Genomic DNA, 57,671 nt, shown 5'->3' with positions numbered 1-57,671 from the left:
CGCGACTACGGCGACTGGTGGCACAACCACCTCCCCCGGTACGCGGGCCCTGAGCTCGCCAGTGACATCGCGAACCACTACGGACTCACGATCGAGGTGCGTCAAGGCGGCGGGTGACCGCCGATCGTGAGGTTCGCGCCGTGCAGCAGTGCCCGGTCCAAGGGCCGCCAACGACCGGTCAACTCCACACGGACGATCCCGTCGGAATCCGCCGCCACGACCTCGACCATCGGCTCGTCGCCGAGCACCCGCGCCCAGCGCGGTCGGGCACGCTCCGGGTCGCGCGCACCGATGACCACCTTCCCCACCCCCACCGCGCCGTTCGCGTGCGCCCCACCTCCAACGGGCGCGGGTTGCGCCGGCCGGTACGCGGACATCACGAACGGCAGTGCCCGGTCGACCGGCGCCGCGATCCACCACGACAGCGCCACCCCGTCCGCCCGCACCCGGTGGTGGGCGGCGGGCGCCGTGCAAGGGATACCCGCCGCGTGGAGCCGCGACAGGGTGTCGTCGAGGTGGTCGTCGTCGGTCTCCACGGCGAAGTCGATCCAGCCGCGCCCGCAGGCCCAAGAGCCCAGGCGCCCGTAGATACCCGGCGCGTCCGGCGGCGGGGTCGCGGCCGGGATCGGGACCGTCAGCAGCTCCAAGAACGGTCCGGCGGGAAACCGGATCAGGGCGTTGCCGGCGGTGCCGGGGGAGCTGCCCCACTCGACCGTGAAACCCAGGGCCCGGTAGTCGGCGACGGCCCTCGGCAGATCCTCCACCCGGCACAGGAGGTGGCTGGGGCGCGGCATCAGCCACCCACCAGCGCGCACGGCACCGGCACGCCGAGCATGGGCAGCACCAGGTCCAACCGGGGGTAGGAGACCGCGACGTCCGCCGCCGCCCGGACCTGGTCCGTGGCGTTGAACGCGATGCCCAACCCCGCCGCCTTCAGCATGTCCGTGTCGTTCGCCCCATCGCCGACCGCCACGCAGGAAGGGAGCGGGATCCGCTCGGTGGTGGCGAACCGGCGCAGGGCGCGGACCTTGGCCGGGGCGTCGATCAGCTCACCGGTGAGCCTCCCGGTCAGGTGCCCCTCGGCCACCTCCAAGTCGTTGGCGGCGTGGAAATCCAGCCGCAGGGAGCGGGCCAGGGCCGCCACGACCGGGGTGAAGCCGCCGGAGATCGCGCCCACCTTGACGCCGAGGGCCTGCAAGGTGCGCACCGCGACCAAGGCGCCCGGCATGAGGTGGATCTCCGACGTGACCCGTTCCAGGACCCCGACGGGCAGACCCGCCAACATCGCCACCCGCTGCCGCAGGGACTCGGCGAAGTCCAGTTCCCCGCGCATGGTCCGCGCGGTCAGCACCCCGACCTCCGCCGCCCGGCCCGCCCGCTCCGCCAGCCGGTCGACCACCTCCCCGACCACCAGCGTGTTGTCCACGTCGAACACGACGAGTCCGTACCGCCGCTCGGCGCGCAGCAGTGAGATGTCGACCTCGCACTGGCCCGCCAGCCTGCCCAGGCCCACCCGCAGCGCGGCCTCGGCGTTGCCCAGCGGTGTCGACAGGCGCACGGACAGCTCCAGCGCCGTGCAGGGGTGGGTGGCCATGGTCCGCATCCCGCACACCACCGTCGACACCGACACCAGGCGGTGCAGCACCGCGGACAACACCTCCGCGGTGATCTCGGGGCCGGTCACGGTGACCAGGTGGCTGGCCCCGGTGCGGCCCGCGTCGACGCGCTCGGGGTCGCGCAGCGCGAGCGGGGTCTGGATGGTGACGGGTGCGGACATGGCTCCTCACGCCTCCGGCGGTTCGGGTCACGCGGCGGCGGCCACCGGCGGCCTGCCGTCGTCCGGGGTGGACAGGTCGGTCGCCGGGGCGCGCACGAAGCGCCGCGCCGCGTCCATCGCGGCGGCCCAGGCGAGCAGGACGGCGACCACGACGATGGCGATGTACCAGCCGGACGCGCCGTGCGCCGCCATGTACGTGGCCAGCATCGGGGTCAGGCCGCCGAAGACGGCCGTGGTGACGCTGTGCGGGACACCGATGCCGACCGCCCGCACCTCCGGCGGGTACATGGCGGCCAAGACCTTCGGCAGCACCGCGGTGAGCCCGGCGATGAACAGGATCCCGCTGCCGTAGGCCAGGACCAGCACCAGGAAGTTCGGCGACAACCCCAGGTACGCGATCGGCCCGACCACGGCGAACGCCAGCACGAACGCCGTCAGCACCGGCCGCACGCCGACCCGGTCGGCCAGCGCGCCCAACGGCACCTGCAGCGGCGTTACGACCCCGGTCACCAGCACCACGGCCCAGAACATCGTCCCGGAGTCGCTGACCCGCGCCGCCATCGCGGGCACCACGGCCGTCCACGTGCCGCTGACCATCGTCGTCCCGGCCACGACCACCGCGACCAGCCCGACGGACCGGCGGTGCTCGACGAGCAGCGCGCGCAGCGACCCGCGCGACCCCCGCGACCGCACCGACTCCTCGAACACCGCCGTCTCGGTGATCTTGCCGCGCAACAGCAGCAGCACGACCCCGAACACCCCGCCGAGCAGGAACGGCACCCGCCAGCCCCACCCGGACATCGCCGACGCGCCGAGCACCGACGACAGCGCCCCGCCCAGCAGCGACGCCACGAACGCCCCCGCCGCCGCGCTCATCGCGAACAGGCTGCCGTAGAAGCAGCGGCGGTTCGGCGGGGACAGTTCCATCAGGTACGTCACCGCCGCGGGCCACTCGCCCCCGGCGGACAGGCCCTGCGCGGCGCGGCCGAGCAGGAGCACCAGCGGCGCGGCGAGGCCGATCTGCGCGTAGGTGGGCGAGAGCCCGATCAGCGTCGAGCCACCGCCCATCAGGATGATCGACAGCACCAGCGCCGGTTTGCGGCCCCGCCGGTCGGCCAGCCTGCCCAGCAGCACCCCGCCCAGGGGGCGGAACAGCATGCCCGCGGCGAACACCGCGAACGTGCTGAGCAGCGAGCCGGCCGGGTCGGCGGCGGGGAAGAACTGCGCGGCGAACAGCGGGGCGTAGAGCCCGAAGGCGAGCCAGTCGAAGTACTCGACGAAGTTCCCGGCGACCGTGGTGGCCACGGTCCGCCGGTGCGAGCGCAAGTGGGTGACGGATCTGGAACCCATGTGGTGACGCCTCCCGGGTCAGTCGTTCAGCGGTAAGCGCGGGACGCCCGCGGCGGTGAAGCCCAGGACCTGCGCGTAGAAGGACAGCTCCGCCTCCAGGGCGCGGCGGATCGACTCGGCGCGGCGGAACACGTGCTGCTCACCGGGGAACACCAGGTACGCGTGCGGGATGCCGCGCCCGTCGATGGCCGCCAGCAGCCGCTCGCACTGGATCGGCGGGCACACCTCGTCCTCGTCGCCCTGCAACAGCAGCAGCGGCGCGTCGAGCCGGTCCGCCCGGTTGACGGGGGAACGCTCCACATAGGTCTGCTTGGCCTCCGGCAGCGGCCCGACGAGCCCGTCGAGGTAGCGCGACTCCATGTCGTGGGTCTCGCCCGTGGCCCAGCCCAGCAGGTCCAGCACGGGGTAGTACGCGGTGCCGCAGCGGTAGGTCGACACCGAGGTCAGCGACGCGCAGGTGGTCCACCCGCCCGCCGACCCGCCGCGCACCACGAGCCGGTCGCGGTCGACGAGCCCCTCGTCGGCCAACGCGGTCGCGACCAGCGCGCAGTCGCGCACGTCGAGCACGCCCCACTGGCCGTTGAGCCGCTCCCGGTACGCGCGGCCCAGGCCGGTCGAGCCCGCGTAGTCCACCGCCGCGACCGCGAAGCCGCGCGAGGTGAAGAACGTGACCTCCGGGTCGAGCGCGTCGATGCTCCGACCGGTCGGGCCACCGTGCGCGGTGACCAGCAGCGGCGGCAACTCGTCGTCCGGGGCGGTCGCGGTGGGGTTGCGGGGCGGGTAGACGATGGCGTGCACGGCGGTGCCGTCGGGCGCGGTGAACTCGCGGTGCCGCGGCTGTGGCAGCCACTCCGACCCCGGCGGGGTCCAGCGCGGTGCGGACAGTTCGGTGAGCCCGCCGCTGTCCGGATCCACCCGCACCACGGTCGCCTGGTTGTTCGGCCCCGCCGCGACCCCGGCGAGGACGGTGCCGTTGGAGACCAGGCCGCTCCACACGGTGTGCGGGGTCTCCACGTGCCGGACGTGACCGGTGCGCGGGTCCAGGACGACCAGCCGCGAACCGTGCGTCCGCTCGCCGTCGCGCTCGTGCCACCCGACCGCCAGCAGCGCGATCCGCCCGTCCGCCAACGGCGCGCCCCAGCTCAGCCCCGGCTTCCACAGCGCGCCGCCGATCTCCTGCTCGACGGTCCACAGTGGAGTGCGGGTGCCGTCGAGCCCGATCCGGTGCGCGTTCCACCAGCCGTCCGGGTCGGTCAGCACGGTCAGTTCCGCGCGGCCGGTCCACCACAGCTGGCAGACCGACTCGGTCGGGCCGCCCGCCAGCACCCGGTGCTCACCGACGGTCGTGCCGCGCACCGGCGCCACGCACAGTTCGGTGCCGTCCCACGGCATCGCCGGGTGGTCCCAGCCGATCCACGCCACGTGCCGCTTGTCCGGCGACACCTTGGGGCCGCTGAGGAACCGGTGGCTGGCGGCGAGCACGCGCACGGCGTCCCAGTCCGCCGCGGCGGCCCCCGAGGTCGGCACGGCCACCAGGTCGCGGCGCACGTCGGTGGGGGAGGGGCCGGTGATCGTCTCGCGCAGGCACCACACCTCGGCGCCGACGATCACCGGGTCCGCGTACCGGACCCCGGCCGGGATCTCCGGCTCCGGCGTCAGCGGAACCGGTTCGGCGCGCGGGATGCCCAGGTACAGCCGCTGGTCGGCCCAGTTGGTGAACACGAACCGGACCCCGTCGGAGTGCACGGCGAACGGTCGCGCACCGTACTCGTGCACCCGGTTGCGCACGTTCCACCCCGGACCGAGCACGTCCTCCGCGCCACGGCCGGGAGTCCACCGGACGATGGTCGACCGGCCGCCCTCGGTGGGCCGGAACTCCGCCCACCAGATCTGCTCGCCCGCCGCGGCCACCCACTGCTCCATCAGCCAGCGCGGCTCGCCGCCCGCCGCGGCCACGTCGGCCGCGGCCAGCGGTGAGTCCCAGGCGCCGTACTGCTCAGACTGCCGCTGCTCGGACATCCCAACCCTCCCGGAGTTCGGTGAGCACGATCCGGGCGGGCGCAGTGGCCCCCCGGTCGACGAGGACGGCCCCCGGACCGGCCGGGGTGTAGCCGGTGCCGCGCGCGTCGAGCACGGCGGCGGCCGCCCGCGCGTCGGGCACCGCGAGGGCCACGGTCCACAGGCCCTCGCGGGTGGCGGTGGTCAGGTCGATGGGCAGCAGCCGCACGCCGACCCCGTCGGGCAGGGTCCAGCAGGCGCAGTGCCCGGGCTCGGCGACCGGTGGGCCGCCGAGCAGCCGCGCGTAGCGGCGGGTGGCCGCGTCGAGGTCCGCGACGGCCACGTCGAGCCGCGCGACTCCCAGCACGTCCGGTGCCGGGCCGTGCGACGGCGGGTCTTCCCTGGGTGGTGGGGTGCCGTCCCCGTACTCGATCAGGGACGGCAGGCGCCCGGTGCGGAACTCCTCGCCGTGCCCCGCCACCGCCCAGGAGCGGTAGCTGCCGTCGGGGCGCACCGCCCGGCCGCCGACCGGCCGGGCGATGGACAGGCCCGCGCGGCGGACCTGCTGCCAGGTGGTGCGCAGGTCCTTCGCGGTGAGCACGAAGGCCAGCCAGCCGCCGCCGTCGCGGTCGAGCAACTCGAGGATGCGGCGACCCGCGTCGACCGCCGCGGCCTCCGCCGGGTCCGCGACGGTGATCAGCTCCAGGTAGCCGGAGCGCAGGTCCAGCACCGCGTTCGCGGTACCCCAGCCGGGGTGGCGGCCACCCCGGCGGACGTGCAGGCCGAGCGCGCCGGTCAGCGCGGCGGCGGCGGTGTCGAGGTCGCGCACCGCGAGCATCGCGTGGTCCAGGCCGGTGATGGGCATCGGCGCCGCCCCCGGCCTAGCCTGCCAGCTCGGCGAGCTGGTCGTCGGTGAGGTCGGCGAGCAGCGCGCACACGGCCAGCACCTGCTCGGCGTCGGCCGGGTCGGCCACCAGCGCCGCGGCGATCCGCGCCACCGTGGGCTGGGTGAACACCACCCGCAGCGACAGCTCGACGCCGAACAGCTCCCGGAGCCGGGCCACCACCTTCGTCGCGATGATCGAGTTCCCGCCGAGCCGGAAGAAGTGGTCACCGCGACCGACCGCGGCCAGCCCCAGCAGCTCGCACCAGATGGCCGCCACGGCCTCCTCGACCGGGCCCTCGGGCGGGCCGCTGATCTCCTCGACCACGGCCAGACCGGAGCCGGACGCGGTCAGCGCCAGCCGGTCGACCTTGCCGTTGCCGGTCAGCGGCAGCTCGTCGAGCACCCGGATGGTGGCGGGCACCAGGTAGTCGGGCAGCCGGGCCGCCAGGTGGGCGCGCAGCTCGGCCGGGTCCGGCTCGTCGCCGGACGCGGTCGCGAACGCCACCAGCCGGGTCGTGGCCCGGGTCTTGCCCGCCGCGACCACCACCGCGCGCTCCACCGCCGGGTGCTCGGCCAGCACGGCCTCGACCTCGCCGAGCTCGATCCGGTGCCCCTGGATCTTCACCTGGAAGTCCGCGCGGCCCAGGATCTCGATCGACCCGTCGGGCAGGTAGCGGCCCAGGTCGCCCGAGGCGTAAACCCGGGGCTCCTCGCCGGGCAGCGCGAAGAACTGAGCCTCGGTGCGGTCGCGGTCGCGCCAGTAGCCGCGCGCCAGACCGACCTGGCTGGCGATGTGGATCTCACCGGGCACCCACGTCGGCCGGTGCTGCCGGTGCGCGTCGAGGACGTGGTAGCGCTGGTTGGCCATCGGTTTGCCGTAGGGGATGCTCGGCAGCGACTGGTCGACCTCGCCGAGCGGGTTGACCACCGACCAGACGCAGGACTCGGTCGGGCCGCCGGAGGCGATCACCCGCACCCCCGGCGCCACGGCGCGCAGGCGGTCCGGCAGGGACACCGGGATCCAGTCACCGGCCAGGACGACCGTGCGCAGCGGCGCCAGCGGGTTCGGCAGGTTCTCGCCCTCGGCGTAGCCGACCAGGATCTCCACCAGCGTCGGCACCGAGTTCCAGAATGTCACGCCCTCGGTGCGGACCAGGTCGGCCCAGCGCTCCGGGTCGGGGTTCTCCGACGGCTCCGGGATGACCACGGTGCCACCGGCGGCGATCATGCCGAACACGTCGTAGACGGACAGGTCGAAGTGCAGCCCCGACACCGCCATGCACTTGTCGTTCGGGCCGATGCCGTGGCGGGCGTTGGCGTCGAGGATGGTGTTCGCCACGCCCCGGTGGTCGACCATGACGCCCTTGGGCTTGCCGGTCGACCCCGAGGTGTAGATGACGTACGCGAGGTCGGTCGGGGTCTGCGCGGGCGGCAGGGGCGTGGTGGGCGCGTCGGCGAAGTCGGTGTCGACCCGCAGCACGCGGATCCCCTCCGGCCACTCGACGTCCACGGTGGACTGGGTCAGCGCGGTGGTGACCCGGCCGTGGTCGAGCAGGTAGCGCAGCCGCTCGGCGGGCACCCCAGCATCGATCGGCAGGTACGCCGCGCCCGAGGCCAGCACGCCGTGCGCGGCCACGATCTGCTCCCAGCCCTTGCGCGTCACGACCGCGACGAGCTCGTCCGGCCGGGCGCCGCCGTCCCGCAGTACGTGCCCGACCTGGTTGACCCGCCGCGACAGCTCCGCGTAGGAGAGCCGGGTCTCGCCGAACACGACCGCCGTGGCGTCCGGCCGGGACGCCGCGTGCTCGGCGACCGCGGTGTGCAGCAGCAGCTCCGGCCACTCGACGGCGGTGTCGTTGGCCGCCGCGCGGGCCGCGAGCTGGTGCGCGGGCACCACGGGGAACCGGGCCAGGTCCCAGGCGTCCTCCTCGTCCACCAGCCGCTCGACCAGGTCGACGTACGCGCCGAACATGTCGGCCAGCAGCCCGTCGGGGAACGCCTCGTCGACGGAGTCCCAGCTGAACGCCAGCGCGCCGGACACCTCCGACACCTGCACGTCCAGCGTGACCTGCGGGGTCTGGGTGCTGGTGTAGATGGCCTCGCCGAGCGCGGTGTGGAAGGCGCGCGGCGGTTGGCCGAGCAGGCTCGTGACGACGATCGGGAACGCCGCGTGCGAGGCGACCCCCGCGCGGGTGGCCATCTCGCGCATCACCCGCACACCGCCGAAGTGCCGATGCTCCAGGTCGGCCAGCAGCTGCGTCTGCACGGACCGCGCGCGGTCGGCGAAGGTGCCGTCGACCTTGTCCACGGCCAGCAGCGAGGTGGTGGTGAAGTCGCCGATCATCCGGTCGATGTCCGGGTGCACGGCGAGCCGGTTGAACAGCGGGAAGTTGATGGTGAACCGGTCGGCCGCGCTCCACGCCCGCAGCACCTCGGCCAGGATCGCGACCACGATGCCCGACGGGGTCACCGACTCGGCGGTGGCCCGCTCCTTGAGCGCGGCCCAGCGCGGCGCGGACACGGTGTGCTCGCGGCGGGTGAACCTGGACCGCGCGGGCGGCGGCGTGAGCGCCTTGGGCAGCTCCGGCGCGGGCGGCAGGTCGTCGACCCGCGACAGCCAGTAGTCCTTGGCCCGCCGGTAGTCCTCAGTGGACTCCAGCTCGCCCTCGACGGAGACCACGTAGTCGCGGAACCGCAACCCGATCGGCGGCAGCTGGACGTCCGGGTCCTCGTAGTAGGCGACCAGGTCCGGGACCAGCACCTGGAAGTAGCTCCACGCGTCGATGATCAGCAGGTCCAGCCCGAGGTGGACGCGGCCACGACCACCCGGCAGCCGGGTGACCCGCACGTCCCACAGCGGGTACGTGTCGGCGGGCAGCACGAGGTGCGCCAGCTGCTCGCGCAGCTCCTCCGCGCGGGCCTGGGCCCGCGCCTCGGGCAGCTCCCGCAGGTCCAGCACCGGGATCCGGTGCGCGGGCGGGTTCTCGATGACCTGCTGCGTGCCGTCCGGCCGGATGACGGTGCGCAGCGAGTCGTGCCGGTCCAGCACCTTCTGCCACGCGGTGAGGAACCGGTCGACGTCGAGGTCCGGGCTCTCCCACTCCCAGTAGCCGTGGCAGCCGACGCTGCCGAGCTCGACCGCGTCGCTGCGGCCCACCCAGTACGCCTGCTGCGTGTCGGTCAGCGCGAACGGCGTGAACCGGTTCGCCTCGTCGGCCACCGGCGCGGACGCCGACGGCGGCTTGGGCAGCGCCTGCCGGTCCAGCTTGCCGTTGGCCAGCCGGGGCAGCTTGTCCAGCGCGATCAGCAACGTCGGCACCTGGTGCTCGGGCAGCCGCTGCCGCAGGTTCGCCAGCACCGGCTCCGGCGCCCACGCGGCGGGGTCGCTGGGGACCACGTAACCCACCAGCTGACCACCACCCGCGCCCGCGCAGGCCAGCACCGCGACCTCGCGGACCTCGCGGCGAGCCGCCAGCGCGGCCTCCACGCGGCTGATCTCCACCAGCACGCCGCGCACCCAGGTCTGCGCGTCCTGGCGGCCGATGACCTCCAGCCGCCCGTCCGGGCGCCAGCGGCCCAGGTCGCCGGTGCGGAACAGCACCTCGCCCGGCTCCTCGGGCAGCGGGTTGGTGACGAACCGCTCCGAGGTGCGCGCGGGCTGGTTCAGGTAGCCGTCGCACAGGCCCGCGCCGCCGACGTAGATCTCGCCGACCGCCGCGACCGGCACGGGCGCGAGGTGCTCGTCGAGCAGGTAGACGCGGGAGTTGGCGACCGGTCGTCCGACCGTCGGCACGCCGGTGTGCTCGCCCGCGGTCGCGGACGTCTCGCGCTCGCCGGTCACCGCGTCGTAGCCGGAGGTGGCGACGGTGACCTCGGTGGCGCCGTAGGAAATGGCGACCTCGAACGGCAGCGGCGCGGCGGGCCAGGACCGCACGGGCTCGCCCAGCACGATCATGAACCGCAGCGCGGCGGACGCGGGCCAGTGCAGCGCGCACACCCGCTGCGCGAAGGAGGTGACCAGCAGCGTGTGGGTGACCTTGCGGGCCAGCAGCCAGTCGCGCACCCGGGCCGGGGAGCTGGTGGTGACCGCGTCGGCGACGTGCAGCCGGGCACCGGCGGCCAGGAACGGCATCCACTCCATGCGGCCGATGGCGAACCCGGGGGAGGACATCCATGTGCCGCTCGACTCCGCCGTGATGTCGTAGGCCTCGACCATCCAGTTCATCAGGTTCACCAGCGAGTGGTGCGTGCCGCGCGCGCCCTTGGGCAGGCCGGTGGAACCGGAGGTGTAAACGATGTGGCTGAGGTCGTCGAGCCCGGTGACCACCCCGGGGTGCGTGGCCGGTCGCGCGGCGACGCGGTCGGCGTCGGAGTCGACGTGCACGACGGCCGGTCGGTAGGCGCCTTCCTTGGCGGTGCGCACCGAACGCAGCCGACCGACCAGACCCGAGTCGGTGACCACGGCGACCGGCGCGGCGTCGCGGATCATGTAGGCGGTCCACTCGTCGTCGTCGGCCGGGTCCAGCGGCACGACCGCGGCACCGGTGCGCAGCGCGGCGAGCGTGGCGACGACGGCGTCCGCCGAGCGCTCCAGGAACACGCCGACGTGCGTGCCGGGGGCGGCGCCGTGCGCGGCGAGGTCGTGGGCGAGGCGGTTGCTCGCAGCGTCCAGCTCGGCGTAGGTGAGTGTCGTGGTGCGGTAGGCGACGGCGGGGGAGTCCGGGTGCGACAGTGCCAGATCGGCTACGCGGCGCTCGAAGGTGCGCTGGTCGGCGTAATCGCGGGTGGTGGCGTTGAAACCCACCAGGACGCGCTCGCGCTCGGCGGGCGGCAGCATCTCCAGCAGCCCGATGGGCCGGTCGGGGTCGGCGTGCACGGCGGCGGTCAGCTGTGCCAGGTGCTCGGCGATGCGCACCGCGCGGTCCTCGTCGAGCACGGCGGCGTCGTAGCCCAGGCGCACCTTGGTCGACGCGGTGTCGACCAGCAGCGACAGGCGCGCGCCGGACCACGGGCGCGGGTCGTCGGCGAGCACGACGCCCGCGCTGAACGGCGTGGCGTGCGGGCGGGTCGGGTGGAACAGGGTGGTGAAGTCGGCCAGGGACAGGCCGGGTAAGTCGGGGCGGGACCGGGCGGCCACCGCGGCGGTGAACGTCTCGTGGCCGGTCAACGCCAACCGGTGCGCGACCGCGGTCTGACCGTCCGGGGTCCCGATGACCACCTCGTGCTGGCCGGAGAACCGGTGCAGCAGCACCGCGAACGCGACCAGCCACCCGTCGACGGGGTCCGAGCCCGCGCCCGACACGAGCCCGACCACCTCCCGCGCCACCGGCACCGCCACCTCGGCGGCCTGGTAGGGCTCGTCGAGCACGGGGCGGTCCGTCGGCAGGTCGAGCACGGCGGGGGCGCCCGCGAGGTGGGTGCGCCACGCGGCCACGGCGCGCCGGTCGGGTTCGGGTTGTCCTGCTGGGCGGTCTCCCGCGGGTAGCGAGATCGGCATATCGGGCTCCCATCCGGGGACTTGTCAAGCGAAAGCGACGCGCTCGGCAAGCTATGGAGACGGGGTTAGCCAGGGGTTACGGACCACCGGGCCGGATAACCGACCGCGAACCCCCGCGCGGACCATGGCCTCTCATGTCCGCGACCAGAAGGCATTCGGTGTTCCTGCCCGCGAACCAGGTGTGGCTGCACGCGGCCGTGTGGCGGGGGCCGGGCCAGGAGCTGCCCCCTTTGCTTGTGCTGCACGGGATCTGGGAGTCCTGGCGCACCTTCGCCCCGCTCGCGGGCGCACTGGCCGGACACCGCGCGGTGTACTGCCTCGACCTGCGCGGCCACGGCCTGTCCGACCGACCCGATCGGGGTTACCGGTTCACCGATTACGCCGCCGACGTCCTCGCCCTGGTCGACGGCCTGTCCTCGCGGTTCGGCGAGACAGACCTCTTAGGACACTCCCTGGGCGCCAACGTCGCCCTGTACGCCGCCGCCGAAGGCCACCCAGCCCTGGGGCGCGTCGTGGTGGTGGACCCCCCGATCCTCCTCGACGACGACTGGGCCGCGGTGCGGGCGGACATGCGGCGGAGCTGGGAGCTGGCCCGCGCGCCGCTGGCGGACATCGTCGCGGACCTGGGCCGCGGCTCCCGCCGCGACCCCACCTGGCTCCGGATGATCGCGGCGGCCCTGTCCGACACCGCCGACGGGGTATTCGCGGCGATGGTGGAGGGAGAACAGGGAGCGGTCGACTGGCCTTCCCTGCTGGCACCGGTCACCGCACCGGTGCTGGCGGTCGCCCCGGACCCGACCGTGCCGGGCGGCCTGCTCGTGGGAGATCGCCTGGCCGTGTTCCACCGGTCCCTGCCGCACGCCGAGATCACCCGAATCACGGGCGCGGGCCACCACGTCGAGGTCGACCGACCCGACGAACTCCGCTGCGCGGTCGACCGCTTCCTGTCGGCCGACCGCCCAGGCCGACTGTCGGGTGCCGCGTGACCACTCAGGTCGCGCGGCGGCGTCGGTAAGGATCGAGTAGTGGTTCACGCGCGCGGCGAGCCTCCTCGGCACATGGTTCACCGCGCCCACTGCTCGCGCGGGCCTACTCGGCTCCCCGCAGTCTCGCCGTCCACGTGGCCACTTCGGCGAGGGTGCTGTCGCCGTTGGACTGTGCGGCGGCTAGGCGCTTAGGGACGCGGGTCAGCTGGGCCCACTGGGCCCAGTTGAGGATGAGGACCCGCAGGTCCAGGTCGGCCAGGGCGTCGATGTCGTCGACCTCCGCCTCGGACAGGTCCAGGCGGACGAGGGAGGCGGGCAGGTCGGTGGCCCGCACGCGCACGCCCCGGACCGTGAGGTCCCACAGCGCGCGGTGGTCTTTCAGGAGGGTCAGGTCGGCCTCGGTGGCCTGCAACGACAGGGACTCCAGCCCCGGCGGCAGCCACACCGTCACCCGGCCCGCCCGGTTGACGTACAGCTCGCGCAGGCGGGGTGTGGCGGACAGGGCGGTGAGGTCGAGGTCGGTGGCCTCGATCAGGTAGAGCTGTTGGACGTCCGCGGCGGGCAGTTCCGCGAGCACGTCGGTGAGCGCGCGGTCGCCGACGAGGTGCGACGGCTGGTACCACTGGTTCGCCGGGGCGAGGACGGCACCGAGGTGGCCGGGGGAGGGGTGCTCCCGGTTCACGCGGTCCGCGCGGACGGCCTCAACCACCGACCGCAGCAGGGCGGTGACGGACTCGGCCACGTACTCCACCGTGCCCTCCACGCCCCGCCCGGCCACCAGGAGCTGACCGGAGCGTCCCTCCGGACCCGGGTCGAGGTCGGCGACCAAGGCCAGACCGGCGCCGTCGCGACCGATCTCGACCCACCAGTCGTCGCGGAAGAGCCGCCGGACGTGGCCCGCCGGTCCGGTCTCGCAGGCGGTTCGGTTCTCGGTGAACACCCCGTCTCGGTCGTAGTCGCCGACGCCGCGGGTGTCGTACTCGTACTGGTCGACCACGTCGTCGAGGTCCAATAGGCTGTAGCGGCCCAGCAGGCCGAGTTCCCGGTGGTCCGCGCCGACGAGCCGGTACAGCGCCCGGACGTCCTCGGGCAACCGCGCCCCCAGTGCCGCCTCGGTGGTCCGCAACTCCTCCTCCGTGACGGCCCTGCCGAACTCCGGTGGCCGCCCCTTGACCCGGTCGTACTGCGCGGCGAACTCGTCGACGAGCGCCTGGATCTCGCGGAGCGCCACGGGATCGGTGGGCGCGTCGGTCGGGGTCGCGGCCTCGGGGCGCGGCATCCCGGGGAAGGGGCGGTTGGGGTAGGTGTAGTCCGGGTCGAGGACGACCTGGGGCGGGGAGATCGTCCACAGGTCGAAGGTGTGGTCGAAGGTGCCGTTGCCGTCGGCGTCGAGCGTCACCTGCATGGTCAGGCGCCGCGAGTCGCCGGGCGCGCGCAGTTCGCGTTCGAGGTTCCGCAGGACGTCGGTGTCCAGACCGGCGATGTACCCGTGGGGCGAGTGGGGGAACCAGCCGAACCGGTGGGGACCCCCGGCGTTCACCACCTGCCACACGTGCGGCTTCGGGCCTCCCTCGGCGTGCTCGGCGACGATCCGCACCAGCTCGTTGATCAATTCCTCGCGTTTCCCCGTCACGCCCGGCAGCCTCCCACGCCCCACCGACAACGGGGCGGGCGACGGCTCTTGCGCGCGCGGCACCCGCGGACCGGCCTTTAAGGTTGCCGCGTGAATGGCGTTCAGCTCCTGCTCATCGTCGGCATCGGGATCGCGGTCACCGCCGTGGCCCGCAAGCACCGCGTCGAACCGGGCTGGCTGATCGTGGTGCTCGCCGCGGGCGCGTCGTTCATCCCGGGCGTGCCGCGGTTGGAGTTGGAGAGCGAGTTGATCCTCGCGCTCGTCGTGCCGCCGCTGCTCTACTCGGCGACCCGCGGCGCCTCGCTGGCCCGGTTCGGGGCGAACCTGCGGGCGATCATCTACCTCGGCGTCGTCACCGTCGTGCTCACGGCGGGTGTGCTGGGGCTGCTCTCGTCGCTGTTGTTGCCGTCGATCGGACTGGCCGCCGCGTTCGTGCTCGGCAGCGTGCTCGCCCCGCCGGACACCATCACCACGGTCTCCCACGGCGACGAGATCGGCCTGCCCAGCCGCGCGACGTCGATCCTGACCGGGGAGAGCCTGGTCAACGACGCGACCGCGTTGACGTTGTTCAGCATCGCGGTGGCGGCGGTCAACGGGGCGCACGCCACCTGGCTCGGCGGGGTCGGCGAGTTCTTCCGCACCGCCTTCACCGGGCTCGGCATCGGCGTCGGGTTCGCCATCGTGGCCCTGCTGATCCGCAAGAAGCTCGGCAACCCGACGCTGGAGACCGCGTTGGTGCTGCTGCTGCCGTTCACCGCGTTCCTCACCGCCGAGCAGGCCCACGCCTCCGGCATCCTCGCCGTGGTCGCCGCCGCGTTCTTCCTCAGCATCAACCTCGCGCTGGACCCGAAGCACCAGTACCCGGGCGGCTACCGGACCCGGTTGCAGGAGGAGAGCGTCTGGCGGGTCATGGACTTCCTGCTGGAGACGTTCGTCTTCGCCTACATCGGACTGCGGCTGCGGTTCGTGCTCGAGGACCTCGGCGCCCAGGAACCCGGTGTCGTCCCGACGCTGGTCGCGGCCGGTGTGCTGCTCGTGGCGGCGATCGTGTTCCGCGTCGTCGCGGTCTTCGGCCTGTTCGGCCGCTGGACCCTGCGCCACCGGCGGATCGCGCGGCGCCTGCAACGCCGACCGCGCCCGCCGCGCAAGCGGGGGGACCGCAGGCGCGGCGAACCGCTGCCCCCGCCCACGGTCAAGGAGACCGCGCTCGTCGGCTGGGTCGGCATGCGCGGCATCCTCACCCTGGCCGCCGCGGCGGGCATCCCCGAGTACACCGACTCCGGCGAGCCGTTCCCCGGTCGCGCCGCGATCCAGGCGATCGCGTTGATCGTCACCCTCGGCACCCTGCTCATCCAGGGCACCACCATCGGGTGGCTGGCCCGCAAGCTCGACTTCGACCTCGACGCCGAACGGGCCGAGCAGCGGCGGCTGCGCGACATCGGCAGGCAGGTCGTCGCCGAGACCGCCGCCCAACCCGTGACCGATGTCGACGCGGCGTTCGAGGCGCAGCGCCTGGCGCTGGGCCGCGCGGTCGCGCAACGGCGGGTCACCGAGGACGTGGCCCGCGAGCTGATCGAGGAGATCGACCTGCGGCAGGCCGCCCGCCACACCGGACACGCGTAGCCCGCGCGGCCGGTGTGGCGAGGTGGTCACCCGTCCGACAGGTCGTCGCCGCCGGTGCCGTAGCGGAGGAAGAAGTCGTGCTCGCCGTCCGCGCCCCGGGCCGGGACCGTCTCCTGCGCCGTCGTCGTCCGGCTGGTCTCCACCCGCTCCGGCAGGTGCGCGAAGCGCTGCTCGCGCACCATGTGCTCGGCGTACCAGGTCGGCCAGTCCGCGTCCTCGCGACCGGTCCGCGCCTCGTGCGCGCCGTGCGCCTCGGCCGCCCGCCGCAGCGCCTGGGCCAGCTCTTCCGCCGTCCTGAACGTCACGCTCATGACCAACACCCCAATCAGCGGCCGGGGAGCCGCGTCGTGATCTCCTGCAGGATCCACTCGTTGCCGTCCGGGTCCGCGAAGGACGCGAACGAGGCGTAGCTGCGCCGCGCCGGGTCCGGGCCGGTGACCCGGCCGGTGGTCCCCGCGCGGTGGAACACCCCACCCGCGTCGTGGAAGACCTCGCTGACCGCCGCGCCGCGCGCCAGCAGCTCCGCGCGGGCCGCCTCGACGTCGGCCACCACCAGGTGCAGACCCCGGACCGCGCCCGGCGCCGCGTCGCTCACCCCGTCGCTCACCCCGTCGCCGAAGATGATCGACGCGGCCGAGCCGGGCGGGGTCAGCTGCACGACGCGGAAACCGTCCGGACCGGGGAAGTCGGCGTCGAGCCGCCACCCCAGCGCCTGGTAGAAGTGCTTGGCCCGGTCGACGTCCGACACCGGCACGACCACGACCTCCAACCCCATGTCCATCTCGCCGCTCCCGTTCCCCGCGGCCCCGTCGGCCGCCGTGCCACCAACGATGGCCCCCCGGGGACCCCCATCGCCCCCGGGTAACACCCTGGTCCGCCACGGGCACGCGCTACCGTGGGGAGCCAGGGTGGAGGGGGACGGGTGGCGGAACTGCTCGGCAGGCGGGACGAGTGCGCGGCGCTCGACCGCCTGCTCCACGGCCGCGGCCAGGTGCTGGTCCTGCGCGGAGAGGCCGGAATCGGCAAGACCGCCCTCCTCGACCACCTGGCTGCCCGGGCCACCGGTCACCGGGTCGTCCGGGCCTCGGGCGTCGAGTCCGAGCGCGAACTCGTCTACTCCGGCCTGCACCAGCTCTGCGTCCCCTTCCTCGACCGCGTCCCGGGCCTGCCGGACCCGCAGCGCGACGCGCTCGGCACCGCCTTCGGGCTCAGCGCGGGCGACCGGCCCAACCGGTTCCTCATCGGCCTCGCCGTGCTGACGCTGCTCGCCGAGGTCGCCGAGGACGAACCCCTGGTGTGCCTGGTCGACGACGCGCAGTGGCTGGACCGGATGTCGGCGCAGGTGCTCGCGTTCGTCGCGCGCAGGCTGCTGGCCGAGCGGGTCGTCCTGGTGTTCGCCACCCGCGAGCCCGCGCCCGAGCTGGCCGACCTGCCCGAACTCGTCGTCGGCGGCCTCCGGCCCGACGACGCCCGGCTGCTGCTCGACACCGTCGTCAAGGGGCCGGTGGACCCGAGGGTGCGCGACCGCGTCGTCGCCGAGGCGCACGGCAACCCGCTCGCCATCGTCGAGCTGCCCCGCACCTGGACCGACGCCGAACTGGTCGACGGGTTCACCGGACCCGCCGGGCTGGCGGGCAGGCTCGAGCGCGCGTTCGCCCGCCAGGTCGAGGCCCTGCCCGAGGACACCCGGCGCCTGCTGCTCGTCGCCGCCGCCGAACCCCTGGGCGACGCCACCCTCCTCTGGGCCGCGGCGAGCCTGCTCGGCCTCGGGGCCGACCCGGCGACCGCCGCCGAGGAGACCGGGCTGATCGAGTTCGGGCGGCGGGTGCGGTTCCGGCACCCCCTGGTCCGCTCGGCGGTCTACCGGTCCGCCACGACCAGCGACCGGCACACCGCGCACCGGGTGCTCGCCGACGTGACCGACCCGGCCACCGACCCTGACCGGCGCGCCTGGCACCGCGCGCTGGCCACCGCCACCCCCGACGAGGACGTGGCCGCCGAACTGGAGCGGTCGGCCGACCGCGCCCGGGCCCGGGGTGGGCTGGTCGCGTCGGCGGCCTGCCTGGAGCAGGCGGCGCTGCTGACCCCGGCCGCGGGCGACCGGGCCCGGCGGGAACTCGCCGCTGCCCGGTCCAAGCGGGACGCCGGGCTGCTCGACGCCGCGCTCGACCTGCTGGACGCCGTCGCCGCCGGACCACCCGACTCGCTGCGCGCCGCCGAGGTGGCGCACCTGCGCGGTCAGATCGCGTTCGACCGGCGCCGCGGCACCGACGCCGCCGGCCTCCTGCTGGCCGCGGCCCGGAGCCTGGCACCGCTCGACGCCGACCGCGCGCGCGAGGCGCGGCTGGCGGCGGTCTCCGCGACCATCTGGACCGACACGCCCGCCGAGGTCGGGACGCCGCTCCCGGCGCGCGTCCCGCCGCGCGCGGTCGACCTGATGCTGGACGCGCTGGAAACCCGCCTCACCAAGGGATTCCCGGCTGCCGCGGCGCCGTTGTCCGAGGCGCTGACCGCCGTGCTCGTGCTCGACGCCGCCGTAGACGAGCTGTGGTTGCTGGGCAACCGCGCGGGCGGTGTCATCGCCGCCGAACTGGGCGACTTCGCCGCCGCCCACACCCTCGCCGCGCGCCAGGTCGAGCGCGCCCGCGAGACCGGCGCGCTCGTCCAGCTCCAGTTCGCGCTGAACTTCCTCGCCGACGCGGAGATCCGCGCGGGCGACCTGGTCGCGGCCCGGGCCGCGGTCGAGGAGGACCGGTCGATCTCGGACGTCACCCGGAACCCGCCGGTCGGGTACGCCGCGCTCCTGCTCGCCGCCCACCAGGGGGAGGACGCGGCGGCGGCGATCGCGGCCGCCGCGCGGGAAGCCGCGGCGCGCGGGCAGGGCAGGCTCGTGGCGTACACCGACTACGCGCTCGCCGTGCTGCACAACGGACTCGGCCGCCACGACGACGCGCGGGACGCGGCGGCGCGGGTCGTCGAGCGCGACCGGGTCGGCTACCGGATGCCCGCCGCGGCCGAGGTGGCGGAGGCGGCCTCGCGCACCGGGGACGAGCGCCTGCTCGCGGCGGCCGTCGACCTCGCGGCCGAGCGCGCCCGGTTGACCCCCACTGACTGGGTGCTCGGCATCGATGCCCGCGTGCGCGCCCTGGCCGCCACCGGGGCGGAGGCCGACCGGCTGCACCGCGAGTCGATCGCCCACCTGGCCCGGGGCCCGCTGCGCGTCGACCTGGCCCGGGGCAGGCTCCTGCACGGGGAGTGGCTGCGCCGCGAGGGGCGGCGGGTCGAGGCCCGCGAGCAGCTCCGGACCGCGCACGCCGACCTGGTGGCGATGGGCCTGGCGGGCTTCGCCGACCGCGCGCGCCGCGAACTGCTGGCCACCGGGGAAACCGTCCGGAAGCGCGCCGCGGCGCCGGTCGACGAGGAACTCACCGCCCAGGAGTCGCAGATCGCCCGGCTGGCCCGCGAGGGACTGTCCAACCCGGAAATCGGCACGCGGCTGTTCATCAGCCCGCGCACCGTGGAATGGCACCTCCACAAGGTCTTCGCGAAACTCGGCATCACCTCCCGCCGCCAGTTGCGCGACACCGCCCTCGTTTCGCCGTGAACCGGTGAACGCGCCCGGTGCGCTCGGGCGCGTTCACCGGCGGCGGATCAGCAGACGCGCCAGGTGCGGGCGTAGGCGCGGGTGCCGACACCGGTGTCGTTGATCTTGGAGAGGGCCTGGTTGGCGTTGAGGATCTGACCGCTCGCGTTGTAGAGGACGGTCTGGGTGCCGTTGGTCTGGTTGTTGTGGACCGAGCCGGTGCTGGTGTTGAACGGGGCCGCGAGGGTGATCAGGTCGCAGGCCGTGCGGGACAGGCGGGTGCCGTTGAAGTTGGTGTCGCTCCAGATGCAGGCGTAGGCGTACGCGCAGTTCGCGGTGCCGAGGGCCGAGACGGGCTCGCTCGCCGCGCGGGCGCCGCGCTCACCCGGGAGGGGGAGGGTGAGGATCGTGCGGCCCTCGTCGAAGGCGATCTGGTTGACGCCGATCTGCTTGCCCGCGCCGTAGTCGTGCAGGTGCTTGTCCACTTGGGACTGCAAGGTCTCCTGGCTGTGCGCCGCGGGCGCGACCTGGGGTGCCGGTGTGGCGGTCGCGGCGCTGACGCCGAGGATCGCGGTGAGGGCGACCAACACGAGAACCGCCGCCGGTGGAAATCTGCGCATGTGTCCTCCAACTCCCGTTGTGGCTGCTTACGGCCATCGAATTTGGCGGAGGAAAGCGTAGTGCGGCAATGGTTGTGCGCATGTGTCACCGAAATGGCCCACGACATCGTCGCGCTTTTCGGACCCGATCGGATAATGTTCGGGAAATCGTGCCGAATTGTGGCTCCGTCTTCCATTCGGCGGTATTCCGGCGGGCGTGCCGCCGTCGTCCGAGGTCCGGCGCCCATTGGTCCACTGTGGACTGACGGGTGCGTGGCCCGGCCCGTCCGGTGCGGCTGATATTTCGCCTGTGTGAGTGATCGCGGACCGCCCGGTGGCCGCACTACCATCGCCCGTGATCTTGGGAGGCGACCGTGCCGCGAATCCGGCGTGTGGTGCTGGTGCTCGTCCTGGCCGCGGTGTTCGCCGCGGCTCCCGCGTCGGCGGTACCCGCGCCGATCACCGAGTACGGCCCCGTGCCGTCGGCGCTGCCGGTCGGCGGGGTGTGCGAGGTGGAGTTCGACCACTCGGGGGCGCTGTGGGTGGAGCAGTACGTGAGCAGCCAGGTGGCCCGCTTCGACCCGGCGACCGGTTGGTTCGCGAACTACTCGACCCCGATGCCGCTGTCGGTCCCCGGCGGCATGGACATCGACGCGGCGGGCGACCTCTGGCTGCCGCAGGTCACCGGCAACAGCCTGCTCCGCGTCGACACCGACACCGGCGCCATGACCGAGTACCCGCTGCCGTGGGCGAACGCGTTCGCCGTGCGCGCGCTGGGCATCCCGCTGCACACCGGCCTCGGCCTGGCCAACGACCTGGCCCTCGGCCCGGACGGCGCGCTGTGGTTCACCCTCGGCGGCCTGGACTCGATCGGCCGCTACGACCCGGCGACGGGGGAGTGGGCCAGGTTCCGCGTGCCGGGGGAGGTCCTGGGCGCGGTGGGGGCGCTGTTCGGCATCATCAAGCCCGGCCCGGGGCGCACGGTGGTGTTCGACCTGCCGCAGCTCAACAAGGTCGCCACGCTCGACGTGGACACCCACCGGTTCACCCAGTACACGATGCCCACCCCGCTCTCCTTCCCGGTCGGCGTGCGGACGGCGGCCGACGGCACGATCTGGGTCGCCGAGGCGCTGGGCATGAAGATCGCCCGCATCACCCCGTCGACCGGCCAGATCACCGAGTACCCGCTGCTCGGACTCAACGGCCTGCTCACCAGCGTCCTCGACGGCCTGGGCATCGGCAGCGTCGGCAACCCGCTGCCCATGCCCGGCCCCATCGCCGAGGCGAGCGACGGCCGCGTCTACTTCACGGTGAGCTTCCCGGCGGCCTTCGGCCTGGGCAACCAGATCGCCCGCTTCGACCCGGCGACGCACGAGGTCCGCACGTGGCCCACGCCGTCGTCGGCCTCGAACCCCTGCGACCTCAACGTCCACCAACCCGGCGCCGTCTGGTTCGGACTCTTCACCACCAACCGCGTCGGCCGCCTCGACATCACCGCGGACGGGTAGTCGGTGGGTCCCAGTAGCCCGGCGAATCCTCGTTCGGCGTCGCCGGGACGAGCCGGCGCAGGTCGCCGTCGCGGAACATCCGGACGCGGAAGAAGTCCTGCTCCTGGTCCATGAGGAACAGTCGCGGCATCAGGGGCCGGTACCAGTTCGCGGTACGGACCCGGTCGACGTCGCGTTGATCGCGAACCGCGCGGTCGTCGCCCGGCCCGTCGCGGCGTAACCGGTTGTTGACCGCCGCCGCCGACCATCGGGCCATGCCGCTGATCCACCGGATCACCCCTGCCCGGGAACAGGCCACCACCCACCTGGTCTGCGTCCCCCACGACGAGGCCCCCGACCGCTACCTCCCCCTCGCCGCCGCCCTCGGCATCGGCTACACCGTCTGGGTCGTCACCCCCGACGACCCGCGCTGCGCCGACGAGATCGCTCGAATCGTCCCCGGCGCGCCCGCGCTCTACGGGCACACGACCGCCGCGGCGCTCGACCTGGCCCGCGAGCTCCCCAACCCCGTCGGGGTGTTCCTCGGCGCGCCATTGCCCGTCGTGGTACCGAAAAGCCTGCCCTGCCCGACGCACCGCATCACGACCGGTGTGGACGTCCCGGTTCCCTGGCCGTCCCGCTGCACGCTCTCGACCCTGCCCGGGGCCGGTCCCCGGCCGCACCTCGACCACCCGCACGCGGTGGCGGCGGTCATCGAGGACCGCCTCCGCCACACCAGGATCCTCGGGACTCAGCGTCCTTCGGAGACGGCCACCGGGTCGCGCCCGTAGCGCAGGCTGGTGTTCTCGAAGGAGTTCGCGATGTTCGACAGGAACCGGCCCGCGGTCATCGGCTCGCGCACCGAGTCCAGCATCTGGCGGATCTCCGGTCGCTGGAGGGCGACGCGGGCCGCGGCGATCTCGTGGGCCGGGATGGCGCCGCCGGTGAGCGCGGACAGCTCCTCCGGCGTGCCCACGCACACGTCGGCGATCGACCAGGGGGGCGTGAGGAGCTTGTCGTGACCCATCGGGTAGCCGGGGATGGACACGGTGTGCGAGGCCAGCGGGTTGGCCAGGCCGAGGTCGTCGGTCACCTTGAGATCCGACGGCAGGAGCAGGCCGGGGAACCCGAGAGCGCCCGGTGACGTGACGACCGTGCTCTTCGCGGGCAGCGCGACCCAGTTCGCGCCGATCTTGATCACCAGGACGGGGCCGGTCTTGCCCGCCCGGGCGGCGGCGATGTCCTGGAGGTAGCCGGGCACGTCCTCGGCGTCCTCCGCGACGACCGGGTTGGCCTTGTGCGTCGTGTCGAGCCAGAACACGCGCGCGTCGGTGATGCTGTGCGCGCCGATCTTGTGGGTGAACACCGTGTCCGAGCGCAGCGAGGCGGCGGCGACACCGGCCCAGACCGCCAGCCCCAGCACCGGCACCGCGAGCCACTTGGTCAGCGGCACCACCATGAGCGGGAGCAGCAGGCAGAACAGCGCGGGCAGCAGCATCCGGGCGTGCATGTAGTCACCACCGACGCGGGTGACGTACAGGGCGAGCGCGAGCCCGGACACGGCGATCGCGCCGACCGCGATCACGGTGGGCCGGGGCATCCGCCGGAACACCAGCGCGGCGACCACGACGAGCAGCAGCAGCGGAATCCACAGCTGGTACGACGAGACGAAGTCGTCGAGGTAGTACCCGCCCATCTCCCACCGCGCCTTGCCGCCTTCCTTGGCCAAGGCGGTGTTCGGGGTGAGCAGGCCGTAGTAGCCCATGCGGAAGATCTGGTACGCGACGGGCAGCGCGCCCGTGATGGCCACCCAGAGCAGCCCGGCCCGCCAGCCCGGCCGCCGGATCGCGACCAGCGCGGCGAAGGCGATGGCGGAGACCAGCGCGTACTCGGGCCGGACCAGGGTGCCGACGCCGATCACCACGAGGGTGGGCCACACGGCGGTCATCGCCCCGGTGGCGTGCCGGACCAGCAGCCACCAGGTCCCCGCCAGCCACAGCACGCACAGCCCGGACTCCAGGCCCGACGTCGCGTAGTCCCAGTACGGGGACATGCCGAGCACGACCAGCGCGCCCGCGGGCACGATCAGCCGGGACGGGTGCAGCAGCCGGGCGCCCTGTAGACCCAGCAGCACCCCGCCGGCGGCGAACAGGCCACCGAGGACCACCGAGGCCCACTCCAGCCGGACACCGGGGATCAGGCCCGCCACGACGAGGACGTAGGTCCACAGCACGCTCGTGTTGGACTCGACGCGCTCGCCCACGTTGTACACGGGGCCGTTGCCCTCGAGGATGTTGCGAACCGTGCGCAGCACGATCAACCCGTCGTCGCAGATCCACCTGCGGTGCCAGGCGACGGCGGCGAAGACGACCACGACCAAGGCGATCGCGGCCAGGTTCCACCAGTCGCGGGGCGTCCGGCGGTCGATGAGTCGCGTTCGCTCTGCCTTGACAGCGGTCAGCACCATAGTTCCCAACCCGTAATTGTCCGTGCGCTCGGTGGCCGAGCCGCGCACCCCCAGCGTGCTCGGCACGCACCATACCCGGACCGGCCGGATGGTTCCCGTTGAGGCGCCTCCAGGCAGGGGCAAGAAAAGGTCAAGGCAACGTGAGGGGGAGTGTGATGCCGTGGTGGGTGTCCGGGCAGGGGCAGTCCTCGCGGGTTCTGGTGGTCGCGGTGGGGGCCGCGGTGAGGATGAGGGCGCGGAGGTGGGTGAGGTTGTCGGCGAAGATGCGGAACACCTCGGTCTGGGTGACGGACTCGCCCGGCGCGGTGCCCGCGTCGTGGTCGGTGACGAGAGCGACGGGTTGGTAGCAGAGCGCCAGCTCGCGGGCCAGGGTGGCTTCGGGCTGGGCCGTCATGTTGATGAGCGACCAGCCCTGCGCCGCGTACCACTGGGACTCGGCCCGCGAGGCGAAGCGCGGGCCGTCGATGACGACGGTCGTGCCGCCGTCGACCACAGGCAGGTCGAGGGTGGCGGCGGACTTCAGCAGGGTCTCGCGCAGCCCCGGGCAGTACGGGTCGGCGAAGGGGACGTGCACCGCGCCGGTGTCGAAGTACGTGCCGACCCGCCCCGACGTGCGGTCGACGACCTGGTGCGGCAGGACGAACGCGCCGGGCCCCGACTCGGGGCGCAGCGAACCGACGGCGCAGGGGGCGATGACCTGCCGGACGCCCAGGTAGCGCAGCGCCCACAGGTTCGCGCGGTAGTTGATCCGGTGCGGTGGGTGCCGGTGTCCCCGGCCGTGGCGGGGCAGGAAGACGACGGGGGCGCCGTCGACCCGGCCCCGCACCAGCACGTCGGAGGGGTCGCCGTAGGGGGTCTCGACGAGGATCTCCTCGACGTCGGCGTCGAGCAGCGAGTACAGCCCGCTGCCGCCGATCACGCCGAGCGGGGCAGGTGCGTCCTCGGTTCCGGGCATGGCCGTGCTCCCTTCCCGCGCAACCGCGGAACGGTGGTGAACGAGACGAGCCGCTGGGCGGCGGTTTCCACTACCTCCGGTGCCTTGCAGAACGCGATCCGCACCAGTTCCGCGCCGTCGCGCGGGTCGGCGTGCAGCGCGGCGGACGGGATCGCGACGACACCGCCGCGGTAGGCCAGGTCCAGGCACAGCTCGGTGCCGTCCGGGTAGCCCAGCTCCACCGCGTCGGCCTGCAGGAAGTACGTGCCCTCGCAGGCGTAGCAGCGCCACCCCGACCCGGTCAGCGCGTCGACCATCAGGTCACGGGCCGTGGTCAGCCGGGCCGTCAGCGTGGCGAGCCAGTCGTCGCGTTCGCGCAGCGCGGCGGCGACCGCGTGCTGGAACGGCGTCCCGGAGGCGAAGGTGAGGTACTGCTTGACCGTGCGCACGGCCCGCACCAGGTGCTCCGGCCCGCACACCCAGCCGACCTTCCAGCCCGTGGCGTTGAACGCCTTGCCCGCCGACGACACCACCAGCGTCCGCTCCGACATGCCGGGCCGCGACGCCAGCGGCACGTGTGCGACGCCGTCGTAGGTGAGGTGCTCGTAGACCTCGTCGGTGATGGCGACGAGCCCGTGGCGCAGGCAGGCCCACGCGATGTGGTCCAGTTCGGCGCGGGTGAACACGGTGCCGGTGGGGTTGTGCGGGGTGTTGACGACGATGACCCGCGTCCGGGGGCCGATGGCCGCCGCCAGGTCGGCCGGGTCGAAGGTGAACCGGCCGTCGACCGGGCGCAGCGGCACGGTGCGGGGCGTGGCCCCGGCCAGCGCGATGGCGGGCGGGTACGAGTCGTAGCCGGGGTCGAAGTACAGCACCTCGTCACCGGGCCCGGCCAGCGCGCAGATCGCGGCGGTGACGCCCTCGGTCGCCCCGGCGGTCACGACGACCTCGGCGTCGGGGTCGTAGCCGGTGCCGTAGTCGGCCAGCCGCTGCTCGGCGATCGCCTCCCGCAGCGGCGCGACGCCGTTGAGCGGCGGGTACTGGTTGTGCCCGGACCGCATGGCCTCGGCCGCCACGCGCAGCAGCACCTCCGGCCCGTCGGTGTCCGGGAAGCCCTGGCCCAGGTTGATCGCGCCGGTCCGCTGGGCCAGCGCGGTCATCTCGGCGAACACGCTGGTGCCCAGCGCGGCGAGTGGCTCACGCACGGGCCACCTCCCGACCCGGCAGCGGCGCCACCGCGGCGAAGGTCTCGACCCGGTCGTGCGCGCCGACGTCGGGGCGGCCGTCGCGCGGCCGCGACACCCCGGTCGTCCGCCAGCCCGCGGCCCGCGCGGCGTCGAGTTCGGGGCGGCTGTCGGAGAGGAACAGGACGTCGTCGGCGTCGATCAGCGCGCCGATCCGCCGGTACGAGCCGGGATCGGTCTTCGGCCCGACCGCCGACGGGTCGAAGTGGCCCGCGAACAGGTCGAGCAGGTCCCCGGCGTCGGTGTGCGCGAACCACTGCCGCTGCGCCAGGACCGAGCCGGACGAGTACACCCACACGCCGACGCCCGCCGCGGCCCACGCTCGCAGCGCGGGCGGGACGTCCGGGTAGACCTCGGCCCGCAGGTGCCCCTCGGCGAACCCGTGGTGCCAGATCAGGCCGTGCAGGACCTTCAGCGGCGGGTCCTTGCGGTCCCGGTCGTGCCAGTCCAGCACCGTGTCGACGACCCGGGACAGCGGCGCGCGGGGTTCGCCCAGGCTCTCCCGGATCGCGGCCACGACCGCCGCCGTGCCCGGCACGCCGCCGAGCAGCCACGGCCGCAGCCGGGGCCGGGCGTAGGGCAGCAGGTGGTCGCGCACGGCCGACAGCGGGCTGACCGTGCCCTCGATGTCGACGACGACCGCTCGGGGCACGTTCACCGCGGGCTCCCGGCGGGTGCCCGCAGTTCGTCCAGGGTGGGCATGCGGGACGCCACGGTGGACCCGGTGAACCCGGCCACCCAGCCGTCCTCCTCCTGGAAGAACCGGATCGCGCAGAAGTCGGGCCGCTCGCCCATGTCGAACCAGTGGGCGGTCCCGGCGGGCACCGACACCAGGTCGCCGCGCTCGCACACCACCGCGTAGACCTTGTCGTCGAGGTGCAGGTAGAAGCAGCCGACCCCGTCGACGAAGAACCGGACCTCGTCCTCGTCGTGGGTGTGCTCGTCGAGGAAGCGGCACCGGGCGGCCACCGCCTGGCGGGTCCACTCCGGGTCGTCGTCGCGCGGCACCATCCGGATGACGTCGACGATCGGGAACTCGCCGCGCAGCGCGTCGACGTCGGCGGCGTAGGCGGCCAGCACCTCGGCGGGGCCGTCGGTGTCGGCGAGGTCGGTGGTCGGCCACCGGTCCAGCCGCACCCCGAACGGGGCCAGCTCGGCGGCGATGACCGCGACGTCGGTGGTGGACAGCGACACCGACGACCGGTCGGTGTCCGACATGATCCGCAGCAGGGTCACGGCGCGCTCCAGGGGGAAGTGGTCAGCAGGTGGGTCAGCCGGGCCAGGCTCTCCACGCACTCCATCCGGTGCCGGGCCGCGGCCAGGGTCGGCGCCCAGGTGGTGGCGCCGTGCCCGGCGATGAGCAGGGCGGGCGGCGCGTGCGGCCCGAGCAGGCGGGTGGCGTCGGCGGCGATGCGCGGCACGTCCGGCCAGTTGGGCAGCACGGGGATGCTCACCTGGTCGGTGGCGCCCAGGCCCTTGATGATCTCCAGGCCGGAGAACCGCGCGCGGTCGCCGCCGCGCAGCGACAGCACGGTGGCGTACGGGGGGTGGGCGTGCACGACCGCGCCGCAGTCGGGGAACAACCGGTAGAGCGCGGTGTGGATCGAGGTCTCGGCGGATGGCCGCGGCCCGTCGGGGTCGACCGGCGCGCTGTCGGCGATCCGCACCTCGACCACGTCGTCGGTGGTCAGCTCACCCTTGCCGCGCCCTCTGGCGGTGATCAACGCCGTGTCGCCGCCGGGCAGCCGCACGGACAGGTTCCCGGCCGTGCCCTCCATCCAGCCCTTCGCGTAGAGCCGGGCCGCCGCCGCGGCCAGGTCGAGCCCGAGGTCGGCGAACACCGTCATGACGCCGCCTCCCGCCGGATCTCGTTGCGGTGCACGCCGTTCTCCGTGACCACCGCGGTGACCAGGTCGGCGGGCACGACGTCGAACGCCGGGTTGTACGCGCCGGTACCCGGCGGCGTGATCGGCGCACCGGCCAGCGCGGTCACCTCGGCGGGGTCGCGGTGCTCGATCTCGATCCCCGCGCCGGACGCGAGTGCCCGGTCCACAGTGGACTCGGGGGACACCACGACGAACGGCACCCCGGCCCGGTTCGCGGCCAGCGCCAGCGGGTACGTGCCGATCTTGTTCGCCACGTCCCCGTTGAGGCACACCCGGTCCGCGCCGACCAGCACGCAGTCCACCAGACCGGTGGCGATGGCCGTGGGTCCGGCGGAGTCCACGCACATCCGGTGCGGGATACCGGCCTCGGCCAGCTCCCACGCCGTCAGCCGCGCGCCCTGCAACAGCGGTCGCGTCTCGCCGAAGAGCACCTCCTCGACCTGACCCGCCTCGGCCAGCGTCCGGATCGTGCCCAGCGCCGTGCCCCAGGCGACGGTGGCGAGCCTGCCGGTGTTGCAGTGGGTCAGCAGCCGCAGCGGGCGCCGCTTGGTCACCCGGCGCACCAGGTCCGCCGCCCGGCTCGCTACCGCGCGGTTGACGTGCTCGTCCTCCACGACCATCGCCAACGCCTCGCGCAGCACGGCGTCCGGACCGAACGCCAGCTTCGACACCGCGCGTTCCACGGCCCAGCCCAGGTTCACCGCCGTCGGCCGGGCCGCGGCGATCCGGCGGGCGTCGGCGCGCACCGCCACCTCGTCGCAGCGTCCGTCCACACCCGACCCGCCCACGCGGTGCGCCGCCGCGGACAGCGCGACCGCGAGGGCGCCCGCGACGCCGATCGCGGGGGCGCCGCGGATCGCCAGCCGCCGGATCGCGGCGATCACCTCGTCCACCGTGGACAGCCGCAGCAGCCGGTACGCGCCGGGCAGCGCGCACTGGTCCACGGCCACCACCGCGCCGTCGTCCCACGACAGGGACCGGTCCCCGGGCAGCACGTCAGCTCACCTCGCCGATGGCCGAGCCCAGCGCCTCGCTGATCTCCAGCTCGCTGAGCAGCGCGGCCACCGCCGCCTCGGACATGCCCTCGACCCGGCGCAGCACCCGCAGGAACGCCTCGGTGCGCTCACCGCGGCGCGCGGTGACCTCGGCGGCCAGCAGCGCCACGGTCGAGCGGTCGAACGCCACGTCGATCGACAGCGGCACCCCCAGCCGGTCCCGGACCCGGGTCACGACCTGGGTGGCCAGCAGCGAGTGGCCGCCGATCAGGAAGAAGTCGTCGTCGCGGCCGACCGACGCCACGCCGAGCACCTCGGCGAAGATCGCCGCGACCTCCCGCTCGGTCTCGTCGCGCGGCGGCGCGTGGCCCGTGCCCGCGCCGTCGACCGGCAGCTCCAGCAGCTTCGCGCGGTCCAGCTTCCCGTTGGGGGTCAACGGGAACTCGGGCAGCGTGTGGAAGTGCGCGGGCACCATGTACTGCGGCAGGCTGGCCGCCGCGTGCGTGCGCAGGTCCGCGCCGCTGAGCGACTCGTCGGCGGTGACGACGTACCCGACCAGCCGGGCGTCGTCGGGGCCGAAGGCGCGCAGCGCCACGTACGCGCGGCCCACGGCGGGGTGCGCGGTGAGCACGGTCTCGATCTCGCCCGGCTCGATCCGGAAACCGCGCAGCTTCACCTGGTGGTCGGCGCGGCCCAGGTACTCCAGCACGCCGTCGGGCCGGTAGCGGACCAGGTCGCCGGTGCGGTAGACGCGGGTACCGGGGCAGGCGGGCAGGTCCGCGCGGAACCGGTCGCCGGTCAGGTCCGGCCTGCCCCGGTAGTGCCGGGCCAGGCCGACACCGCCGATGTACAGCTCGCCGACGGCCCCGATGGGCGCGGTCTGGCCCTGGCGGTCGACCACGTGCAGCGTGGTGTTCCCGATGGGGGTGCCGATCGGCGGCGGCGCGCCGAGGTCGTGCTCGGTGATCCGGTGCATGGTGGAGAACACCGTGGTCTCGGTGGGGCCGTAGAGGTTCCACACGTCCGCGACCCGCCGGTACAGCCCGGCCGCGACGACCTCCGGCATCGCCTCGGCGGTGCACGTGGCCAGCCGCAGCGCGCCCGGCTCCAGCCCGGCGTCGAGCAGCAGCTGCCAGGTGGTCGGGGTGGCCTGCAGCGCGGTCAGCCCGAACTCGGCGATCAGCCGCCGCAGCCGCGCCCCGTCCGCGGCGGCCTCCTTGCCGCCGACGACCACGGTCGCGCCGATCAGCAGCGGCAGGTACAGCTCCGGCACCGCCATGTCGAACGACAGCGAGGCCAGCGACCCGCACACGTCCGAGGCCACCAGCCCCAGCCGGTCGCGCATCGAGCACAGCAGGTTCACCAGGCCCCGGTGCTCGACCACCACGCCCTTGGGGCGCCCGGTAGAACCGGACGTGTAAATCACGTACGCCACGTCGTCCGCGGCGGGCCTGCGCGCGGGCGCGGTGGGTCGCGCGGCGCGCACCCGGGGCCCGTCGGGGTCGACCAGCAGCAGCGACCGGGTGTCGAACGGCATGGTCAGCCCGGCGCCCGCCACCACGATCCCGACCTTGGAGTCCTCCAGCATGTAGGCGAGCCGGTGCACCGGGTAGGTCGGGTCCAGCGGCACGTAGTGCGCGCCGGTCTTGAGCACGCCGAGCAACGCGACCAGGGTGTCCGCGCCGCGCTCCAGGCACACCGCGACGCCGCTGCCGTGCTCGACGCCGAGTTCCAGCAGCGCGTTCGCCAGCCGGTTCGAGCGGCGCTCCAGCTCCGCGTAGGTCAGGCTCGCGCCCTCGGAGCGCACCGCGACCTTGTCCGGCGCGCGCCGGGCCTGCTCGGCGACCAGGTCGACGACCGTGCGGTGCGTCGGGTAGCCGATCTCGGTGTCGTTCCAGGTCGCGATGAGGTCCAGCTCGGCCTTGGGCACCAGCGGCAGCGCGCCGACCCGGGTGGCGGGCGCGGCGGCGATCCCGCGCAGCAGCGCCACGAACCGCTCGGCGAGCCGGTCGGCGGTGGTCGGGCCGAACAGCGCGGTGTTGTACTCCAGGCGACCGGTCAGCTCGTCGCCGTCCTCCTCCATGACCAGTTCCAGCTCGACCCGCGCGGTGCCGTTGGTGATGCCGCGCGGGATCATGCTCACGCCGGGGCCCAGCGGGATCCGCTCCTCGCTGATCGGGGTGTTCCCGAAGCCGAACATCACCTGGTAGACCGGGTTGCGGCTGCTGTCGCGGCGCTGCTTGAGCGCCTCCACGACCGCGCCGAAGGGCAGTTCCTGGTGGCCGAACCCGTCGAGCACGGCGTCGCGCACCCGGGCCAGCAGGTCGGTGAACGCCGGGTCGTCGGCCAGGTCGGCGCGCAGCGCGACGGTGTTGAGGAACGGGCCGATCAGCGCGTCCACCTCCGGCTTGCCCCGGCCCGCGACCGGCACGCCGACGGCGAAGTCGTCCTGGCCCGCGTGCCGGGCCAGCAGCACCTGGTAGGTGGCCAGCAGCAGCATGAACAGCGTGCACCCCTCGCGCTCGGCCAGCGCCCGCAGCTGCCCGGTGAGCCGGGCGGGGACGCGGAACCACTTGGTGGCGCCGTCGAAGGTCTGCCGCGGCGGGCGCGGGAAGTCGGTGGCCAGGTCGAGCGCGGGCACCCCGGAGAGCAGCTCGGTCCAGTAGCCGACCAGCTTCTCCCGGCGCCGCCCGGACAGCCACTCCCGCTGCCAGGTCGCGTAGTCGGCGTACTGGACGGCGGGCTCGGGCAGCTCGGGGGCGCGCGGGTCGGTCAGCTGCCGGTAGAGGCCGACGATCTCGTTGGCCAGCACGCCCAGGGAGATCCCGTCGGCGATGGCGTGGTGCGCGACCCACAGCAACAGGTGCTCGGTGGCGGAGAAGCGGATCAGCACCGACCGCAGCAGCGGACCCCGCGCCGGGTCGAACACCGTGCGCACGGTCTGCCGGATCAGCTCCTCGGCGCGGCGCTCCCGCTCGGCGGTCGGCAACCCGGACAGGTCGACCAGCGCCAGTTGCGGCATCTCGGCCGGTTCCGCGATCCGGTGCACGATCCGGCCCTCGTGCTCGACCAGGCTCGCGCGCAGCACCTCGTGCCTGCGCTCGACCTCGGCGAGCACGGCCACCAGCACGTCGACGTCGAGTTCGCCGGTGAGGGTGAAGGAGAACGGGATCGTGTAGGTGGGCTGGGTGGGCGCGATCTGGTGCAGGAACCAGAACTGCTCCTGCACGGGCGCCGCGGGCAGCGGCGCGCCGTCGCGGGGCAGCGCGACCAGCGGCCGCTCGGCGGGCACCGACGGGGCGGCGGTCGAGCGCAGCGTGGCCATGACCCTGGCCCGCTGCTCCGGGCTCAGCCTGGCCAGTCTGGAGAGGGCGTCGCTCACCGGTCTACCTCCTGCTGCTTCCTGGTTTGCTCCAGGGAATCCACACCGGGTTAGCCAGGGGTTACGCCCCTGGCGGGCGCCCGCGCTGGGCCGAACGTCGGCGCGGGTGGTCCGGACGCGGGCGCGGCGACGCGGCGACCGGGTGAACCCGGCCGCCGCTTGCCGCCGTCCGACTCAGGTCAGCGGGTGGAAGGCCGACAACAGCTCGGCCAGCTCCCGCGCGTGGTGCTTGACGAAGTAGTGGCCGCCGCCAGGGATGACCGACAGCTGCACCGAGGACCCGAAGCGGCCCCACTCGACGTACCGGGTCTCGAAGCCGACCGTGGCGTGGTCGTCGTCGCCGATGACCAGCCGGATCGGCGCGCGCAGCGGCGGGCGCGGGGCCTGCTCGCTGTCGAGGAAGAACCCGGCGGCCTGGGCCATGTCGTGCCAGATGACCCGCAGGATGCCGTCGCGGTCCTCGTCCGACAGCACGCCGTCGAACCCGCCGAGTCCGCGCATGTGCTGGTAGAACGCCTCACCCGGGCCGCCTTCGCGGTGCACCCGCGCGACGCTGGCCGCCGGGTCGGGGTCGGGCAGCACCGCGCCGATGTAGACGGCGGTCAGCTCGACGCCCCGGTCCTCCAGCTCCTGGGCCAGCTTCACCGCGAGCGCGCTGCCCGCGCACTGGCCGTAGAGGGCGATCGGGCCGGTGATCCGGTCCAGCAGCTCGTCGGCGCAGCGGCGCGCGGACTCGGCGATGGGCACCAGGTCGTCGTCGGCGACGGACAGGTCGTGGCCGGGCAGCGCCGCCGCCCACAGCGCCAGCCGCTTCGGCAGCCGCTCGGCCAGCGGTTGGTACGACACGACGTTGCCGCCGCCGTAGGGCACGCAGACCAGCGTCAGGTCCGGGGTGCCGGACTCGGGCGTCAGCGGGTGCAGCAGGCGGCTCGCGCTCTCCGCCGCCCGGCCGGACCCGATGAACTCCGCCAGCCGCCGGGGCGTGGGGTTCTTGAACAGCTCCACCACCGGCAGGCCCGGCCGGACCAGCTGCGCGACCCGGATCGCCTTGAACGAGTCGCCGCCGAGGTCGAAGAAGTCCTCGTCGATGCCGATCGTGTGCACGCCGAGCAGCGACCGCCACACCTCGACGATGTGCTCCTCCAGCTCGTTGCGCGGCGGTCCGCCGGTGGTGCGGCCGGTGCCGCCCTCGCGGCGCGGGTCCGGCAGCGCCTCGCGGTCGACCTTGCCGTTGGGGCTGACCGGGATCTCGTCGATGACCATCAGCACCGGCGGCACCATGTAGCCGGGCAGCCGGTTCTCCAGGAACCGCCGCACCGCCGGGACGTCCAGCGCCGCGCCGGGCTCGGCCACCAGGTAGCCGACGAGCTGCCGGTCGCCCGCGTCGTCGGTGCGCGCGGCGACCACCGCGTCGCCGACGTCGTCGTGGTCGCGCAGCGCGGCCTCGATCTCGCCCAGCTCGATGCGCAGCCCGTTGACCTTGACCAGGAAGTCCTTGCGGCCCAGCAGCTCGATCACGCCGTCGCGGCGCCAGCGGGCCAGGTCGCCGGTCTTGTAGAGGCGCTCGCCGTCCCGGTCGACGAACTTCTCCGCCGTCAGCTTCGGCCGGTTCAGGTAGCCGCGCGCCAAGCCGACGCCTGCCAGGTGCAGTTCACCGGGGACACCCACCGGGACCGGTTGGCCCGCGTCGTCGAGGATGTACGCCCTCTGGTTGGCCATCGGCGTCCCGTACGGGATGGACGTCCACCCGGGATCGACGTCGCCGACCGGGTAGATGATCGAGTGGATGGACGACTCGGTCGCTCCGCCCAGGCTCACGAACGCCAGGTTGGGCGCCAGCGCGCGCACCCGGTCCGGCAGCGACACCGGCACCCAGTCGCCGCCGAGCCACGCCACCCGCAGCGCGGGCAGCGACACCCGCTCGGGGGCCGCTTCCAGGTACCCGGTCAGCAGGTCGAGCAGCGACGGCGCCGAGTTCCACACCGTCACCCCGTGCTCGACCAGCAGCCCGGCCCAGTGCGCGGGGTCCTTGGCGTGCTCGGGGTCGGTGAACACCGTGGTGCCGCCGGAAGTGAGCATGCCCAGCGTCTCGTAGACGCACATGTCGAAGCTGGGGGAGGACAGCGACAGCACCGAGTCGCCGGGGCCGACGCCGTGGCGGCGGTTGAGGTCGGTGAGGTTGTTGACCACGCCGCGGTGGGCCAGCTCGATGCCCTTCGGCGCTCCCGTGGAGCCGGAGGTGTAGATGACGTACGCGATGTCGCCGGGATCGGCGGTCACGGCCGGGCGCTCGGGGGAGGCCGCGGCGAGGACGTCGGTGTCGGCGGTGAGGTCGAGGACGCCGAGTGACGTCCCGGGTAAGCCGTCGCGGACCTCGGCCTCGGTGACCAGGTACGCGATCTCGGCGTCGTCGAGCATGAACGTCAGCCGCTCGGCGGGGTACGCGGGGTCCAGCGGCACGTAAGCCGCGCCCGCCTTGAGCACGCCCAGGATCCCGACCAGCAGCGACGGTGTCCGCCGCAGCGCCAGCCCGACCCGGCTACCCCGGCCGACGCCGTGCGCGACGAGGTGGTTGGCCAGCCGGTTCGCCGCCGCGTCCAGCTCACCGTAGGTCAGCTCCCCGCCGGGGTGCTGCGCGGCGACCGCGTCCGGGTCGGACTCGGCGCGGTCCTCGACTAGACCGTGCAGGGTGGCGTGCGCCGGGAACTCGGTGGCGGTGTCGTTGACCGCGACCAGCAGCTGGTCCCGCTCGGCGGCGGTGAGCAGCGGCAACGCGCTGACCGGCCGGTCGGGGTCGGCGATGGCCTCGTCCAGCAGCACCAGGTAGTGGCCGATCATCCGGTCGATGGTGTCGGCGTCGAACAGGTCGGTGCGGTACTGCACGCGGGCCCGCAGCCTGCCCTCGGACTCCCGGATGGACAGCAGCAGGTCGAACTTGGCGGTGCCCGCGTCGTGCTCGACCGGTTCCACGTCCAGCCCGGCCAGCCGGGGCCCTTCGTCCGGGGTGCTGTCCATCAGGAAGATCACCGGGGCCAGCGGGATGCGGCCCGGGTCGCGCACCGGCTGCAACTCCTCGACCAGCCGCTCGAAGGGCACGCTCTGGTTGGCGAACGCGCCGATCGTGGTCTCCCGCACCCGGTCCAGCAGCTCGCGGAACGTCGGCTCGCCGTCCAGCCTGCCCCGGATGACCACCGTGTTGACGAAGAACCCGACCAGCGACTCCAGCTCCGGCGACGGCCGCCCGGACACCGAGGTGGACACCGCCAGGTCCCGCTGGGCGCTGTAGCGCGACAGCAGCACGAAGAACGCCGACAGCATCGTCATGTACAGCGTCGCCCGCTGCTCGCGGCCGAGCGCGGACAGCGCGGCCACCCGGTCGGCGTCGAGCCGGAAGTACGTGACCGCGCCGTCGGGACCGGCCACGGGCGGGTGCGGCCGGTCGGTCGGCAGGTCCAGCGCGGGCAGGTCGGCCAGCTGCCGCCGCCAGTACGCCAGCTCCCGTGCCAGCCGGTCGCCGACGAGCGTGTTCTGCTCCCACAGCGCGAAGTCCGGGTACTGCACCGCCAGCGGCGGCAGGTCCGGCACGCGGCCGTCGTGGTGCGCCGAGTACAGCGCGGCCAGCTCCTCGTAGAACACCCGCATCGACCAGCCGTCGGTGACGATGTGGTGGATGTTGAGCAGCAGCACGTGCTCCCGCTCGGTGAGCCGGATCAGGCTGGTCCGCATGACCGGCCCGGCGGCCAGGTCGAACGGCGCGCCGCCGTCGGCCAGCACGTACCGCACCAACTCGGCCTCGCGCTCGCCCTCCGGCAGCCCGACCAGGTCCACCAGGTCCAGCCCCAGCGGGCCGGGCGGGTCGACCACCTGGAACGGCACGGCGTCGCGCGAGCCGAACCGGGTCCGCATCGCCTCGTGCCGGGTGACGATGTCGCGCAGGCTCGCGTTGAGCGCCGCCAGGTCCAGCTCGCCGCGCAGCCGCACCGCGATCGGGCAGTTGTAGGCCGGGTTGCCCGGGTGCAGCTGGTCGATGAACCACAGCCGCTGCTGGGCGTAGGACAGCGGGATCTCGGTCAGACCCGGCGGGCGCGGCGCCACCCGGTTGTCCTCGGCGGCGGTGCCGTCCTGGCGGCGCAGCAGCGCGGCCAGCAGCGCCCGCTGCGCGGGGCTCAGCGCCTCGACGCGCGCCGCCACCCCCGGGTCGGCGATGAGCGCCGGGTCGAAGATCTCGGTCATGGTGGTGTTCCCCTCAGGACGCTTCGGCCACGGCCGGGTGCCCGGCGCGGGTCCCATCGGTTACCGGGTAGGCCGGGATCGGGTGCGCCCGGCACAGCTCGCGCACCTGCGCGGACACCCGGTCCCGCACCTCGTCGGGCAGGGTGTACTCGGTGTCCGACCGGGCGGTCACCGCGCCGAGCACGGTGTCGAGCAGCTCCACGCAGTAGCCCATGTCCTGCGGCGCGAGACCGCGCAGCGCCAGGCCGTTGGTGCCGATCCGGATGCCGCTGCCCACCCGGGGCGACTTGACGTCCCACGGGATCCGGTTCTTGTTCACCAGGATCCCGCAGGACTCCAGCGCGCCTTCGGCGATGACGCCGGTCATCCCCGCCGACATCACGTTCACCAGCACCATGTGGTTGTCGGTGCCGTCGGTCAGCACCTCGTAGCCCAGGTCCATCAGCTGCCCGGCCATGGTGCGCGCGTCGGCGGTGATCCGCTGGGCCAGCGACCGGAACCCCGGCGTCGTCACGTACTGCAGCGCCCGCGCCTTCGCGGCGATCGAGCCCGGGTTCGGGGTGCCCTGGGCGAGCGGGAACACCGAGCGCTGCAACAGCTTCCGCAGCGTGGTGTGCGTCCCGGCCACCGGGGCGTCGGCGTCGCGGCCCATCAGGATCAGGCCGCCGCGCGGCCCGCACAGCTGCTTGTACGTGCTGGTGGTGGTGATGTGCGCGTGGTCGATCGGGCTCGGGTGCTCGCCCGCGACGACCAGCCCGGCCACGTGCGAGATGTCGGCGAGCAGGATCGCGCCGACCTCGTCGGCGATCTCCCGGAACCGGGCGAAGTCCGGGGTGCGCGGGTAGGCGCTCGCCCCGCAGACGATCACCTTGGGGCGGAACCGCTCCGCCAGCACCCGCACCCGCGTGTAGTCGATGCGGCCGGTGCCGTCGAGGCCGTAGCTCACGGAGTTGTAGTACTTGCCGGTGACCGACGCGGGGGAGCCGTGCGAGAGGTGGCCGCCGCAGTCGAGGTCCATCCCCATGATCGTGTCGCCGGGGGCCAGCAGTCCGAAGTAGACGCACAGGTTGGCCGCGCTGCCCGAGTGCGGCTGCACGTTGGCGTAGCGGGCGCCGAACGCGGCCTTGGCACGCGCCACCGCCAGCCGTTCGACGTCGTCGAGCACCCCGCAGCCCGCGTGGAAGCGGGCCCCCGGGTAGCCCTCCGCGGTGACGTTGGACAGCGCGCCGCCCGCGCAGGCCAGCACCGACGGCGGCGCGGCGCTCGCCGACGCCACCATGGCCAGCGTCCGCTCCTGCGCGCGCAGGTCCGCGGCCAGCAGCCGGTACAGCTCGGGGTCCTGCTCGGACAGGTCGGCCACGGCCCGCTCGGCCAGCAGCGCGGGGCCGGGGTCGGTGGCGCGCGGGCCGGGCAGGCGGCGCACGCCCGGTTCGGTGGTGGTCATCGGTGGCTCCTTGATCTGCGGTTCGCCGGGGGTCAGGCCGCCGCGGGCAGGGTCGCGACGTCGGCGGCGGTGTCGGCGGGGGCGGCCGGGGCGCCGTCGGCGAGGCCGTGGGCCAGCCGCCGCACCTGCTCGGCGACCAGCACCCGGGAGGTGGCGAACACGACCCGCAGGAAACCCGGGCTGCCGAAGTCGGCGCCGTCGGTGACCGCGAGCCGCCCGGCCCGCAGCGCCCGACCCACCAGGTCGGCCTCGCCGAGCCGGTCGGCGACCCGGCGGCAGTCCAGCCAGCCGAGGAAGGTCGCCTGCGGCAGCTGGTAGCCGATCTCCGGCAGGTCGCGGGCCACCAGCCTGCCCAGCAGCCGCCGGTTGGCGTCCAGCCTGGTCATCGTCTCGGCCAGCCACCGGCCGCCCTCGGCGAAGGCGGCGGTGCTGGCGGTCGCGCCGAGGATGCCCACGCCGTCGCGCAGCCGCGACGGCGCCGCCAGCAGCGCCTCGGCGGTCGCGGCGTCCCCCGGCACGCCGAAGGCGCACTTGAGGCCCGCCAGGTTCCACGCCTTGCTCGCCGAGATCCCGGTGACCGTGCGCACCCCCGCCGCCGCGGGCAGCGCCGCGAACGGCACGTGCGTCGACCCCGGGTACACCAGCGGGCTGTGCACCTCGTCGCTGAACACGGTCACCCGGTAGCGGCGGGCCAGCTCGGCGATCCGGGTCAGTTCGGCGGGCGTGTGCACCCGGCCGGTCGGGTTGTGCGGGCTGCACAGCAGGTAGATCCGCGCCCCGTCGCGGAAGCCGCGCTCGACCCCGTCGAGGTCGATCCGCCAGCGCCCGCCGCGCGGCACCATCGGGTTGGCCACCAGCTCCCGGCCGCGGTCGCGCACGGACTCGGCGAACCCGGGGTAGGCGGGGATGTCGGTGAGCACCGCGTCGCCGGGTGCGGAGCAGGTGTCGATCACGGCCTCGGTCACCCGGGTGACGTCGGCGAAGTACAGCACGCGGGACGGCGCCACGGCCCAGTCGAACCGCGCGCCGAGCCAGTCGGCGACGGCGCGCTGCGCCGGGCTGTCGTCGGTGAACGAGAAGGCGTAGCCGAGGTCGCCGCCGCGGTCGAGGTGCGCCCGCAGCGCGGCCAGCACCTCGTCCGCCACCGGCAGGTCCATCTCGGCGATGAACGAGGGCAACACGTCAGCGGGGTGCTGGCGCCACTTGGCACTGGTGCGCCCGCGCAGCACGGCCAGCGCACCCGCCGAGTCCAGCGATTCGTCGCGCTGAGGACTCCCCGTCATGGACATCCTCCTACTGCCACCTGGTCGAGACCGTCGGTACGGGTCCGAACGGGCAAGTTAGGCAGCGTTGGTGACGCCCCGGTTATTCAGTGGGTGCCCGGAATGGGCCGAACGACACCGTGTTCTCACGAACGGGTGGCGGCGCGGGGTGTGCCGGATTGTCTCCCCCGACGCGGGTGATCCCGGTACCAGAGGCCGGTTTGCCACAACCGGCGCGTAACCGGGGGTTCGTACGTTCGGCCGACACGTCAAGTCCGGCACCGGCGAGGGAAAGCGATCGGTGTCCACGTCGATGGGAGTACTTGGGTCATGGCACACCTCGAGAGCACGAGCGCGGCGCCTCCGGCTGATCCGCGGCGATGGCGCGCGCTCGCGGTGCTCGCACTCGTGCAGTTCATCATCTTCCTGGACGTCACCATCGTCAACGTGGCGCTGCCGTCGATCCAGGCGGATCTCGGGTTCACCGCGGACGGGCTGACCTGGGTGGTCAACGGCTACCTGTTGGCCGCAGGCGGTCTGCTGCTGCTGGGCGGCAGGCTCGCCGACATCGTGGGCCGCAGGCGGATGTTCTGCGCGGGCGCGGCGCTGTTCGCGGCGTCCTCGCTGCTGGCGGCCACCGCGCAGAACCAGGAGATGCTCATCGCGGGCCGCTTCGCCCAGGGCATCGCGGAGGCGATCGCCGCGCCCGCGGCGATGTCGCTGGTGGCGCTGCTGTTCACCGACCCGGGCGAGCGCGGCAAGGCGTTCGCGATCTGGGGCGGTCTGGCCGGTCTCGGGTCGGCGGCGGGCGTGCTGCTCTCCGGCGTGCTCACCGAGTTCGCCAGCTGGCGCTGGGTGTTCTACGTCAACGTGCCGCTGGCGGTCATCCCGCTGCTGATCGCGCCGAAGCTGCTGTCGGAGTCGAGGATGGCCGGTGCGCGCAAGCCGAGCTGGATCAGCGCGATCCTGGCCACCGGCGGTCTGGTCGCGATCATCCAGGGCGTCCTGTCCGCGGCGACGCACCCGTTCGGCAGCGGCCCGGTGCTGTGGCCGCTGGTCGGCGGCGTCGCGGCGCTGCTGCTGTTCCTGGTCATCCAGGCCAAGTCCGAGAACCCGCTGGTGCCGCTGAGGTTCTTCGCCAACCGCACCCGGGTCACCGGCAACGTCTCCGTCGTGTTCCTCGCCGGGTCCACCGCGGCGATGTTCTTCCTCGTGGTGCTCTACATGCAGGAGGTGCTGCACTACTCACCGCTGCAGGCGGGGTTGGCGTGGTTGCCGTTCTGCGTGGTGTTCGTGCCCGGCCTGACCATGGCGACGAAGCTGCTGCCGCGCGTGGGTCCACGCGGGACGCTGGCCGCCGGTCTGCTGGTCGCCGCGGCCGGGGTGCTCACCCTGACCTGGGCGCCGGTGGACGGCAGCTACTGGCTGAACCTGCTGCCCGCCTTCGTGCTCATCGGGTTCGGCGGCGGCCTGGCCAACCCGGCGGTGCAGACCGCCGCGCTGGCCGACGTGTCCCAGGAGGACGCCGGCCTGGGCTCCGGTGTGCTCACCACGATCCAGCAACTGGGCCAGGCGCTGGGCCTCACCGCGATCGTCGCGGTGGCGCTAACGCACACCGCGAGTCTGGTCGCGGGCGGCACCGCCGCGGCGGAGGCCACCACCGGCGGCTACCGGTTGGCGTTCCTGGTCTCGGGCATCGTTCTCGTGGTCGGCGCCGCGCTGGCCGTGGTGCTGCTGCCGTCCGCCAAGCGGGCGGGCGCGGCCCAGCCCGCGGCGTCCGACGAGGTGGCGGAGACCGCCGCCGCCTGAGTTCGGCGCTGCTTTAAACCGGTCCGGGTGGCGGCTTCCGCCACCCGGACCGACTCTTACGTGTCGAGTGTCTGATATGGACTGGGAGGGACGGCATGCGGGACGCGTCCGACTGGCTGGTCAACCTCACTCCCCGCCGCCGAGGTCGGGTGAGCCTGCTGTGCCTGCCGTTCGCCGGTGGCGGCGCGGGCGCCTTCCACGACTGGCCCGACGGGCTGCCGCCGGACGTCGAGGTGTGGGCGGTCCGCCTGCCGGGCCGGGAGAGCAGGCTCGTCGAGGAGCCGTACCGCGACCTCGGCGCCTTGGTCGACGCCCTCGTCCCCGAGGTCGCGGGCCTGGTGGGCACGCCGTACGCGGTGTTCGGGCACAGCATGGGCGCGCTCGTCGGCTACGAGCTGGTCCGCCGCCTGCGCGCCGCCGGGCTGCCCGAACCCGGGCTGCTGGTGGCCTCCGGGCACGACGCGCCGCACGTGGCCGCGCACCCCCGGCAGCTGCACGCCATGCCGGACCCGGCGCTCGTGGCCGCCCTGCGCGACTACGGCGCCACACCGGACACCCTGCTCGCGCAACCGGAACTGCTGGAGCTGTTCCTCCCCACGATCCGCGCCGACTTCGCGGTCGTGGAGACCTACGCGTACCGACCCGGACCGCCGCTGCGGTGCCCCTTCGCGGTGCTGCGCGGTGTGGCCGACCACGACGTCACCCCGGCGGGGTGCGCGGCCTGGGCGGAGCTGACCGCGGGACCGACCGCGCAGCTGGCGTTCCCCGGCGGTCACTTCTTCATCGACGAGGCCCGCGAACGGGTCCTGGCCGAGCTGACCGAGCTGCTCGACGGCGTCGGCCGCGCCCGGCGGGCCGCGTGACGCGATGTGCCCGGTTCGTCCGTCTCCGCGCGTCGACGTCCACGCCCGCACCGGGTGGATCTTCGCGTAACCGAGCGGCAACCGGCTGTTCCTACCTTTCCCGCAGAACGAACCCGAGGGAGGCAGTAGCCGTGTCCACACCAGTCAGGATCGTCGCCATCAACGGATCGGAACGGGACGGCAACACCGCTGATGTGCTGCGCTACGCCGCGGCGATCGCGGAGCAGCGCGGCGCCGAACTGGAGGCCGTCGACCTGCGCGACCTGAACATGCTGCGCTGCGGCCCGTGCGGCGACTGCAACGACCGGCTCGTCCGGTGCGCGCAGACCGACGACATCCCCGGCGTGATCGACAAGATGGTGGCCGCCGACGGCATCATCTTCGCCGCCCCGGTGCACGGCTTCGGGTCCGCCAGCCTGATGCAGACCTTCATCGAGCGCGCGGGCGTCGGCTACCTGCGCTTCGACCGCCCGCTGTCGAACAAGGTCGCGGGCGTGATCTCCGTGGCCCGCCGCTACAGCGCGGGCGAGGTGTGGGCGCAGTTGAGCGTCAACGCCCTGCTCAACCGGATGATCCTGGTCGGCAGCGGCTTCCCGTCCCAGGTGCACGCGCTGCACCGCGGCGACGCGCTCAAGGACGACGAGGGCCTGACCAACGTCGGCCGGATGGTCGAGCGGATGATCGACATGAGCACACTGCTGGCCGAGCACCGCCGCCTCACCGGCCGCGAGATCCTCAGCGTGGCCGACCGCAACGAGCGGGTGGGCCTGCCGCTCAACGAGCTGCAGGAGCACCTGTGATGACCGACCTCCCCGGGATCGCCGCGAAACTGGCGGACGAGCGGGCCTTCCGCGCCACCTACGGCCTGCTGGCGGGCCGCTACTTCGACGGCACCCTCACCGGCGCCGAACTCGCCGGCTGGCACGCGAGCCAGCTGACCAGGGTGCTGCGGCACGTCACCGCGAAGTCGCCGTTCTACCGCGAGCACCTCAAGGGCGTCGACATCGAGGCCGTCACCCCCGAGACGCTGTCGCGGCTGCCCTTCACCACCAAGGCCGACCTGCGCCGCGAGATGTACGACGTGCTCTCCGGCAGCCCGGCCGACGCGCGGATCTACTACGAGACCACCGGCACCACCGGCCCCTCCACCCCGTGCCCGCGCGGCGCCAAGGACATCGTCGCCAGCAACTCCGCCGTCGAGGAGTCCTGGCGGCGGCTCTTCGCCGCCCGCTTCGGCGACCGGATGCCGGTGGTCGGCCTGATGGGACCGACCGAGCTGTACGCGTTCGGCGACGTGTTCACCGATGTCCTCGACCGGCTCGGCGGCTGCCACGCGAAGATCTGGCCCGAGTCCCCGCGCGTTGGGTTCCGCAAGGCCCTGCGGCTGATCAAGGACCTGGGTGTCGAGGTCGTCGTGGGCGCACCCGCGCTGTGCCTGAGCCTGGCCAAGGCCGCCCGGCACTACGACTACGACCTCGCCGACCTGCCGATCTCGATGTTCCTGGTGCTCGGCGAGATCTGCACCCCCGAGTTCCGCGCCAACGTGTCCAGCATCTGGCCCGGCGCCACGGTCTACCCGACCCTCTACGGCTCGCAGGAGACCCTCTGCATCGCCACCGGCGCCGAGACCGGGAACCTGCACCTGTCCGAGCTCAACTACATCGCCGAGCTGGTCGACCCGGACACCGGCGAGCACCTCGGCCGCACCGGTGAGGGCGAACTGGTGCTCACCATGCTCGTCGAGGGCATCAAGCCGCTCATCCGCTACCGCACCGCCGACCTGGTGCGGATCACCGATCCCGGCCCGGGAGCCCCGCTGCCCGGACCGGTCGTCGAGGTGATCGGCCGGGTCGCCGACCGGATCGCGCTGGGCACCGCCCGGCTGCAGCCCGCCGAGCTGGAGTCCGCGGTGCTCGACGGGGTGCGCGGCTGCCTGGGCTACCAGGTCGTCATCGACCGCGACGCCGACGGCGCCGACGAGGTCACCGTCCGGCTGGACCTGCTCCCCGAGCTGAGCGGCGACCCGGACGAGGTCCGCGCGGGCATCGCGGCCCGGCTGCGCGAGCGCGCCGGCGTGGCGGCGGGCATCGCGGTGGAGTCCGAGCTGGACCCGGTGACCAGCACCGGCGCCTTCGTCAGCTGGAAGGCCGCGCGCATCCTCGACCACCGCACCGAGGCCGACGACGCCGTGCGCGTCGCCCGCGAGGTCGCGCACCGCTACGCCATCACGACCTGACGGCCCCACCCCGGCGGTCCGGACCCGGACGGCCCCGCCCCGGCGACCCCGTGCCGCCGGGCGCCCCACCGTCGGCAGGCAGACAACCACAGGAGACGTTATGGACTCCCCACCCCACAGCGTGCGGGTGACCACCGCGCGGGTGGCGCGGCCCCTCGTCGACCCGCTCACGGCGTACCTGGCGCTCGGCGCGCGGTTCGGCCGCGACCAGGTCTACCTGCTGGAGTCCGCGGGCGGCCCGCCCGGCGACTGCGGGCAGCACGTGGTCGGGTTCGCCGAGCGGCTGAGCATCTCGGTCACCGCGGGGGAGGTGCAGGTGCGCGGCGCCGACGCGGTGCGCGCGGCGGTGCTGGCCAGGGTCGAGCCGCTGCTGACCGCGGACGGCACCCGGCTGCGGGACAACCGCGGCCTGTGGGCGCTGATCCGCGCCGCCGAGTCGGTGTTCGAGGTGACCGGCTCGGCCACCGGCTTCGAGTTCGGCTTCCTGGCCTACTTCGGCTACGACGTGGCCCGCTACATCGAGGACCTGCCGCACCTGATCGAGAGCGACCCCGGCGTGCCCGACGTGCACCTGGTGCTCTACCAGGGCTTGCTGCGCACCGACCTGGTCACCGGCGACGCCGAGCTGCTGGTGCACACCAGCCCCGCCTGGCCGGACCTCGACCTCGGCGAGCTCTCCGACCTGCTCGCCGCCGCCGCGGACCGGCCCGCCGACCCGGGCGCGGACGCCCCGTCGGCGGACGAGGTGATCGAGGACGACACGGCGCGCGAGACCTACCTGCGGCACGTGGACAAGGCGCTCGGGCACATCGCCATCGGCGACATCTACCAGGTGCAGCTCGGCCACGAGCTGTCGATCCGCAGCGACTCCGACCCCGTGCGGGTGTACCGGCGGCTGCGGGAGCGCAACGCCTCCCCGTACATGTACCTGACGCCGCTGGGCGAGCACACCGTCGTCGGCGCCAGCCCGGAGCTGTTCGTCCGGGTCCGCGACGGCGAGGTCGTCATGCGGCCCATCGCGGGCACCCACCCGCGCGGGGTCGTCGACGGGGAACCGGTCGACGACGAGGTCGCGGCCGCCGCACTGGCGAGCAGCCCCAAGGAGATCGCCGAGCACGTGATGCTGGTCGACCTGTGCCGCAACGACATCGGCCGGATCTGCGGCAAGGACACCCTCGAGGTGCGCGAGCAGATGGTCGTCGAGCGCTACTCGCACGTGCTGCACCTGGTGTCCACTGTGGTTGGTCGGGCGGCGCCGGGCACCGACAGCTACGACGTGATCGCCGCGCTGTTCCCCTCGGGCACCATGACCGGCGCGCCGAAGATCCGCGCCATGGAGATCATCGAGGCCACCGAGGCGCGCCGCCGCGGGCTCTACGCGGGCGCCATCGGCCTGATCGGCGCGGGCGGCTACCTGAACCTCGCGCTGTGCATCCGCACGCTCATCCACTCCGGCGGCGTGTACCGCACCCGGGCCTCGGCCGGGGTGGTCGCCGACTCCGACGCCGGTCGCGAGTGGACCGAGACCCTGGCCAAGTCGAGCGCCGCCTACTGGGCGGTCACGGGGAGGGAGCTGCTGTGAGGGTCCTCGTGGTCGACGCGTTCGACAGCTTCGTCTACATCATCCGCCAGTACCTGCTCTCCGCGGGCGCCGAGCCGCTGGTGGTCCGCTCCAACGAGCTGACCCTCGACGAGATCCGGCTGATCAAACCGGACGCGGTGCTGCTGGGCCCCGGCCCGGGCCACCCGTCCGAGTCCAGCCACGTCGACATCGTGCGCACCTTCGGCGACCAGGTGCCGATCTTCGGCATCTGCCTCGGCCACCAGGCCATCGGGCTCGCCTTCGGTGGCCAGGTGGTGCCCGCGCACCACCTCATGCACGGCAAGACCAGCCGGGTCCGGCACGACGGCACCGGCGTGTTCACCGAGATGCCCGAGGACTTCGCCGCCACCCGCTACCACTCGCTGGTCGTGGTGGAGAACAGCGTCCCGGACTGCCTGCAGGTCAGCGCCTGGTCCTGCGACGACCGGTACGTGATGGGCCTGCGGCACCGCTGGCTGCCCATCGAGTCGGTGCAGTTCCACCCGGAGAGCATCCGCACCGAGGACGGCATGCGGCTGATCCACAACTTCGTCCGCACCCACGGCCGCCACCCCGCCTGGCACCGCAGGCGGGTGGCGCACCAGGCCGAGCTGTACCGGCCCGAGCCCCTCCGCGCCGCCCGCACCCTGCCCGACCTCGGCCACCCCGGCCTGTCCCAGGCCCTGTCGGCCTGACGAGTTGCGAACGAGGAGAATGCCGTGCACGACAGCCAGGACACCACGGCGTGGCAGCAGCACCTGGCTGGCGCCCCGCTGGTCAAGCCGATCCCGACCGACCGGTTGCCGCGCGCGCCGCGGCTGGTCGAACCGCTGGTCTGCGCGGTGCCGCTGAGCGAGGCCGCGCAGCGGGAGCTGATCGGCGCCGACGGGACGCTCGCCGCCGACCTGCCGATGGCCGCGCTGGCCGCGTTGCTGCTGCGCTACACCGGTGAGACCGACCTGATCATCGGCCAAGTCGACGAGGAGTTGACCGTTCCGCGGTTACCCGTGCACGGGGACACCCGGATCGGGGACCTGCGCGCCACCGCCGTCCGCGCCATCAAGGACGCCGCCGTGGTCGGCGCGGTCGACGGCGCGGAACTGCTGCGCCTGTGCGAGACCGACGGCGCCGCCACCCAGGCCCCCTGCCACGGCCTGATCGCCATCCGCCCCGGCGACAAACCCGGCCACCACGCCGATCGGCACACCGAGAGCGAACTGCACTACGCCGACATCGTCGTCGTGCTGCAACTGGTGCGCGGCAGGCCGCGGGCCGCGCTGGTCGGCAACGCCGCGCTCTACGAGCGCGGCACCGTCAACCGGCTCGCCAAGCACCTCGGCGGCATGCTGGAGGCGATGGTCGGCGTGGCCGACGACCGCACCGTGTCGGTGCTGCCGCTGCTGGACTCCGCCGAGCGCGGGCAGATCCTGCTCGGCTGGAACGACACCGAGGAGGAGGTCGACCCGCGCCCGGTGCACGAGCTGATCGCCGGGTTCGCGCGGTCCACCCCGGACGCGCCCGCGGTCGTGCACGAGGGCGCCACCACCACCTTCGCCGAACTCGAGTCCGGCGCGAACCGGATGGCCAACCACCTGGTGTCGCTGGGCACCACCCCCGGCAGCAACGTCGGGGTGTTCATGGAGCGCTGCCCGGAGAGCCTGCTGACCCAGCTCGCCATCTGGAAGGCGGGCGCCACCGCGGTGCTGCTCGACCCCGAGTACCCGACCGAGCGGCTGGCGTTCATGCTCCAGGACTCCGCGGCCGTCGCGGTGGTCAGCAAGCAGCACCTGGCCGCCGTCCTGCCGCTCGACGAGGGCGGCGCCCGGCCGGTCGTGCTGGTCGACCGGCACGCCACCACCTGGCAGTCCGCGCCGGACACCGACCCCGCCGGACCGATCGACGACGAGAGCATCAGCCACGTCGCCTACACCTCCGGCTCCACCGGCGTGCCCAAAGCCGTACTGCTGCGCCACGGCCCGCTGCGCAACACCGTGCACGTGCTGATCCGCGAGTGCGAGATCACCGCCGGGTCGCGTGGCACCTGGCTGTGCTCGCCGGGATTCGGCCTGGTCGAGGTCGACTGCTTCCCGGTGCTGGCCGCGGGCGCGGTCGTGCACATCCCGGACCCGACCGTCGCCGCGTCGCCGGAGCAGCAGCGGGACTGGTTGGTGGACACCGGGATCACGCACACCCTGCAGCTCACCGCCATGGCCGAGCGGCTGTGGACGCTGCCGTGGCCCGCCGAGTGCGCGCTGCGCTCGATGCGGATCGCGGGGGAGCGGGTCCGCGCCTGGCCGCCACCGGAACTGCCGTACACGGTGCTCAACGTCTACGGCTCCGCCGAGGCCAACGTGGTGACCACGTGCGACCTCACCACGACCGCCGCCGCGCTGACCGGTGACGAGCGCGCCGCGCGCATGCCCCCGATCGGCCGCCCCGTGGCGAACGTGCGCACCTACGTCCTGGACGAGCGCCGCGAGCCGGTGCCGCCGGGGGTGCTGGGGGAGCTGTACATCTCCGGCGAGAGCCTGTCGCGCGGCTACCTCAACCGGCCCGACGCCAACACCGAGAAGTTCCTGGACAACCCGCTGGCCGACGACCCGTACCCGGTGCTCTACCGCAGCGGCGACGTCGCCAGGTACTGGCCCGACGGCGTCATCGAGATCGTCGGCCGGATCGACGACGAGACCAAGGTGCGCGGCTACCGCGTGCACCTCGGCGAGGTGGAGAGCGTGCTGGCCGCCCAACCCGGCGTCCGGCAGTGCGCGGTGCTGGCCCGCGAGGACACCCCCGGCTACCGGCGCCTGGTCGCCTACATCGAGCCGGACCCGGTGGCCCCGCCCCAGGTCCGCGTGCTGCGCGGCGAACTGGCCCGGCGGTTGCCGCCGTACATGCTGCCCGCCGCCTACGTCGTCGACCAGCTGCCGACCACGGCCAACGGCAAGATCGACCGCGCGGTCCTGGCCCCGCCGCCGCGCACCCGCCCCGACCTGGAGACCCCGTACCAGGAGCCGACCACCGCGCTGGAGCACCGGGTCGGCGAACTGCTCTCCGAGGTGCTCGGCATCGACGAGATCGGCGTCCTGGACGAGTTCTTCGACCTCGGCGGCGACTCGCTGCGCGCGATGCGGCTGCTTTCGGGGCTCCAGCAGGAGCTCGACGTGTCGCTGACCATGGCGGACCTGTTCCGGGCGCCCACGGTCCACGGCATCGCCCAGGTGATCGAGGCCGCTCGGCACGGCGCGGAGAGCCACGCCCTGGTGCACGACGCCGCCAACCGGTACCAGCCGTTCCCGCTCACCGGCGCCCAGCGGCAGCTGTGGCGGGTGCGCGGCAACCGGCCCGGACCCGCCGAGGTCTACGAGTGGCGGCGCGACTGGCTCGACGTCGACCGGTTCACCGCCGCGTGGACCGAGGTCGTGGCCCGGCACGACAGCCTGCGCACGGTGGTGCGCGCCAGCGGCGAGCAGGTGGCCCTGCGCGAGGGCCCGCCGCCGGAGGTCGTCGACCTGGGTGTGCTGTCCGAGCCGGAGGCGCTGGCCCGGGTCGCCGAGGCCCGCGCGGACCTGCGGGACACGGCCGAACCGCACGTGCTGCGGCTGAACCTGCTGCCGGACGGCTCGGTGGTGGTGCAGCTCGCGGTGTCGCCGCTGACCGTCGACCTCGACAGCGCGCACCGGGTGCTGCTGCCGGAACTGGCCACCGCGTACGAGGAACCGGGCACGGTCGAGGCACCCGCCATCACCTTCCGCGACTACGCCCAGAGCTCCCTCGCCAAGTGGGCCGAGGCGGACGCCGACGGCGGTGCGGAGCGGAGCGGACCGTGCCCGTCGGGCGGGGTGCGCGCGCACCTCGTCGAACTGCCGGTGTCGGTGTTCGACGGCCTGCGCGGCCGCGCCGAGACCGCCGCGGCCACCCCGGCGGACGCGATCGTCGCCGCCCTGCACGACGTGCTGGCCGAGACCGACCTGGGCTGGCTCACCGGCGACCAGGAACTCACCCCGCTCGCCGTGCTGGCGGGCCTGCGCGTGGCCGGTCACCCGCAGGTGGCGGCGCTGGTCGGCGGCTTCGCCGGGTCCCGCCCGGTGGAGCTGGCCGACGGCGGTCCGACCTTCGCCGAACGCGCCAGGGCGGTGCCCGACCGGCTTGCGGACCGGGTACCGGCCCGCTGCGCGGTGCAGATCGGGGTCGCCGTCGACGGCCCACCGCCGGGGCGCGCGCAGGCGGACCCGGTCACCGCGGTGGTGGCGTGCGGCGCGTTCGCCGTTGTCGACGTCCGCGTCGTGCTCGACGACGACGCGCTGCGCGCGCACTGGACCGCCCCCGAGACCGCGGACCCGACCCGGGTGGCCGCGCTGGCCACCGCGTACCGCGACCGCCTCACCCACCTGGCCACCGACGACGCCCCCTGGTGGGAGGGCGTCGACGCCTACAACAAGTCGCGCCCCGCCACCCCCGGGAGGACCCCATGACGGTTGTGATCCGGCTCCACCAGCACGCGACCGACCAGGACAGAGCCGAAGTCGTCGACCGCGTCGGGCGGACCGGTGTGCTGCCGCGGATCCACTCGACCACGCTGGTCTCCACCTCCGCCCCGGTCGCCGACGTCTCGGCGGCCGTGGCGGACCTGACCCAGGTCGCCGAGGTCGACCGCATCGGCGCCGACTACCCCAAGGCGGCCAAGCGGTCCCGGGCCACCGGCTCCGTGGTCCGCCTGGGGCAGACGGTGATCGGCGGGACGGGCTTCGCGGTGATCGCGGGCCCGTGCTCGGTGGAGAACCCGACCCAGATGACCGACACCGCCCGCGCCGTCCGGGACTCGGGCGCGCACGCGTTGCGGGGCGGGATCTTCAAGCCCCGCACGTCGCCGTACTCCTTCCAGGGCTTGGGCCAGGCCGGTCTGGACCTGGCCCGGGCGGCGAAGGAGGAGACCGGTCTGCCGTTCGTCACCGAGGTGGTCGACGTGCGGGACGTGGAGCTGCTGGCGGAGTCGGTCGACATGCTCCAGATCGGCGCCCGCAACATGCAGAACTACGCCCTCCTGCGGGAGGTCGGCGCCACCCGCGTCCCGGTCCTCCTCAAGCGCGGCCTGGCGGCCACCGTCGACGAGACCCTGCTGGCCGCGGAGTACCTGCTCGACGGCGGCAACGAGCAGGTGGTGCTGTGCGAGCGCGGCATCCGCACCTTCGAGACCAGCTACCGCTTCACCCTCGACATGGCCGCCGTGGCCGTGTTCCGGGAACGGACCCACCTGCCCGTGATCGTCGACCCGAGCCACGCCGCCGGTGAACGGGGCCGCGTCATCCCGCTGGCCCTCGCCGCCGCCGCGGGCGGCGCGGACGGCATCATCGTGGAGTCCCACTGCGACCCCGCCGCCGCCCTGTGCGACGGCAAGCAGGCCCTCCCGACCTCGGACCTGCCGGAACTGATGCACCGACTCCGCTTCGCCGCCGCCGCGGCGGGCCGCCGCCTGGAACCCCTGGCGGGCAACCACCCCACGGTCCTGGTCACCGACCCGGCCCCGACGACCCCCACCGCCAACCCGACCCGCTTCCGCGCCGAACGCGCCAGCTGACCGAACCCACCCCGGCCGGGTGGCGGAACCGATCTCGCGGTCCCGCCACCCGGCCGAGTTCGTGGGCGGGCCGCGGCACTAGATTCGGGAGAGGCAGAGGACGTGGGTGTCGGCCTTGTCGTCGACGGTCATGGCGACGTGGGTGCTCTCGGGTCGATCGAGGCAGTCGGTGGACGAGATGGTCTTGGCCAGGATGTCGACGACCCGGTAGGAGCCCGACCGACACCCGGGATCGAACAGCAGGGAAGCGCGGCCCTCCGGGGTTCGCAGACAGGCACCGGGTTCTACGTCACCGATGTCCTCGCCCACCACCGCGAAGACGATGGGGAGCTGGTGCCGGGTCGGCGTGCCCTCGAGGGCCTTGCGCCCGCCGCCCACGGCCACCGGGCGCGGCTCCGACTCGCGGTCCACGTACGCCAGGAAGTCGTGCACGAGGACGTAGGCGGTGGCGCAGGCCACCACCATCGCGGCGAACTTCGTGACCTGCTTCGGATCGACCTTGGCCCGCACCAGGCGCACCCGGACGTAGGGACCGTCCGGCTCGGTCCCGATCGGCAACAGCGCGCCGTCGTGCACACCCGCGGGCGCGTGCACCTTCACCGTCCGGTTCTCCCCGTGTACCACCGTGGTCACCGGAACGACCACCACCCCCGCGCCGCGCGGGACCTCGATCTCTCCCGTCACCCGCGGCGGCACCCCTGCTTCGTCAACCATGATCACTGCGACGCGAGGGTTGCGGGTTCGGTTACCGACACCACCTGAACGGCCGTACGGCCCCCGGGTCATCCCGGAGCGGACGGTTCCTCGCGGTCTTCCTTCACGTACGTGGGGTGCAGGTGCACCGGCGCCTTGGCCCGCTTCGCGCGGGCGCGCAGGTTCAGGAACTCCACGAAGATGGAGAACGCGATCGGGCCGTACACGTAGCCCTTGGGGATGTGCTGGTCGAAGCCCTCCGCGATGAGGCTGCCGCCGATCAGCAGCAGGAACGCCAGCGCCAGCATCTTGACCGTGGGGTGCCGGTTGACGAACTTGCTGATCGCGCGGGCCGACACCAGCATGATCACCATGGCCACGACCACCGCCGCGATCATGATGCCCAGCTCGTCGACCATGCCCACCGCGGTGATGACCGAGTCCAGCGAGAACACCACGTCCAGGATGAGGATCTGGACGATGACGCCCGCGAACGACACCGCCTTGCGGTTCGTGGTGTGCTCGGCGCCTTCCAGTTGCTCGTGGATCTCGTAGGTGGCCTTCCCCAGCAGGAACAGACCGCCCAGCACCAGGATCAGGTCGCGGCCGGAGATCTCCTGGCCGAACAGGGAGAACAGCGGCGCCGTCAGCCCGATCACCCAGGACAGCGACGCCAGCAGGAGCAGCCGGGTGATCAGCGCCAGCGACAGGCCGATGATCCGGGCCCGCTGCTGCTGCTCGACCGGCAGCCGACCCGCCAGGATCGAGATGAACACGATGTTGTCGATGCCGAGCACGATCTCCAGCACCAGCAGCGTGCCGAAGGCCACCCACAGCTCAGGGCTGAGCATCCAGTCCATGTGGCCTCCCGGTCGCCGAGGACATCCCAGGGACATGGTCACGCACGCCACGCCCACATCCTGGACATATCTGACATAACGACCGCGACACTACCCGACCGTGCGACCCCGCCGCCGGGTCAGCTCGCGTCCCGGATGGCCAGGGCGCGGTGCGGGCGGACCACGCGGGGACCGGGGACGGCGCGCAGCGGGGCGGCGGCGCGGCCCTCGCCGCGCATGGCCGCGAAGTACGCGCGCTCGGTCTCCTGGTTCGGCCGCACGCCCAACTCCTCGGCGAGCCTGCGGGTGCACATGTCGTGCCAGCGGCGCACCGCGGCCAGCTCGCCGAAGCGGCCGTGCGCGCTCATCACCATCTGGTAAGCCGACTCCCGGTACGGGTCCAGCTCGATGGTGCGCCTGCACCAGCGGACCAGCTGGTCGAAGTCGCCGACGCGGGCCGCCTCGGTGCTGAGCCGGTCCAGCGCCCGCAGCGCCAGCGACTTGCACCACTCGCGCTGCTCCACGATCCAGTCCGCGCTGTCGCCGGGCAGGAAGTCGCCCTGGTACACCTCCATCGCGGCCCGGTACGCCGCGACCGCGCGCGGGGTGTCGCCGACCTTGTCCGCCGCGCGACCCGCCTCGACCATGGCCTCGAACTCGTCGACGTCGACGGAGATGCCGTCGGCGTAGAGGGCGTAGCCGAAGTCCTGGTGCACGATCCGCACACCGCTGGTGTTGGTGCCGTCGGGGCTGGTCTGCAGGATCTGCCGCAGCGCGTGCATGGCGACCTTGAGCGAGCTGGAGTTCGGCGACCAGTCGCTGTGCGGCCACAGCACCTCGTGCAGCTTGTCCCGCAGCACCACCCGGTCGCGGTGCACGAGCAGGTACTGGAAGAGGCTGCGCGCCTTGCCCGCGCGCCATTTCCGGACCGGTCGGCCGTCCAGGCGCAGCGAGAAGGAGCCGAGGAGTGTCACGGAAACCCGGACGGCGGTGCTGGCGGTCATTGGTGTTCCTCCCCCAACAGGCGCTGCCGATGCGGTCGGCAGGTGCGTACAGTGCGAAGCTATCCCCAGGTCAGGGCGGTTCCAAGGCGGTTACGACCGGGGGTGGAGCAAGTGTGGTCCAAGGGGGTAGCGGCACTGTTACCTTGGTCGTAGCGCAGGATGTGCCGTGCGGTCGCTTCCGGCGGTCGCGAAACATCGGCCACTATTGGCCATGGTCATTTACCCTGGCGTGACGAACCTGTTCGGATTCGACTCTCCCAAGGCGAACACCGACGCCGCGACCGGCATAGCCGCCCGGGGGATTTCCACCACCCGGGCGATACGACTGGCCCTGCGCGAGGCGCGATGGACCGTTCAGCTTATGTACCTGCTCCGATTCGCCATCGGCGCGCGCTTAGCGGACCCGTCGGGTCTGCTCTTGTGGCACACCTCCGTCGGAATGCTGGCCTGGTTCGCGGTGTGCGTGGCCATCTACGCGCTGAACGGGATATCCGATGTGGACGGCGACCGGCGCAACGGCTCGCGCAGACCGATCGCGACCGGCGCGCTGCCCGTTCCCGCCGCGTGGCGGGCGGTCGCCTGCCTGTCCGTCGTCGGGGTGGCCGCCGCGGCGCTGGTGTCGGCGGCGCTGGTGCTGCTGACCGTGCTGATGCTCATGCTCGGCTGGGCCTACTCGTTCGGCCCCCGGCCGCTGAAGAACAGCGTGCCGGGGCTGGTGTTCAGCGGCACTGCGCTGGGCGCGCTGACCTACCTGGCGGGCGCGGTGGCGGTGCGCGGGCCGGTGCCCGGGGTGGACATGGTGGTGTTCGCGCTCGGACTGTCGCTGTGGATGGGTGTGGTGGGCACCGCGACCAAGGACCTCAAGGACGTCCGGGGGGACCGGCTCGCGGTGCGCCGCACGCTGCCCATCCTGCTCGGCCCCGAGCGCGCCACGACCCTGGCCCGGGTGCTCGCCGTCGGCTACGGCGCGGCGTTCCTCCTGGTGTCCACGGCGTTCGCCCCTGGGGTTGCCCTCCCGGCGCTCTGCGTGCTCGCGGGCGGCATTATGCTCGCCGCCGCGCCGTGGGTGCTCCAGCGGACGCGGAAGTCGCCGCGGCCGGATTGCGGTAAGGATGTCTACCGCGTTTATATGGTCACTCAGTACGTCGCCAACCTGGCATTGCTGGTGTGATATTCACCGATCGGCGCGGTGATCCGTAAACGGCATGGGGCGGTAGGGTGGAGGGCCATGACGCGGAACTCGGCCGAGGGTGGGGGCGAAACCGGGAACGGTCTCACCTCCGCCGTGCGAGCCCGGATTCTCGACACCTATCTCGACCGGTTGGCGGACCTGGGTAACCCGATCGCAGGCAACCCGGAGTGGCTGGGGCAGGCCATGCACCAGGCGGAGGCGGTGCTCACCGACCTGGCCCGCGCCGACCTCGGTGGCGTGCGCGGCTACGACCGCTCGCACCTGGCGCTGGACCCGCTCAGCGCGGAGATCGGCGGCGAGCGCGCGGTCGCGGGCATCCACCCCACGGAGTCGCTGCACGCGGCCACGGTGCTGTTCTCCACCGTCATCGACGAGATCGTGCCCGCCGGGACCGCGGACCCGCGCGCGGTGATCGCGCTGAGCGAGGCGCTGCACGCCGCGATCATGCGGCGGGTGGGGGTGGCGACCATCTCCTACGCCGGGTTCCTGTTGAAGAAGGTGCACAACTCGCACCTGGAGGAGCGCCACCGCATGGCCCGCGAACTGCACGACCGGGCCGCGCACGCGGTCGGCGTGGGGCTGCAGAACCTGGAGCTGCACGACATCTACATCAACGACCAACCGGAGCGGTCGGCCGCCAAGCTGGAGGTCGCCAAGGGCGCGCTGCGCGAGGCGCTCAAGACGGTCCGGGCGCTGTCGGCCGAGCTGGGCAGCGCGGTGGGCGCGGACGGGCTGGTCGCGGCGCTGGGCAGGTACCTGAAGGTGAGCGTGCCGCCGGACATCGACGTCCGCTTCACGTGCAGCGGCGACGACCAGACCGTGCCCGACACCTACCGCGAGGAGGTCTACCTGGTGCTGCGCGAAGCGGTGCGCAACGCGTTGCTGCACGGCGACCCGGGCAGGCTCGACGTGTGCGTCGACGTCGAGGCCCGCGGCCTGCACGGCGTGGTGCGCGACGACGGCGACGGGTTCGACGTGGCGCGGGTGCGGCAGGAGGACCGGGGCGTGGGCCTGACCTCGATGCGCGAGCGGGTCGCCCTGCTGGGCGGCACACTGACGATCACCAGCGCGGCGGGTCGCGGCACGACCGTCGACATCCGCGTGCAACTGCCGGAGGTGGTCCGGTGAGCGGGCCGGGTTCCCAGGACGAGGTCGCGATCGTGGTCGTCGACGACCACACCCTGTTCCGCGAGGGCCTGCGCGAGATGCTGCTGACCGACCCCCACTTCCGCGTGGTCGGCGAGGGCGCGTCGGGCACCGACGCGGTCGCCTTGGCCGAGCGGTTGCAGCCGGACGTGGTGTTGCTGGACGTCGAGATGCCCGGCCCGGGCGCGCGGGTCACGATCAGCAGGCTCCGGTTCGCGGCGCCGTTCACCAGGATCGTCATCCTGACCATGCACGACGACCCGGTGCTGGTGCACGACCTGCTGGAGTCGGGGGCGTCGGCGTACATGGTGAAGACGGTCGCGAAGGACGAGCTGATCGCCGCCGTCCGCTCGGTCACGAGGGGTGACGGCAACGTCGTGGTCTCGGTCTCCCGCACCACCATCGAACGCCTGGACCGCCAACAACCGGCGGGCAAGGTCGTCTCCGAACGAGAACTCGAAGTCCTCAAACTCCTGGCGAAGGCCAAGAGCAACGCCCAGATCGCGTCCGAGCTGTTCATCACCCCGGGCACGGTGAAGCGCCACCTGACCAACATCTACGCCAAACTGGGCGCGGTGTCCAGAATGGACGCCGTCCGCAAGGCCACCGCCGCCCGACTGATCAAGGGCGTAGAGGACTGAGCGGTACGCAAGGGACGATCACACGACCCGGTGACCCGCCTCGGCGAGGAGGACGGACAACGACCCGGTCCCACACCCGAGGTCCGCGACGGCCGAACCCGTGGGGATCAGCGGCAGCAGCAACTCCGCCCACGCCGCCCGCACGACGGGATCCCGGAGCCCGTGGTCGGCCTCGTCGTCGAAGGTCGCGGCGTGCTGGTCCCAGAAGGCGCGTGTCTGCTCCGGCATTCCCGGATTCTGCCCTCGCCCGATGCGCGCGGTTTCGGCCGATCGGGTGGCTCCGGTAACGAGCGCCGAGGCGGGCGCGTCTGAAGGGGCATGGGGGATAGGGGAGTGCCGCGGGTGGTGGGGGACGTCGCCGTCCCGCGTGGGGCGGGGGTTGTGGTCGTGCCGGTGGCCGCGGTTGTCCACGGGCGGAGTCCGACGGTGAAGGTGTCCGTGCAGGCGGGGACGGAAGACGGCGCCTTGCTGCCCGCCTCAACCCCGCCTGCCGACCGGGCTCCTACCGGGCCGTCGCCGAGTTCGCCAGGACCCGGGAACCGAGGGTCTGCCTCGACCACCCCGGCCAACCCCCCGCCTTCGTCGCCTACACCCCTTCCCCGACCCACTCCCACGTCCTCTGCCTCACACCCAACGCCCCCTAGCCGCAATGCCGGTCGGTTAGGTGGTTTCGGCTGGTCGGCGGCGGTGTCGGGTCTTGCTGGGCGGGGTGAGGGTGATGTTCGAGTGAGGTGGTCGGCTGTTTCGGAGTTGTTGTCGGTGTCGTGCGCGTTTGACCGGGAAGTTGCTCATTTTCCGTTTGATCACCCGCGGGTAGCTCCGGTG

General features: G+C 73.5%; 43 protein-coding genes (1 of these 43 running past the window's edge). 17 read left to right on the top strand and 26 right to left on the bottom strand.

Features of this window, described 5'->3' with window-relative positions:
• Window positions 1–117, top strand: partial view of a hypothetical protein gene (locus CLV40_RS33220; RefSeq protein WP_104482982.1) — the 3' portion only. 300 nt of this gene lie to the left of the window's left edge; only the last 117 of its 417 coding nucleotides appear in the window; its start codon lies off the left edge, out of view; it ends in the stop codon at window positions 115–117.
• Here CLV40_RS33220 and CLV40_RS33215 read toward each other — a convergent pair.
• The 6 genes from CLV40_RS33215 to CLV40_RS33190 are packed head-to-tail and all read right to left on the bottom strand — an operon-like array spanning window position 102 to window position 11,508.
• Window positions 102–794, bottom strand: coding sequence for a VOC family protein (locus CLV40_RS33215; RefSeq protein ID WP_104482981.1), 693 nt, complete (start codon window positions 792–794; stop codon window positions 102–104). The genes CLV40_RS33220 and CLV40_RS33215 overlap by 16 nt on opposite strands.
• Complete coding sequence (gene serB, locus CLV40_RS33210; RefSeq protein ID WP_104482980.1) at window positions 794–1,777, bottom strand: phosphoserine phosphatase SerB; 984 nt, start codon at window positions 1,775–1,777, stop codon at window positions 794–796. The genes CLV40_RS33215 and serB overlap by 1 nt, the downstream gene beginning before the upstream one ends.
• Before the next feature lie 27 nt (window positions 1,778–1,804).
• Entirely contained in the window at window positions 1,805–3,127 is a 1,323-nt protein-coding gene (locus CLV40_RS33205; protein ID WP_104482979.1) for an MFS transporter, read from the bottom strand.
• 18 nt (window positions 3,128–3,145) lie between these two features.
• Window positions 3,146–5,146 (bottom strand): prolyl oligopeptidase family serine peptidase, encoded by a 2,001-nt coding sequence (locus CLV40_RS33200; protein ID WP_104482978.1) that lies wholly within the window; start codon window positions 5,144–5,146, stop codon window positions 3,146–3,148.
• Window positions 5,124–5,990: a VOC family protein gene (locus CLV40_RS33195; protein WP_104482977.1), complete on the bottom strand. Its 867-nt coding sequence runs from the start codon at window positions 5,988–5,990 to the stop codon at window positions 5,124–5,126. Before CLV40_RS33195 ends, CLV40_RS33200 begins: the two co-directional genes overlap by 23 nt.
• 16 nt (window positions 5,991–6,006) lie before the next feature.
• Window positions 6,007–11,508, bottom strand: coding sequence for a non-ribosomal peptide synthetase (locus CLV40_RS33190; RefSeq protein ID WP_146108360.1), 5,502 nt, complete (start codon window positions 11,506–11,508; stop codon window positions 6,007–6,009).
• Window positions 11,509–11,642: 134 nt separating this feature from the next.
• Here CLV40_RS33190 and CLV40_RS33185 point away from each other — a divergent pair, with 134 nt between their 5' ends.
• On the top strand, window positions 11,643–12,494 hold the full coding sequence (locus CLV40_RS33185) for an alpha/beta fold hydrolase (protein WP_181043900.1): 852 nt from the start codon (window positions 11,643–11,645) through the stop codon (window positions 12,492–12,494).
• Between the two features lie 103 nt (window positions 12,495–12,597).
• On the opposite strand, the gene CLV40_RS33180 is transcribed toward CLV40_RS33185, so the two are convergent.
• Window positions 12,598–14,127 carry an SMI1/KNR4 family protein gene (locus tag CLV40_RS33180; RefSeq protein WP_146108359.1) on the bottom strand — a complete coding sequence of 510 codons (1,530 nt, stop codon included), beginning with the start codon at window positions 14,125–14,127 and terminating at the stop codon, window positions 12,598–12,600.
• Between the two features lie 90 nt (window positions 14,128–14,217).
• On the opposite strand from CLV40_RS33180, the gene CLV40_RS33175 reads away from it, so the two are divergent.
• On the top strand, window positions 14,218–15,750 hold the full coding sequence (locus tag CLV40_RS33175; RefSeq protein ID WP_104482973.1) for a cation:proton antiporter: 1,533 nt from the start codon (window positions 14,218–14,220) through the stop codon (window positions 15,748–15,750).
• Between the two features lie 26 nt (window positions 15,751–15,776).
• On the opposite strand, the gene CLV40_RS33170 is transcribed toward CLV40_RS33175, so the two are convergent.
• Together CLV40_RS33170 and CLV40_RS33165 are read right to left on the bottom strand one after the other, a co-directional pair.
• Window positions 15,777–16,061 carry a hypothetical protein gene (locus tag CLV40_RS33170; RefSeq protein ID WP_146108358.1) on the bottom strand — a complete coding sequence of 95 codons (285 nt, stop codon included), beginning with the start codon at window positions 16,059–16,061 and terminating at the stop codon, window positions 15,777–15,779.
• Window positions 16,062–16,075: 14 nt separating this feature from the next.
• Window positions 16,076–16,531, bottom strand: a complete 456-nt coding sequence (locus CLV40_RS33165; protein ID WP_104482971.1) for a VOC family protein — start codon at window positions 16,529–16,531, stop codon at window positions 16,076–16,078.
• 141 nt (window positions 16,532–16,672) lie between these two features.
• Here CLV40_RS33165 and CLV40_RS33160 point away from each other — a divergent pair, with 141 nt between their 5' ends.
• Window positions 16,673–19,354, top strand: a complete 2,682-nt coding sequence (locus CLV40_RS33160; RefSeq protein ID WP_245931728.1) for a helix-turn-helix transcriptional regulator — start codon at window positions 16,673–16,675, stop codon at window positions 19,352–19,354.
• A gap of 47 nt (window positions 19,355–19,401) precedes the next feature.
• On the opposite strand, the gene CLV40_RS33155 is transcribed toward CLV40_RS33160, so the two are convergent.
• The gene (locus CLV40_RS33155) at window positions 19,402–19,953 is read right to left on the bottom strand and encodes a hypothetical protein (protein ID WP_146108357.1); all 552 of its coding nucleotides are present in this window, start codon (window positions 19,951–19,953) and stop codon (window positions 19,402–19,404) included.
• A 353-nt stretch (window positions 19,954–20,306) separates the two neighbouring features.
• Between CLV40_RS33155 and CLV40_RS33150 the strand changes: the two genes are divergently transcribed.
• Window positions 20,307–21,440, top strand: coding sequence for a Vgb family protein (locus tag CLV40_RS33150; RefSeq protein ID WP_104482968.1), 1,134 nt, complete (start codon window positions 20,307–20,309; stop codon window positions 21,438–21,440).
• Here CLV40_RS33150 and CLV40_RS38555 read toward each other — a convergent pair.
• Window positions 21,424–21,696, bottom strand: coding sequence for a hypothetical protein (locus CLV40_RS38555; protein WP_181043899.1), 273 nt, complete (start codon window positions 21,694–21,696; stop codon window positions 21,424–21,426). The genes CLV40_RS33150 and CLV40_RS38555 overlap by 17 nt on opposite strands.
• On the opposite strand from CLV40_RS38555, the gene CLV40_RS33140 reads away from it, so the two are divergent.
• Window positions 21,695–22,210, top strand: a complete 516-nt coding sequence (locus CLV40_RS33140; RefSeq protein ID WP_146108356.1) for a hypothetical protein — start codon at window positions 21,695–21,697, stop codon at window positions 22,208–22,210. The two genes, CLV40_RS38555 and CLV40_RS33140, sit on opposite strands and share 2 nt — an antisense overlap.
• On the opposite strand, the gene CLV40_RS33135 is transcribed toward CLV40_RS33140, so the two are convergent.
• The 11 genes from CLV40_RS33135 to CLV40_RS33085 all read right to left on the bottom strand — a co-directional run bounded on the left by CLV40_RS33135 (window position 22,171) and on the right by CLV40_RS33085 (window position 39,287).
• Window positions 22,171–23,952: an arabinofuranosyltransferase AftB family protein gene (locus CLV40_RS33135; RefSeq protein ID WP_146108355.1), complete on the bottom strand. Its 1,782-nt coding sequence runs from the start codon at window positions 23,950–23,952 to the stop codon at window positions 22,171–22,173. The genes CLV40_RS33140 and CLV40_RS33135 overlap by 40 nt on opposite strands.
• A gap of 64 nt (window positions 23,953–24,016) precedes the next feature.
• Entirely contained in the window at window positions 24,017–24,841 is an 825-nt protein-coding gene (locus CLV40_RS33130; protein WP_104482965.1) for an S-methyl-5'-thioadenosine phosphorylase, read from the bottom strand.
• A complete protein-coding gene (locus tag CLV40_RS33125; RefSeq protein WP_342752328.1) occupies window positions 24,802–26,025 on the bottom strand; it encodes an aminotransferase class I/II-fold pyridoxal phosphate-dependent enzyme in 1,224 nt (407 codons plus the stop codon). Before CLV40_RS33125 ends, CLV40_RS33130 begins: the two co-directional genes overlap by 40 nt.
• Entirely contained in the window at window positions 26,018–26,722 is a 705-nt protein-coding gene (gene mtnC / locus CLV40_RS33120; protein ID WP_181043898.1) for an acireductone synthase, read from the bottom strand. Before mtnC ends, CLV40_RS33125 begins: the two co-directional genes overlap by 8 nt.
• Entirely contained in the window at window positions 26,719–27,300 is a 582-nt protein-coding gene (locus tag CLV40_RS33115) for a 1,2-dihydroxy-3-keto-5-methylthiopentene dioxygenase (RefSeq protein ID WP_104482963.1), read from the bottom strand. Before CLV40_RS33115 ends, mtnC begins: the two co-directional genes overlap by 4 nt.
• Window positions 27,297–27,911, bottom strand: a complete 615-nt coding sequence (mtnB, locus tag CLV40_RS33110; RefSeq protein WP_104482962.1) for a methylthioribulose 1-phosphate dehydratase — start codon at window positions 27,909–27,911, stop codon at window positions 27,297–27,299. The genes CLV40_RS33115 and mtnB overlap by 4 nt, the downstream gene beginning before the upstream one ends.
• Window positions 27,908–28,945, bottom strand: coding sequence for an S-methyl-5-thioribose-1-phosphate isomerase (gene mtnA, locus CLV40_RS33105; protein ID WP_104482961.1), 1,038 nt, complete (start codon window positions 28,943–28,945; stop codon window positions 27,908–27,910). Before mtnA ends, mtnB begins: the two co-directional genes overlap by 4 nt.
• A 1-nt stretch (window position 28,946) precedes the next feature.
• A complete protein-coding gene (locus CLV40_RS33100; protein ID WP_104482960.1) occupies window positions 28,947–32,327 on the bottom strand; it encodes a non-ribosomal peptide synthetase in 3,381 nt (1,126 codons plus the stop codon).
• A 174-nt stretch (window positions 32,328–32,501) separates the two neighbouring features.
• Window positions 32,502–36,560, bottom strand: coding sequence for a non-ribosomal peptide synthetase (locus tag CLV40_RS33095; protein ID WP_181043897.1), 4,059 nt, complete (start codon window positions 36,558–36,560; stop codon window positions 32,502–32,504).
• A 13-nt stretch (window positions 36,561–36,573) separates the two neighbouring features.
• Window positions 36,574–38,004, bottom strand: a complete 1,431-nt coding sequence (locus CLV40_RS33090) for a serine hydroxymethyltransferase (protein WP_104482958.1) — start codon at window positions 38,002–38,004, stop codon at window positions 36,574–36,576.
• Between the two features lie 32 nt (window positions 38,005–38,036).
• Window positions 38,037–39,287 (bottom strand): MalY/PatB family protein, encoded by a 1,251-nt coding sequence (locus CLV40_RS33085; RefSeq protein ID WP_181043896.1) that lies wholly within the window; start codon window positions 39,285–39,287, stop codon window positions 38,037–38,039.
• A 309-nt stretch (window positions 39,288–39,596) separates the two neighbouring features.
• On the opposite strand from CLV40_RS33085, the gene CLV40_RS33080 reads away from it, so the two are divergent.
• The 8 genes from CLV40_RS33080 to aroF all read left to right on the top strand — a co-directional run bounded on the left by CLV40_RS33080 (window position 39,597) and on the right by aroF (window position 51,331).
• Complete coding sequence (locus CLV40_RS33080) at window positions 39,597–41,075, top strand: MFS transporter (RefSeq protein ID WP_104482956.1); 1,479 nt, start codon at window positions 39,597–39,599, stop codon at window positions 41,073–41,075.
• A 95-nt stretch (window positions 41,076–41,170) separates the two neighbouring features.
• Window positions 41,171–41,938: a thioesterase II family protein gene (locus CLV40_RS33075; protein ID WP_104482955.1), complete on the top strand. Its 768-nt coding sequence runs from the start codon at window positions 41,171–41,173 to the stop codon at window positions 41,936–41,938.
• A 131-nt stretch (window positions 41,939–42,069) separates the two neighbouring features.
• The gene (locus tag CLV40_RS33070) at window positions 42,070–42,738 is read left to right on the top strand and encodes a flavodoxin family protein (RefSeq protein ID WP_104482954.1); all 669 of its coding nucleotides are present in this window, start codon (window positions 42,070–42,072) and stop codon (window positions 42,736–42,738) included.
• Window positions 42,738–44,174, top strand: a complete 1,437-nt coding sequence (locus CLV40_RS33065) for a phenylacetate--CoA ligase family protein (protein WP_104482953.1) — start codon at window positions 42,738–42,740, stop codon at window positions 44,172–44,174. The genes CLV40_RS33070 and CLV40_RS33065 overlap by 1 nt, the downstream gene beginning before the upstream one ends.
• A gap of 100 nt (window positions 44,175–44,274) precedes the next feature.
• The gene (locus CLV40_RS33060; RefSeq protein ID WP_104482952.1) at window positions 44,275–45,756 is read left to right on the top strand and encodes an anthranilate synthase component I family protein; all 1,482 of its coding nucleotides are present in this window, start codon (window positions 44,275–44,277) and stop codon (window positions 45,754–45,756) included.
• Window positions 45,753–46,451 carry an anthranilate synthase component II gene (locus CLV40_RS33055; protein WP_104482951.1) on the top strand — a complete coding sequence of 233 codons (699 nt, stop codon included), beginning with the start codon at window positions 45,753–45,755 and terminating at the stop codon, window positions 46,449–46,451. Before CLV40_RS33060 ends, CLV40_RS33055 begins: the two co-directional genes overlap by 4 nt.
• Before the next feature lie 24 nt (window positions 46,452–46,475).
• Entirely contained in the window at window positions 46,476–50,228 is a 3,753-nt protein-coding gene (locus CLV40_RS33050; RefSeq protein ID WP_104482950.1) for a non-ribosomal peptide synthetase, read from the top strand.
• Window positions 50,225–51,331 (top strand): 3-deoxy-7-phosphoheptulonate synthase, encoded by a 1,107-nt coding sequence (aroF, locus tag CLV40_RS33045; protein WP_104482949.1) that lies wholly within the window; start codon window positions 50,225–50,227, stop codon window positions 51,329–51,331. Before CLV40_RS33050 ends, aroF begins: the two co-directional genes overlap by 4 nt.
• A 78-nt stretch (window positions 51,332–51,409) precedes the next feature.
• Here the strand turns inward: aroF and CLV40_RS33040 are convergent, their stop codons facing one another.
• The 3 genes from CLV40_RS33040 to CLV40_RS33030 form a co-directional block, all read right to left on the bottom strand.
• Window positions 51,410–52,015, bottom strand: a complete 606-nt coding sequence (locus tag CLV40_RS33040; protein WP_146108354.1) for a hypothetical protein — start codon at window positions 52,013–52,015, stop codon at window positions 51,410–51,412.
• Window positions 52,016–52,113: 98 nt separating this feature from the next.
• The gene (locus CLV40_RS33035) at window positions 52,114–52,884 is read right to left on the bottom strand and encodes a TerC family protein (RefSeq protein WP_104482947.1); all 771 of its coding nucleotides are present in this window, start codon (window positions 52,882–52,884) and stop codon (window positions 52,114–52,116) included.
• A 119-nt stretch (window positions 52,885–53,003) separates the two neighbouring features.
• Entirely contained in the window at window positions 53,004–53,867 is an 864-nt protein-coding gene (locus CLV40_RS33030; protein WP_104482946.1) for an AfsR/SARP family transcriptional regulator, read from the bottom strand.
• 229 nt (window positions 53,868–54,096) lie between these two features.
• On the opposite strand from CLV40_RS33030, the gene CLV40_RS33025 reads away from it, so the two are divergent.
• The 3 genes from CLV40_RS33025 to CLV40_RS33015 are packed head-to-tail and all read left to right on the top strand — an operon-like array spanning window position 54,097 to window position 56,846.
• Window positions 54,097–55,038, top strand: a complete 942-nt coding sequence (locus CLV40_RS33025; RefSeq protein ID WP_181043895.1) for a UbiA family prenyltransferase — start codon at window positions 54,097–54,099, stop codon at window positions 55,036–55,038.
• A 57-nt stretch (window positions 55,039–55,095) separates the two neighbouring features.
• A complete protein-coding gene (locus CLV40_RS33020; RefSeq protein WP_104482944.1) occupies window positions 55,096–56,187 on the top strand; it encodes a sensor histidine kinase in 1,092 nt (363 codons plus the stop codon).
• Window positions 56,184–56,846, top strand: coding sequence for a response regulator (locus CLV40_RS33015; RefSeq protein WP_104482943.1), 663 nt, complete (start codon window positions 56,184–56,186; stop codon window positions 56,844–56,846). The genes CLV40_RS33020 and CLV40_RS33015 overlap by 4 nt, the downstream gene beginning before the upstream one ends.
• Before the next feature lie 18 nt (window positions 56,847–56,864).
• On the opposite strand, the gene CLV40_RS33010 is transcribed toward CLV40_RS33015, so the two are convergent.
• Entirely contained in the window at window positions 56,865–57,074 is a 210-nt protein-coding gene (locus CLV40_RS33010; protein WP_245931727.1) for a class I SAM-dependent methyltransferase, read from the bottom strand.
• Window positions 57,075–57,671: the final 597 nt, after the last annotated feature.

Origin of the sequence: Actinokineospora auranticolor (assembly GCF_002934265.1) — a bacterium.
GTDB lineage: Bacteria > Actinomycetota > Actinomycetes > Mycobacteriales > Pseudonocardiaceae > Actinokineospora > Actinokineospora auranticolor.
This window is presented reverse-complemented; position numbering and strand designations above follow the sequence as displayed.

Bases quoted from the DNA above. Each gene is read 5' to 3' on its own strand.
- CLV40_RS33065 (WP_104482953.1), top strand. From the start codon at position 42,738: ATGACCGACCTCCCCGGGATCGCCGCGAAACTGGCGGACGAGCGGGCC.
- CLV40_RS38555 (WP_181043899.1), bottom strand. From the start codon at position 21,696: ATGGCCCGATGGTCGGCGGCGGCGGTCAACAACCGGTTACGCCGCGAC.
- CLV40_RS33170 (WP_146108358.1), bottom strand. From the start codon at position 16,061: ATGAGCGTGACGTTCAGGACGGCGGAAGAGCTGGCCCAGGCGCTGCGG.
- CLV40_RS33130 (WP_104482965.1), bottom strand. From the start codon at position 24,841: ATGCCCGGAACCGAGGACGCACCTGCCCCGCTCGGCGTGATCGGCGGC.
- CLV40_RS33185 (WP_181043900.1), top strand. From the start codon at position 11,643: ATGTCCGCGACCAGAAGGCATTCGGTGTTCCTGCCCGCGAACCAGGTG.
- aroF (WP_104482949.1), top strand. From the start codon at position 50,225: ATGACGGTTGTGATCCGGCTCCACCAGCACGCGACCGACCAGGACAGA.
- CLV40_RS33060 (WP_104482952.1), top strand. From the start codon at position 44,275: ATGGACTCCCCACCCCACAGCGTGCGGGTGACCACCGCGCGGGTGGCG.
- CLV40_RS33165 (WP_104482971.1), bottom strand. From the start codon at position 16,531: ATGGACATGGGGTTGGAGGTCGTGGTCGTGCCGGTGTCGGACGTCGAC.
- CLV40_RS33075 (WP_104482955.1), top strand. From the start codon at position 41,171: ATGCGGGACGCGTCCGACTGGCTGGTCAACCTCACTCCCCGCCGCCGA.
- CLV40_RS33200 (WP_104482978.1), bottom strand. From the start codon at position 5,146: ATGTCCGAGCAGCGGCAGTCTGAGCAGTACGGCGCCTGGGACTCACCG.
- CLV40_RS33080 (WP_104482956.1), top strand. From the start codon at position 39,597: ATGGCACACCTCGAGAGCACGAGCGCGGCGCCTCCGGCTGATCCGCGG.
- CLV40_RS33140 (WP_146108356.1), top strand. From the start codon at position 21,695: ATGCCGCTGATCCACCGGATCACCCCTGCCCGGGAACAGGCCACCACC.
- mtnB (WP_104482962.1), bottom strand. From the start codon at position 27,911: ATGACGGTGTTCGCCGACCTCGGGCTCGACCTGGCCGCGGCGGCGGCC.
- CLV40_RS33205 (WP_104482979.1), bottom strand. From the start codon at position 3,127: ATGGGTTCCAGATCCGTCACCCACTTGCGCTCGCACCGGCGGACCGTG.
- CLV40_RS33195 (WP_104482977.1), bottom strand. From the start codon at position 5,990: ATGCCCATCACCGGCCTGGACCACGCGATGCTCGCGGTGCGCGACCTC.
- CLV40_RS33095 (WP_181043897.1), bottom strand. From the start codon at position 36,560: ATGACCGAGATCTTCGACCCGGCGCTCATCGCCGACCCGGGGGTGGCG.
- CLV40_RS33035 (WP_104482947.1), bottom strand. From the start codon at position 52,884: ATGGACTGGATGCTCAGCCCTGAGCTGTGGGTGGCCTTCGGCACGCTG.
- CLV40_RS33030 (WP_104482946.1), bottom strand. From the start codon at position 53,867: ATGACCGCCAGCACCGCCGTCCGGGTTTCCGTGACACTCCTCGGCTCC.
- CLV40_RS33020 (WP_104482944.1), top strand. From the start codon at position 55,096: ATGACGCGGAACTCGGCCGAGGGTGGGGGCGAAACCGGGAACGGTCTC.
- CLV40_RS33085 (WP_181043896.1), bottom strand. From the start codon at position 39,287: ATGACGGGGAGTCCTCAGCGCGACGAATCGCTGGACTCGGCGGGTGCG.
- CLV40_RS33155 (WP_146108357.1), bottom strand. From the start codon at position 19,953: ATGCGCAGATTTCCACCGGCGGCGGTTCTCGTGTTGGTCGCCCTCACC.
- CLV40_RS33190 (WP_146108360.1), bottom strand. From the start codon at position 11,508: ATGCCGATCTCGCTACCCGCGGGAGACCGCCCAGCAGGACAACCCGAA.
- CLV40_RS33090 (WP_104482958.1), bottom strand. From the start codon at position 38,004: ATGACCACCACCGAACCGGGCGTGCGCCGCCTGCCCGGCCCGCGCGCC.
- CLV40_RS33010 (WP_245931727.1), bottom strand. From the start codon at position 57,074: ATGCCGGAGCAGACACGCGCCTTCTGGGACCAGCACGCCGCGACCTTC.
- CLV40_RS33215 (WP_104482981.1), bottom strand. From the start codon at position 794: ATGCCGCGCCCCAGCCACCTCCTGTGCCGGGTGGAGGATCTGCCGAGG.
- serB (WP_104482980.1), bottom strand. From the start codon at position 1,777: ATGTCCGCACCCGTCACCATCCAGACCCCGCTCGCGCTGCGCGACCCC.